The sequence below is a fragment of the Hydrogenophaga sp. GW101-3F08 genome (assembly GCF_059424585.1).
Map to the genome: position 1 here is coordinate 1,064,305 of NZ_JBWKZP010000001.1, position 57,005 is coordinate 1,121,309.

Consider the following 57,005-nt stretch of genomic DNA (forward strand, 5'->3'; position numbering starts at 1 on the left):
CCAAGGAGCGGCTGGCGCTGCGCGCGCACGGCGTGCTGATCGGCGACCGCGAAACCATCGGCCTGATGGAAGTCTGCGACCACCTGTACTGGGTGCGTGAATGGCGCCGCTACGGCAGCGGCGCCGCCGCGGTGGGCGAGAACTTCTCGCCGGTGCACAGCCGCAGCCTGACCGCCCTGTATTTCCCGAACGCAATCAGGAGGTAAGCCCCCCTGGAAGGCCAACCGATAAACACCGGGATCAGTCGCCCTGGAAGCCGCCCGCGCGGTAGGTCAGCACCAGGGTGTCGCGCCAGCCAAAGCCATCGGCCTGCAATGGCTGGATCGGGGTGCTTTCGTGGATGACGCGCTGGTCGTCGAGCAGCAGCAGCGACCAGGGTTCGAGCAGCGTGAAGCGCTGGCCGGCCGGCCCGTTGGCCTCGAACACGCGGCTCTCGCCGCCCTTGATGAGGTGGCGCTCCAGCATGAACACCGCCACCAGGTCCACACCGTCGCGGTGCGCGCCTTCCGGCGTGGGCCGGCCGATGCCGTCGGTGGTGTCGATGCGAAAAGTGTGCGCCTCCACGAACCAGGGCTGCTCGCCGCGCAGGGCCGAGACCACCGCCCCCACCCGCCCCAGCAAGCGTGGCCACACCGGGCGCGCCACCAGCGCCGGGTCCATGGGCTCGAACAGGCGCTGCATGCCGCCGTGCAGGGCGTTGTATTCCAGCGGCTGCCAGTGGGCGCGGTGCGGCACCTGCTGCACCTGTTCCCCCCGCACCTCGAAACAGCTGTGGCGCCGCCGGCGGTAGTGCCCGCCGTCCTTCAGGTAGCCATCGGCCGGCAGATCGTTCCAGCCACTGTGCAGCGCCTGCAGTTCGTCCGGCGTGGCGGACAGCCACTGCCGCACATCGGCGGCACTGATCAGGGCAAACCCTTGGGTCTTCAGGCTCTGGTCGAGCCCGGCCAGGGGCACATAAGGTGGCTGGAATTGGCTGGTCATGGGCAGGCAGTGTAGCGGGCAGCCCGCCAGCGGCCCCGCTCCGTGGGGCAGGCGTAACAGGCGGTTAATGCCTGTTCACCACCGTGTGCAATTCCTGCGCTGGATCAAATCCACACCCTGCGGGTGCTGTCAAGCTTTCGACCACAGATTGGATTTGGAGGCTGTCATGAACACTGTTGAATGGTCCGATGCGCTGCTGCTGGATTACGAGCCCATGGACACCGTGCACCGGGAGTTCGTGGACCTTCTGGCGGCGGCGCAGAACGCGTCCGACACGGCACTGCCGCAAACCTGGGCCGCGGTCGTCGCCCACACGGTGCGCCACTTTGGCCGCGAGGACGAATGGATGCAACGCACCGGCTTCGCCTCGGCCGACAACCACATCCTGCAGCACCGGGTGGTGCTCAACCTGCTGCGCGAAGGCCTGGCGATGGCCCAGGCCGGCCAGATGGATCCGGTGCGCGAGATGGCCGGCGAGTTGGCGGTCTGGTTCGCCAAGCACACCCAGACGCTGGACGCGGCGCTGGCGCTGCACATGCGCCGCGAGCCCCCGCCGGTGAGCACGGCGCACCGCCCGCGCGGCGGGCGCGGCGCCCACGCGTCCCCCGGATAGACCGCGCCCGCCGGCCCGGGCGGGCAGGTCCGCGGCCCGATCCCCACAACCCTCACGGGTATCGGGTAAACCATGTGCGTGCCACATGCGGTGGTGGCTATATTGCTCCGACAGAAGGAGACCGCCATGGCCGAAGCCATCCACGCTGACGCGTCGCACGACGACCCGTCCGAGCCCGGCACGCCCGAGGCCGCACCACCAGCGCAGCCTGCCAACGCCGAACAACGCGGCCCCTCGGTTTTCGCCCTGACGCTGGCCGACCTGAGCCCGTCCGACCCGGTGCGCTGGCTTCGCCTGGGCTGGGCCGACTTCCAGCGCTGCCCGCGCATCGGTCTGTTCTACGGCCTGTGCTTCTTCGCCATGGGCCACGCCTTGCTGGCGGTGTTCCAGAACGCCCCTGCCTATGTGCTGGCGCTGAGCGCCGGCTTCCTGCTGATGGGGCCGTTCCTGTGCCTGGGCCTGTACGACGCGAGCAAGGCCATGCAGACTTACGACCACCGGCCTTCGCTGCGCGCGTCCCTGCTGGCGTGGCGGCCGACCAAGGGCACCATGGGCATCTTCGCCGGCGTGTTGCTGATCCTCGAACTGCTCTGGGGACGGGCCTCGCTGGTGGTGTTTGCCGTCACCTTCAACACCATGCCTTCGACCGAGAAGCTGCTGCCGCAACTCATCAACCCGGAGAACCTCGGCTTCCTGATCACCTACACCATCGTGGGCGGCATCTTCGCCGGCCTGATCTTCGTCACCAGCGTGATCTCGATCCCGATGATCATGGACCGCGAGACCGACGCGATCTCGGCCGGCCTCACCAGCATCCGCGCCTGCCTGCAGAACCCGGGCGTCATGCTGATCTGGGGCGCGCTGATCACGGTGCTGATCGGTCTGGCCATGCTGCCGGTGTTCCTCGGCCTGCTGATCGTGGGCCCGGTGATCGGCCACGCCACCTGGCACGCCTACCGCCACATCGTGCCAGCCCCCTGATCGATGGCCTGAACGTTCCGTTGTTGTGGGGAGCCGACGATCGGCCCGGCGCGCCGGTGCCGGTTCGACGCCCTGAGTTGCCCGCTGTACCGGGGGCAAGTTGCTAGCAGGTGGCCACGGGCCCGCCAGATGTCGCCTGGAGCGCGGCTGAAATGCGCCGAAACGGGGCCAAAACCGGGCCCGGCTCACCACCCTGGGGCGCCCGTTTTCCGCAGTGCACCATAAGGGTTTTTGTGTACAGGAGTCGGTCGCTGTACAGTGGGCCGGCGCCACAGCACATCTGTATATGTTGACATCGTGTCACGGGCATTACAGTCGCGCCATCGTCACCTGCGAAAGCGTTTGTCTGCATGGAATCCGCACAAGCCCTCGTCACCTTCACCGGTGTCCAAAAAACCTACGATGGCGACACCCTCGTGGTTCGCGACCTGAATCTGGAGATCCAGAAGGGGGAGTTCCTCTCGCTGCTCGGCCCCTCGGGCTCGGGCAAGACCACCACGCTGATGATGCTGGCCGGCTTCGAGTCGCCCACCTCGGGCGAGATCAGCCTGAACGGCGTACCGATCACCCGCACCCCGCCGCACAAGCGCAACTTCGGCATGGTGTTCCAGAACTACGCACTGTTCCCGCACATGACGGTGGCCGACAACATCGCCTACCCGCTGACCGTGCGCAAGCTGGGCAAGGACGAGCGTGAGGCCAAAGTCAAGCGCGCGCTGGACATGGTGCAGATGGGCCACATGGGCAGCCGCTACCCCGGCCAGCTCTCGGGTGGCCAGCAGCAGCGCGTGGCGCTGGCCCGCGCCCTGGTGTTCGACCCGCAGCTGGTGCTGATGGACGAGCCACTGGGCGCACTGGACAAGCAGCTGCGCGAGCACATGCAGCTGGAGTTGAAGGCGCTGCACCGCCGCCTGGGCGTGACCTTCGTCTACGTCACGCACGACCAGTCGGAAGCGCTCACCATGTCCGACCGCGTGGCGGTGTTCAGCGAAGGCGTGATCCAGCAGATCGACCAGGTGGACCGGCTCTACGAAACCCCGTCCAACCGATTCGTGGCCAGCTTCGTGGGCGACAACTCGGTGCTCGACGCCAAGGTGCTGCAGACCTCGGGCGCGCAGTGCGACGTGCAGCTGGGCGACGGCACCGTGCTCACCGGCATCAACGTCAACCAGGCCCAGGTCGGCGAGACGGTGCAATGCAGCGTGCGCCCCGAGCGCATCGCGGTGCTCAACGGGGCCGGCGGCCCCAGCGGCAACCGGCTCGACGCGGCCCTGGGCGACGTGATCTATTTCGGCGACCACCTGCGCCTGCGCTGCCTGGTCACCCAGCAGCCCGAGATCAGCGTCAAAGTGCCGCTGCAGCACGTCGGCCACATGGATCCGGGCCAATCGATTGGCCTGCACATCCCACCCGAGCACCTGCGGATATACCGATGACCCCCCTGCGCCGCTTCGCGTCTTCCCCCCTGGGGGACGCAGCCTGTGGCCCGGCGAAGCCGGTTCCACGGCTGCCCCAGTGAAGACACGCTCCGGTGCACCCCTGCTTTTCCTTCACCCGTTCCTCAACCCAGGAGATCCTCCCCATGAAACTCAAACCCGTCCTGTTGGCCGTGGCCGTGATGGCCAGCCTGCCCGCTTTCGCCCAAAGCCAGCTCACCGTAGTGAACTTCGGCGGCGCCAACGGTGCCGCCCAGAAGAAGGCCTATTTCGAGCCCTTCGAAAAAACCGGTGCCAAGGTGGTGCCGGTGGAATACAACGGCGAACAAGCCAAGATCAAGGCCATGGTCGAGGCCAAGAAGGTCACCTGGGACGTGGTCGAAGTCGAGAGCCCGGACCTGAGCCGCGGCTGTGACGAAGGCCTGTTCGAGAAGATGGACTGGGCCAAGGTCGGCAACAAGGCCGACTTCCAGAAGGCCGCCGTGCACGAGTGCGGCGTGGGCACCTTCGTGTGGTCCACCGTGATGGCCTACGACGGCGACAAGCTCAAGACCGCGCCCACCACCTGGGCCGATTTCTGGGACGTGAAGAAATTCCCGGGCAAGCGCGGCATGCGCAAAGGCGCGCGCTACAACCTCGAATTCGCCCTGATGGCCGACGGCGTCAAGACCGCCGACGTCTACAAGGTGCTGGCCACCAAGGAAGGCGCCGAGCGCGCGTTCAAGAAGCTGACCGAGCTCAAGCCCAACATCCAGTGGTGGGAAGCCGGCGCGCAGCCGCCGCAGTTCCTGGTCGCGGGCGACGTGGCCATGACCACCGCCTACAACGGCCGCATCGACGCCGCCCAGCGCGAAGGCAAGAACCTCAAGATCACCTGGACCGGCGGCATCTACGACCTGGACTACTGGGTCATGCCCAAGGGCACGCCCAACAAGGACGCCGCCCTGAAGTTCATCGCCATGGCCAGCTCGCCCGACGCGCAGGCCGAATACGCCAAGAACATCAGCTACGGCCCGACCAACAACAAGGCCCTGACCAAGCTCGACGCCAAGGTGCTGGGCATGCTGCCCACCTCGCCGGCCAACAGCAAGGACGCGCTGCAGTTCGGCATCGGCTTCTGGGCCGACCAGGGTGAAGCCCTGGAGAAACGCTTCTCCGCCTGGGCCGCGCAGTGATGGCGAACAGCGGAACCACCCAGCCATTGGCCGGCACGCTCCCGTCCGGGCCGGCGTCCCTCGGGGCACCCGGCAGCGCCGGGGCCGGCGGCACCGGCAGCCTGGCCCGGCAGTTGCGCCGTGCCGATCGGCGCAAGAAGCTGCGCGCACTGGCGCTCACGCTGCCGTTGCTGGCGTTTTTGCTGGTGTTCTTTCTGGTTCCGCTGGCGTCACTGCTCGTGCGGGCGGTTGAAAACCCGGAAGTGGCCGACGCCCTGCCCCGCACGGGGCAGGCGCTGGCCGACTGGGACCGCAACAGCCCGCCCCCCGCCGCTGCCTTCGCAGCGGTGCTGGCCGACCTCTCGGCCATTGAAGAGACCGCGCAGGCCGGCGTGCTGGCCCGCCGCCTCAACAGCGAAGTGGCCGGCGCGCGCTCGCTGGTCATGGGCACCTACCGCGCCCTGCCCCTGGGCGACAACCTGGGCCCCGACGAAGCCCGCGCCAAACTGATCGAACACGACGCGCGCTGGGAAGAGTTGCCCTACTGGCAGACCATCGCCAAGAACAGCTCGCGCTGGACACCCGACTACCTGCTGACCGCGATCGACTTCAAGCGCAACGCGCAAGGCGACATCGAACGCGTGGGCGCCGGCGAAGCCGCCTTCAGCGACATCCTGGGCCGCACCTTCCAGATCAGCGCCATTGTCACGGTGATCGCCCTGTTGATGGCCTACCCGCTCGCCTACTGGCTCTCCACGCTCTCCGAGCGCAAAGCCAACGTGCTGCTGATCCTGGTGCTGCTGCCGTTCTGGACCTCGGTGCTGGTGCGCATCGCGGCCTGGATCGTGCTGCTGCAGAACAACGGCCTGGTCAACCGGTTCCTGATCTGGCTGGGCGCCACCGATGCGCCCATTCCCCTGCTGTTCAATCGCCTGGGTGTGATCGTCGCCATGGTGCACATCCTGCTGCCCTTTGCCATCCTGCCGCTGTACAGCGTCATGAAATCGGTGCCCTCCAACTACCTGCGGGCCGCCGTGTCGCTGGGCAGCCCGCCGCTGGCGGCGTTCTTCCGCGTCTACCTGCCGCAGACCTACCCCGGCGTGGCCGCCGGTGGTCTGCTGGTCTTCATCACCAGCATCGGCTACTACGTCACCCCCGCCCTGCTCGGTGGCCCGGGCGACCAGATGCTGAGCTACTACGTGGCGCAGTACACCAACGTCGAAGTCAACTGGGGCATGGCCTGCGCGCTCGGTGGCGTGCTGCTGACGGCCACCATGGTGCTGTACGTGCTCTACCGCAAGGTCTCAAAGGCCGAACTGAGCCTGGGTTGAAAGCCATCCGCCATGAAACTCCTGCCCGTCTTCCCCGCCTACTACAAGCTGCTCGACAAGCTCGGCTGGTTTGCCCTGCGCGGCACCGGCATCGCCGTGCTGGCCTACCTGCTGTTGCCGGTGGTGGTGATCATTCCGCTGTCGTTCAGCGACTCGTCCTTTCTGGCCTACCCCATCGAAGGCTGGTCGCTGCAGTGGTACCGCGAGATGTGGAATTCGTCCGACTGGGCGCGTGCCACCCGCAACAGCTTCATCGTGGCCCCGCTGGCCACCCTGCTCGCCACGGTACTGGGCACGCTCGCCGCCGTGGGGCTGTCGCAAAGCCGGTTCTTCGGCAAGGGCTTCATCACCGGCCTGCTGATCGCGCCCATGGTGGTGCCGATCGTGGTGGTCGGCGTGAGCAGCTACCTGTACTTCGCCAGATGGGGCCTGAACGACACCTATCTGGGCCTGGTGATCGTGCACGCAGCGCTGGGTGCGCCCTTCGTGGTCACCACCGTGCTGGCCACGTTGCAGAGCTTCAACCACAACCTGGTCAAGGCCAGCCTGAGCCTGGGCGCGAGCCCGCTGGAAACCTTCTTCCGCGTCACGCTGCCGGTCATCGCGCCCGGGGTGATCTCGGGCGCGTTGTTCGCGTTCGCCACCTCGTTCGACGAGGTCGTGGTCACGCTGTTCCTCGCCGGCCCCGAGCAGGTCACGCTGCCGCGCCAGATGTTCACCGGCATCCGCGAAAACATCTCGCCCACCATCGCCGCCGTTGCCACGCTGCTGATCCTGTTCACCACCGCGCTCATGCTCACGCTGGAGTGGCTGCGCGGGCGCCGCAAGTGAAAGGCCCCCTGGGGCTCGATCCATGAACACCGCAGAAAAGGCCACCGCTTTCAGGAATCTGCATGGGAACAGCGGCTGCTTCCTGATGCCCAATGCCTGGGACGCGGGCAGCGCCCGCATCCTGTCGGCCCAGGGGTTCTCGGCACTGGGCACCACCAGCGCCGGCATCGCGTTTTCACGCGGGCTTCCGGACGGCGCGGAGGCCCTCGGTCGCGCCGAGATGATGGACGCCGTGCACCGCATCGCCTCATCGGTCTCGGTGCCCGTCAGCGCCGACCTGGAGGCGGGCTTCGGTACCGGCCCGGACGAGGTGGCGCAAACCGTTGCCATGGCCATCCAGGCCGGCGCCGTTGGCGGCAACATCGAGGATGCCAGCCCCGACAGCCCAACCGGTCTGTACGACCTGGCACTCGCCGTTGACCGCATTCGCGCGGCACGCGCCGCAAGCCCCTGGTTCACGCTCACCGCGAGGACAGACACCTGCCTGACCGGTGGTGCACAGGCCCTGCCGCAGGCCATCGAACGGTGCCAGGCCTTCGTGGAGGCGGGCGCGGATTGCGTCTTTGTTCCAGGCCTGACGACCGCCGCTGACATCGAACGGCTGGTCCACGAAGTGCCCGCGCCGGTCAATGTCGTGATGGGACTGGCTTCGTCTTCGTTGACGGTGGCGGACCTGCGCGGCCTGGGCGTGCGGCGCATCAGCGTCGGGGGCAGCCTCGCGCGCGCCAGCCTCGGACTGGTCCGCCGAGCCGCACGGACCATGCTGGAACACGGGCGGTTCGACCACGCTGAACAGCAGATTCCAGACGCCGAGCTCTGTGGCTTCTTTGCCCTGGATGACGCCACCGCCAGGCGCCAGGGCCCCTACTGAGCAACCGGCCAGCACCCCTCAAAATCCTCCCCCATGACCTTCACCGCCGACACCACCCTGACCGGCCAGCACGCCAAGCTGGTGCCCTTGCGCCCTGCCCACCACGACGACCTGATCGAGGCCGTTCGCGACGGCGAACTCTGGAAGCTCTGGTACACCAGCGTCCCCACACCCGAGGGCATGGCCGCCGAAATCGAACGCCGCCTGGGCCTGCAGAAAACCGGCAGCATGCTGCCGTTCGCGGTGCTGGACGCCAGCGGCAAGGCGGTCGGCATGACCACCTTCATGAACATCGACGCCGCCAACCGCCGGGTCGAGATCGGCTCCACCTGGTACCGCACCGCCGTGCAGCGCGGCCCGCTCAACACCGAGTGCAAGCGCCTGCTGTTGACCCACGCGTTCGAGACGCTGGACTGCATCGCGGTGGAGTTCCGCACCCACTTCTTCAACCACCAGAGCCGGCGCGGCATCGAGCGCCTGGGCGCCAAGCTCGACGGCGTACTGCGTTCGCACCAGATCAACCGCCACCCTGACGCGCAGGGCGCGCTGCGCGACACCTGCGTTTACAGCATCCTGGCCGGTGAATGGCCGACCGTGAAGGCCCATCTGGATTACCAGCTGACACGCCCCCGAACATGAAACACCCCCTGCGCCGCTTCGCGTCTTCCCCCTTCAGGGGGACCGCACCAGTGGCCCGGCAAAGCCGGTTCCACGGCGCGTGCTGGTGAAGACACCGCATATGCCCCATCCCACCCATTTCAACCAGCCGCTGGGCGGCAACGTCATGCCGCGTTTCGGTGGCCTGGCCAGCATGATGCGGCTACCGGTCGCGACCAGTGCCCACGGCCTGAACGCCGGCTTCGTCGGCGTGCCCCTGGACACCGGCACCAGCCACCGCCCGGGCGCGCGCTTCGGTCCGCGCCAGATCCGCGCCGAGTCGTGCCTGATCCGCCCCTACAACATGGCGACCGGCGCCGCGCCCTTCGACGCGCTGCAGGTGGCCGACCTCGGCGACGTGGCCATCAACACCTACAACCTGCTGAAGTCGGTGGACCTCATCGAGCAGCACTACCGCCCCATCATTGAGGCCGGCTGCATCCCGCTCACGCTGGGCGGCGACCACACCATCGCCCTGCCCATCCTGCGCGCCATGAAGGCGACACACGGCCCGGTGGCGATGATCCACGTGGACGCGCACGCCGACGTGAACCCCGACATGTTCGGCGAGGCCATTGCCCACGGCACCCCCTTCCGCCGTGCGGTGGAAGAAGGCCTGCTGATCGACGACAAGGTCTGGCAGATCGGCTTGCGCGGCAGCGGTTATTCGGCCGACGATTTCGACTGGCCGCGCCAGCAGGGCTTCACCATCGTGCCCGCGCACGAGGTCTGGTGGACCAGCCTGGCGCCGCTGATGGCGCAGATCCGCGACAAGATCGGCCCCGACACGCCCACCTACCTGAGCTTCGACATCGACGGCATCGACCCGGCCTACGCCGGTGGCACCGGCACGCCCGAGATCGGTGGCCTGACCGTGCCGCAGGCGCTGGAGATCGTGCGCGGCAGCCGAGGCCTGAATCTGGTGGGCTGCGATCTGGTCGAGGTCTCGCCCGCCTACGACACCAGCGGCAACACCGCCCTGCTGGGCGCCAACCTGCTGTTTGAGATGCTCTGCGTGTTGCCCGGCGTGGCCTACCGCTGAAGCCCCTTTGCCACAAGGAAGACCCCATGAGCCGCCCCCAAGCCGTTCCCACCGTGCAGATCTCCAATGAACGCGTCATCGTCACCGAGTGGCGTTTCGCACCCGGCGCGGAAACCGGCTGGCACCGCCACGCGCACGACTATGTGGTCGTCCCCATGACCGGTGGCGAACTGCTGCTGGAAACCCCAGAAGGCCACCGCACGTCGCCATTGACGCCGGGACAGTCCTACACGCGCAACGTCGGCGTGGAACACAACGTCATCAACCCCACGCAACACGAAGTCGTGTTCGTGGAAATCGAAATGCGCTGAACGCCTGCCGTCGCCCCACCACCCGACCAGATTCATCCGGCGGGCCTGAAGCCCCATGGCGGACCCCGCCGAAGCCCCATCACCATGCCATCCCCACGCCTTTTTCTGCTGGCCCTCGCACTCCCCGTGATGGCATCGGCCCAGACGGCACCCTTGGTGGTCGCCAATTTCGGCGGCGCCAACGGCAAGGCCCAGGAAGTCGCGTTCCTCAAACCCTTTGCCCGTGAATCGAACTCGGCCGCCCAGGGCGTGGAGTACGACGGCGACCTCGGCGCGGTGCGCAAGATGGTGCAGGCCAGGAACCCCACCTGGGACGTGGTCGAGGTGGAGTCGTCGGAACTGACCGTGGGCTGCAAGGAAGGTCTGTTCGAGCCCTTCGACAAGGCCCAGGTCAAGAACGCGTCGATGCTCATGCCCGGCAGCGTGCAGGCCTGCGGTGTCGGCGCTTTCGTCTGGTCGACCGTGCTGGCCTACAACAGCGCGACGCTGAAGACCGCACCGACCGGCTGGGTCGATTTCTGGGACGTCAAGAGATTTCCGGGCAAGCGCGGCATGCGCAAGGGCGCCCGCTACAACCTCGAATTCGCGTTGATGGCCGACGGTGTGCACCGCCGCGACGTCTACGCCACGCTGGGCACCGAGGCCGGCCTGCAGCGTGCGCTCAACAAGTTGCAGCAGCTCAAGCCCCACATCGTCTGGTGGGAATCGGGCTCACAACCGCCCAAGGCGCTGGCCAGCGGCGAATGGGTCATGAGCACGGCCTACAACGGGCGCATCTCGGCCGCCGTGGCCGACGGTGCTGATGGCCTGACCATCGCCTGGAACGACGCGATCTACGACCTCGACTACTGGGCCATCGTCAAGGGCTCGCCCCGTGCCGACCGGGCGCGCGCCTTCGTGAACTTCGCGACGTCGGACCCGGCGCAACTGGCCTTCTCGCGCGAGATCACCTACGGCCCGACCAACTACAACGCGATCCTCGCTTACGACACCGGCCGCAAGCGAGTGCTCGACGACAAGCACCTGATCGACCTGTCGATGGCGCCCAGCGACCTGCCCTCGGCCCCCGGCAACCTGCGTCGCTCGCTGGCTTTCAGCCCGTCATACTGGGTGAGCAACGGTGCGCAGATCGAAAAGAAGCTGGCCGAGCTGCTGAAGTGAATCCCGATCCAGACCCCGCGAAGCCGGAGGCGCCGCATCACCCTCCGGCTGCAATTGTTTAATAAGTTAAATAAAATTCCTCCCAACCCATCCAAGGAGACCCTATGGACATGAAGACTTCCCCCCTGGCCCTGCTCAAGGACCCGACCCTGCTGAAAACCGACGCGCTGATCAACGGCGAGTGGGTCAAGGGCAGCAGCCGCTTTGACGTGCTCGACCCGGCCACCGGCCAGAAGCTGGCCGACGTGGCCAACCTCGGCCCGGCCGATGCCGAAAAGGCCATTGCCGCCGCCAACGCAGCGTGGGCCGGCTGGAAAACCAAGACCGCCAAGGAGCGCAGCATCATCCTGCGCAAGTGGTACGACCTGCTGATGGCCAACCAGGACGACCTGGGCCGCATCATGACCGCCGAACAGGGCAAGCCGCTGGCCGAAGCCAAGGGTGAAGTGGCCTACGGCGCGAGCTTTGTCGAGTGGTTCGCCGAAGAGGCCAAGCGCGTGAACGGCGAGACCCTGCCGCAGTTCGACAACAACCGACGCCTGATGGTGCTCAAGCAGCCGATCGGCGTCTGCGCCGCCATCACGCCCTGGAACTTCCCGCTCGCCATGATCACGCGCAAGGTGGCGCCCGCGCTGGCCGCCGGCTGCCCGGTGATCATCAAGCCCGCCGAACTCACGCCGCTGACCGCGCTGGCCGCGGCCGAGCTGGCCATTCGCGCCGGCATCCCGGCCGGCGTGCTCAACATGATCACCGCCGATGCGTCCAACTCCATCGCCGTGGGCAAGGTCATCTGCGCCTCCGACGTGGTGCGCCACATCAGCTTCACCGGCTCCACCGAAGTCGGCCGCATCCTGATGGCGCAGAGCGCGCCCACGGTGAAAAAGATGTCGCTCGAACTCGGCGGCAACGCGCCCTTCATCGTGTTCAACGACGCCGACATCGACTCCGCCGTGGAAGGCGCTTTCGCCAGCAAGTACCGCAACGCCGGCCAGACCTGCGTCTGCTCCAACCGCCTCTATGTGCAAGAAGGCGTGTACGACGAGTTCGTCGCCAAGTTCGCCGCCAAGGTCAAGACCGCCAAGGTCGGCAACGGTTTTGAAGACGGCGTGAACCAGGGTCCGCTGATCGAGGAAGCTGCGCTGGAGAAGGTGCAGCGCCACGTGGACGACGCCCGCGCCAAGGGTGGCCGGGTTCTGGTCGGCGGCAACCGCCTGAGCGGCCAGTTCTTCGAACCCACCGTGGTGGCCGACGCCACCTCAGACATGCTCTGCGCCCGCGAGGAAACCTTCGGCCCCTTCGCGCCGGTGTTCAAGTTCAAGACCGAGCAGGAAGCGATTGACGCCGCGAACAACACCGAGTTCGGCCTCGCCAGCTATTTCTACAGCCGCGACATCGGCCGCATCTACCGCGTGGCCGAAGCGCTGGAATACGGCATGGTCGGCATCAACGTCGGCATCCTGGCCACCGAACACGTGCCGTTCGGCGGCGTGAAGCAGTCGGGTCTGGGCCGCGAGGGCTCGCACCACGGCATGGACGACTACGTCGAGATCAAGTACCTCTGCCTGGGCGACATCCAGAAATAGAACGCTCCCCCTGCGCCGCTGACGCGGCTTCCCCCTCTCTTGCGCCTTCGGCTTGGAGGGGGACAGCGCCTCGGGCCGGCGGAGCCGGACCCTTGTCGCTTCTGGACGGGTGCGCTTCCGTTCGCGGCGGTGCGCGCTCCGGAGTCGATCGGTCACAGAGGGGAGATCGGTATCTCCGGCGCCGTTCAGTTCACCACCTGCCAGCTGCCATCGGGTTGCCGGCAGGCCCGGCCATACACGTCGTCGGGACGACCGCCCACCACCGCCCGCATCGTGTATTCGCGGCAGGGTGCGCCCGCCGACTCATAGGTGCGTGTGGGCGTCACGGTGTACTGGTTGCGGGTATCGGGGTTGACCCACTGGGTCGGCTGGCCCGTGCTGGAGGTTTCCAGGGCATAGGCCGTGCGCCGCCGGTCGTTGTCGTCCATGGAACGCCCGACGTTGGCGCCGATGTTGGCGCCGATCAGGGCGCCCACAATCGTGGCCGCCGTGCGCCCCCGCCCACCACCCACCTGCGACCCCAGGGCGCCGCCGAGCACGCCGCCAATGACCGTGCCACCGGTCTCTTTCGGACCACCCGTTGCGCCGCATCCGACGAGCGCCGCTGTGAGCGCGCCAACGAGAACCATTTGTGCAGGGAAACGCATATGCAACTCCTTGAAAGATCTGTGAGATAGACGCCTGATCGGTCATCGAGGCGGTCTGCGCGGGTGTTCCCGGGAACACAAACAGCCGCTCAAACCGGCACCACGCCCGTGCGTGATTGTTCGAACCGATATCGCGGGCGTAGTTCAACCCCCGGCGGATCAGCCGAGGCGCGCCGTGTTCATGTCCTGGGCCGGGGCCCTGTTCCTGAATGAGCGAAAATCCGGGTTGTCACAAAACTTTCACATCACTGTAAAGAGGCTGCCATCCATGGCAGCCTCTTTGCGCATTCGCCCCCCTATTCATGATCTCCATGCTCGGAAGCCTCGAACCCTGGCTCCTCATCAGCCTGCTGGTGGCCCTGCTGTTCGTTCTCGCCTTTGAATTCATCAACGGATTCCACGACACCGCCAACGCGGTGGCGACCGTGATCTACACCCGGGCCATGCCACCCTCGGTGGCGGTCTTTTCTTCCGGCGTGTTCAACTTCCTCGGCGTGCTGCTGGGTGGCGTGGGCGTGGCTTACGCCATCGTGCACCTCCTGCCGGTCGAGTTGCTGATCGACGTGGACTCCGGCCGGGGTCTGGCCATGGTGTTCTCGCTGCTGACCGCGGCCATCGCCTGGAACCTGGGGACTTGGTTCCTCGGCATTCCCGCGTCCAGTTCACACACCCTCATCGGCTCCATCCTGGGCGTGGGCATGGCCAATGCCCTGATCACAGACATCGAGCTATCACAAGGCGTGAACTGGCAGAAGGCGATCGACATCGCGATTTCGCTGGTCCTGTCGCCCCTGGCGGGTTTCCTGGTGGCGGGCCTGATCCTGGTGGTACTGAAATGGTGGAAACCGCGATCGACCATGCACAAGACGCCCGAAAAGCGGATGGAAGACGTGGGCAAGAAACACCCCCCGTTCTGGAGCCGCATGGTGCTGGTGCTCTCGGCGCTGGGCGTGAGCTTTGTGCACGGCTCCAACGACGGACAGAAGGGCATCGGCCTGATCATGCTGGTGCTGATCGGCATCGTGCCTTCCTATTTCGTGCTCGACCTGAGCAGCAGCAAATACGAGATCGACCGCACGCGGGACGCCGCCGTGTACCTCAGCGATTTTTACCAGCGCAACAACGCCACGCTGTCCACGTACCTTGCGCTGGGCAAGGCGAACGGCAGCGAACTGCCCGCGAAATTCCGCTGCGACCCGCACCAGACCGAAATCACCATCGCCGCACTGCAGCGCGGTCTGGTTGGCGTGACCAGTTACACCACCCTTGCCCCCCGTACCCGCGTGGACATCCGCCGCTACATCCTGTGCCTGGACGACACGGCTCGCAAGGTGTCCCGCCTGGCCTACCTGCCCGCGGAAGAAAAGCGCGATCTCGCGCGCCTGCGCAAGGACCTCACCGCGTCCACCGAATACGCCCCTTTCTGGGTAGTGATTGCGGTGGCCCTTGCGCTGGGCATCGGCACCATGATCGGCTGGAAACGTGTGGTCAAGACCGTGGGTGAAAAGATCGGCAAGCAGGGCATGACCTACTCCCAGGGCATGAGCGCGCAGGTGACCGCCGCCATGGCCATCGGCATGGCCAACGTGTTCTCGCTACCGGTATCGACCACCCACGTGCTCTCGTCCGGCGTGGCCGGCACCATGGTGGCCAACCGCAGTGGCCTGCAAAGCAAGACCATCAGCAGCATCCTGATTGCGTGGGTCCTGACACTGCCGGTGTCCATGGCGCTGGCCGCCGGCCTGTACTGGATGGCCCATCGCGTCTTCATCGCCTGAGCCACCCGCCATCGCTTACACTCCTAGGCCTCGCGGGTGTAGTTCAATGGCAGAACGGCAGCTTCCCAAGCTTCATACGAGGGTTCGATTCCCTTCACCCGCTCCAGAACAATGAAACGAGGCCCCCAGCGGGCCTCGTTTCACGTCTGCGCAGGACTGCGCTGGGCGGAAAAGAGGAAGGTACCGACCCCTCATCCGCCAACGAACGACGACCCCACCCCGAGCAACGCGAGCACCCCCAGCACCGCGAAGATCAGCGCCGCCAAGACGTGCACCGCCTTGATGGGCACGCGCCGCGTGAGGGCGTCCCCGAAGAACACCACCGGCGCGTTGGCCAGCATCATCCCCAGGGTGGTGCCAGCGACCACGGCCACCAGCGGCGCGTACTGGGCGCCCAGGGCCACGGTGGCGATCTGGGTCTTGTCGCCCATCTCGGCCAGGAAGAACGTCCAGGTGGTGGTGGCGAACACGCCGAACCGCCGCTGGGGCACGGCGTCGTCATCGTCGAGCTTGTCGGGGATCAGCATCCAGCCGGCCATGGCGATGAAGGACAGACCGAGCACCCAGCGCATCACGTTCGGACCCACCGTGGCCATGACCCAGGCGCCCGCCGCGCCGGCCAGGGCGTGGTTGAGCAGCGTGGCCGCAAGGATGCCCCAGAGGATGGGCCAGGGGCGTCTGAAACGCGCGGCCAGCACCAGCGACAGCAGCTGGGTCTTGTCGCCCATTTCGGCCAGGGCGACGATTCCGGTGGAAAGGAGGAAGGCGTCCAAAACAATGCTCCAGGGGCCGGAAAACCAAAAGACCGCACAGCTGCCCCGGCCCTACCGGAGGTTGTGCGGTCAAAGGTCTTGCCAGGCTTGAAGCTGTCGGCGCCATGGCCATGGGGGCCAAGTGTGTTGACGCGGACCTCTGCGTGGTGCAGAGCGGCTACTCCCCAATGACGGGTGAGGCGCGAGTATAGACGACGGGTGGCTGGCGACCGGACGCCGGACGGCGCGCGGCCACCGCCGTGTCAGATCAAGGGGACGCCGGTCTTGGACTGCAGGAACTCGCGGCTCACGTCCGGCGCCAGTTCCACCACCTTCAGACCTTCGGGCGTCACGTCCATCACGGCTAGGTCGGTGATGATGCGGTTGACCACGCCCTTGCCCGTCAGCGGCAGGGTGCACTGGGGCAGGATCTTCAGGTCTTCACTGCCGTCTTTCTTCTTGGCCACGTGTTCCATCAGCACGATCACGCGCTTGACGCCGGCCACCAGGTCCATGGCGCCGCCCATGCCCTTGACCATCTTGCCGGGGATCATCCAGTTGGCCAGGTCGCCCTTGTCCGTCACCTGCATGGCGCCGAGGATGGACAGGTTGATCTTGCCGCCGCGGATCATGGCGAACGACTGGTCACTGCCGAAAATGGCCGACCCTTTCATCGTGGTCACGGTCTGTTTGCCGGCGTTGATCAGGTCCGGGTCCACCTCGTCCTCGTACGGAAACGGGCCGATGCCCAGCATGCCGTTCTCGCTCTGCAGCCACACCTCCACGTGGTCGGGCACGTGGTTGGCCACCAGCGTCGGGATGCCGATGCCGAGGTTCACGTAAAAGCCGTCCTGCAGCTCCTGCGCCGCACGCGCGGCCATCTGGTCTTGGGTCCAAGGCATTTCAAATCTCCTTTAGTCGGTTGGGGACAGAGCTGGCCGCTTCGCGTCTGCGGTCTGTCCCACAAGGTATTACTTCCTATCGCGGGTGGTGCGCTTCTCGATGCGCTTTTCCGGGTTGGCGTTGAGCACGATGCGGTGCACGTAGATGCCGGGCAGGTGCACGTCGTCGGGGGCGATCTCGCCGGTGGCCACGATGCGCTCCACCTCCACGATGCAGATCTTGCCGGCGGTGGCGGCCGCGGGGTTGAAATTGCGCGCCGTCATGTTGAAGCGCAAGTTGCCGGACATGTCGGCCACATCGGCTTTCACCAGCGACACCTCGGGCAGCAGCGAGCGCTCCATCACGTAGGTCTCGCCGTCGAACTCGCGCAGCTCCTTGCCCTCGGCGACCAGCGTACCCACGCCGGTCTTGGTGAAGAAGGCGGGAATGCCGGCGCCACCGGCGCGCAGCTTCTCGGCCAGCGTGCCCTGCGGCGTGAATTCGAGTTCGAGCTCACCGGCCAGGTACTGGCGCTCGAACTCCTTGTTTTCGCCCACATAGGACGAGATCATTTTCTTGATCTGTCGCGTCTCCAGCAGTTTGCCCAGGCCGAAGCCATCCACGCCGGCGTTGTTGGAAATGGCGGTCAGGTTTTTCACGCCGGAATCGCGCAGCGCGTCGATCAGCGCCTCGGGGATGCCGCACAAGCCAAAACCGCCCACGGCGATGAGCTGGCCGTCGGCCACCACGCCCTTGAGGGCTTCGGCTGCGCTCGGGTAAATCTTGTTCACGTCGGTTGCTCCAGTGGTTGAACAGGGGTGACTGCAACGATACTACGTAACAACATACGTAGTTTGACCTAATGACTAACCCGAACACCGACCTCTCCGGCATCGACTACCGCCTCGCCTTCGATCTGGCGCCGCTCGGGCTGGTGCTCTCGCGTCAGCGCACGATTGTGGACTGCAACCAGGCCCTGTGCGAAATGTTTGGCGCCACCCGCGAGCAGCTCATCGGACAGAGTTTCCAGGTGCTCTACCCCAGTGCCGACGAGTACGAGCGCACCGGCGCACGCATCGCACCGATCCTCGGGCGCAGCGGCAGCTACGCCGACGACCGCATCATGAAACGCGTGGACGGCCGCCTCAAGGGCGAAACCTTCTGGTGCCACGTCACCGGCCGGGCCCTGCGCCGCGAAGCGCCGCACGAGGCCGGCATCTGGAGCTTTGAGGACCTGAGCTCACGCCGCGCGGTCAAGGCCGAACTGACCGGCCGCGAACGCGAGGTGGCCGCCTTTCTGATGGACGGACTGACCAGCAAGGAGATCGGCAAGGTGCTGGGCATCAGCCACCGCACGGTCGAGATCTACCGCGCGCGGCTGATGCGCAAATACCAGGCACACAGCACACCGGATCTGGTGCACCGCTTGCTGGCGGGCTGAGTCACCGATGGCTATTTCTTCTGGGGGGCCTTCCCCGGCTTGGGCTCGGCGGTCGGCTTGGCCACGACAGGCACCATCGGCGCAACGGGGGCATTGAGCGTCTGCAGCCGGGCAATGGCATCACCGACCGACATCGAGTCCGTGTTCCAGAACTCGCTCACGGCCGCACGCATGGCCTTTTGCTGTGCCGTCGACAGCGCCATGCCGTGTGCCACCGAAGGCACCAAGGTGCCCGCCTTGGCCGTTGCCGCGAAGTCAACATTGGAGCGCTTCGCACATTCGTCAAACTTGTCCATGTTCAGGTTCAGATGCACCGGGATAGAGCCTTTGCGCAGGTTGAACCGCTCCTGGAAGTCTTTGCCCATCAGCAAATAGGCCAGATAGCCCTGGGCCTTTTGAGCCTCCCAGCTCTTGAGCTGGAACATGGCAAAGGAATCGACGTTGAAGGTGTAGGCATTGGCCGTGCCGGGCGCGGGCGTGCAGGTGAAGTCTTTGCCCGGCTGCTGTTTAGCGGCCAGGAACTCGCCCTTGGCCCAGTCTCCCATGAACTGGAATCCGGCCTTGCCTTTGATCACCATGTCGGTCGCGACGTTCCAGTCGCGACCGGGTGCCTTGTCATCGACATAGGTCTTGAGGCGGCGAAAGGTTTCCAGGGTCTTTTTCATCGCGTCGCTGGCGATGGCGGTCTTGTCCAGTTTGAGCAGCGCCTTGTCGTAGAACTCAGGCCCACCAACACCCAGCGCCACGGTCTCGAACACCGTGAAGTCCTGCCAGTCCTGTCCGCCATGGGCCAAGGGAACAAGACCCGCACCACGGATCTTGTCGGCGGCGGCAAAAAAATCGTCCCAAGTCCGGGGCATGGCCGTGACCCCGGCCTTTTTCAGCACCGCCGAGTTGGCCCACAGCCAGTTGACACGGTGCACATTGACCGGCACCGCCACATAGTGGCCCTTGTGCTTCATCTGGTCGGCCACCACCTTGGGCAGAACGTCATCCCATTTGTCAAACAGCGCCATGGAATCCAGACTGGTCAGCGCGTTCAGCTCGGCCCATTCCTGAATCGCAGGCCCCTTGATCAGGGCGGCGGCCGGTGCCCGGCCTTCGAGCACGCGCTGCTTCAGGGTCTCCATGGCGTTTTCACCAGCGCCGCCCACCACGGAAAAGTCTTTCCAGGAATGGCCCCGTGCGGTCATCATGGCCTTGAGTTCCTGCACCGACTGGGCCTCGCCGCCCGAGGTCCAGTAGTGCAGAACCTCGACCTCTCCGGCTTGAATACAGGTGCTGCCCAGCAGGGTCATCCCAGCAGCAACCAGGCCGCGCAATTGATTTTTATGAAGCATGGGGGAATGGAAACATTGTGGAAACCATGCATAGTATCCATGTCCATGCAAGGGTTTCTACCAAGAAACCCAGCCAAATGGCAAAACCCGCAGGCTTCAATGCATACGATTGCATCGGTTTTTGCACCACCAGCCAGACCGCAGCCGCCTGGCCCGCCTTGCGCGGACATGGCAAGGCGGCGCCGGCAACCACCCGACGGCTCACTGCGGCTGGAAGCCGCTGTCCTTGATGATCTTGGCCCACACCTTCGCGTAGCTGCGCTCGCGTGCGGCGAGTTGTTCGGAGCTCATGTAGCCCACGGTCAGGCCCATGGCGGTGAGCCGGTCTTTCACTTCGGGCACGGCAATCGCCTTCTGGATCGCGGCGCCCAGCTTGTCCAGCGTCGCCTTGGGGGTGCCCGCGGGCGCGAACACGCCGTAGTACGGCACCTCTTCAAAGCCCGTCAGCCCGAGTTCGGCAAAGGTCGGTACCTCGGGCATGGCGGCCTGGCGCTGCGTGCCCATGACGGCCACCACGCGCAGCTTGCCGGCCCTGTGGTTCTCGATGAAGTCGGGGATGGAGGCCACACCGGCGGGAATCTGGTTGCCCAGCATGTCGCCCATCATGGGCGCGCTGCCCCGGTACGGCGCGGCCACGAGGTCCAGCTGGTTCTTCTTCGCGATCTCCTGCACCAGAAACTGCGGCACCGAACCGGGCGCGGGAATGCCCACCGTGCCCTTGCCGCCGCCCTGCTGGCGCACCCAGTCGGCATAGCCTTTGAGCGAGGTGGCGGGTGTGCCGGCCGACAGGGCGATGGCGTTCACGAAGGTGGCGAAACCGGCCACCGGCACGAAGTCTTTCGCCGAGTCGTAGCCCGGGTTCTTCGTCACCATGGGCAGGATGGTGATGCTGTGGTCGTGGCTGAGGAACAGGGTGTGGCCATCGGGCGCCGCGGCCTTGAGCGCCTGCGCGGCGAGCTGGCCGCCCGCACCGGGCTTGTTGTCCACCACCACCGGTGCGCCCAGGTCGGCCTGCAGGCGCTCGGCCAGGATGCGGGCGATCGCGTCGGTGCCGCCACCGGCTGGAAAGCCGACCATGATCCGGGTGGATTGCGTCTGGGCCGCGGCCAGACCCACCCCCAGGGTGGCGCCGATGGCGAGCGCGCAACGCAGGGTACGGGCGATGAAATGCCGGCGAAAGCTGTGCATGAAAACTCCTGACAAAGGTTGTGGAAGAAACGGGATCGGTTCAGGGCGCAGGCGCATCGACCACCTCGGCCGCGCTGCGAAACGCGTCGACCGCGGTGGGCACGCCGCAATACACCGCGGCGTGCAGCAACACCTCCTGGATTTCCTGCACGGTCGCGCCGTTGTTGAGCGCGCCGCACACATGGCCCTTGAGTTCGTGCTGCTTGCCCAGCGCCGTCAGCATGGCCACGGTGATGAGGCTGCGCGTCTTGCGGTCCAGCCCCTCGCGCTGCCAGACGTCGCCCCAGGCGGCGCGCGAGATGTGGTCCTGCATGGGCTGGGTGAACGGGGTGGCGCCGGCCAGCGCGCGGTCCACGAACGCATCGCCCATGACCTCGCGGCGGGTGGCCAGGCCACGGTGGTATTGCTCGTCCTGCATGGGGTGCTCCAGGGTTGGGTGGATGACGGGTGCCAAGGATAAACTTCCTGGCAAACACCGACCTGACCCGGAGACAACCCATGAGCAGCACCCCGCCACGTTATCCCCTGCCCGACCTCAGCACCCTGCCCGAGGACCTCAAGGCCAAGGTGCTGGAGGTGCAGGAAAAGGCCGGCTTCGTGCCCAACGTGTTTCTCGCCCTGGCCCGGCGCCCGGCCGAATGGCGCGCCTTCTTCGCCTACCACGACGCGCTCATGGCGCCCGAAACCGTGGGCCGCGAGAGTGGTCTCACCAAGGGCGACCGCGAGATGATCGTCACCACCACCAGCGCGGCCAACCACTGCCTGTACTGCGTGGTGGCGCACGGCGCGATCCTGCGCATCTACGAGAAAAAGCCGCTGGTAGCCGACCAGGTGGCGGTGAACCACCGCAAGGCCGACATCACGCCGCGCCAGCGCGCCATGCTCGACTTCGCGATGAAGGTCTGCCTGGCCTCGCATGAGATCGAGGACGCCGACTTCGAGGCCCTGCACGCCCACGGCTTCAGCGACGAAGACGCCTGGGACATCGCCGCCATCACCGCCTTCTTCGGCCTGTCCAACCGCATGGCCAGCTTCAGCGGCATGGTGCCCAATCCCGAGTTCTACCTGATGGGGCGGGTGCCGAAGGGGAAATGACCCCTCGTCAGCCGCTCAGACCAGATGGGCCCGCATGTGCTCGGGCATGGGGGCCGATTTCTGCTGCGGGAAGTTGACCCACACGGTGGTGGCGCCACCGGCGGCGTACACCGTCTCGGGGTCGTCGGCACGGCTGAGCGTGCACCAGCTCTCGAAACTGCTGCGCCCCGCGTCGCTCACGTACAGGGTCGCGATCACCTCGCCTGGGAATTCGAGCTGTTTGTAGAAGTTGCAGAAGGCGTTGACGATCACCGGGCCCTCGCCTTTCGGGTCGGGCTCGCAACCGATGGAGCGCATCCATTCGATGCGCACGATCTCCAGGTAGCGGAAATAGACCGTGTTGTTCACATGCCCCATGGCGTCCATGTCGCCCCAGCGGATCGGCAGGGTCATGCTGAACACACGTTTCTTCTGTGCGGGGAGTTCGAGTCTCATGTGGGGTACAGCAGTTATCGGTGGGCGTTGATCGAAGCCAGGATGCCCAGCAGGAACAGAACACAGGCTGCCCATTGAAGGGGGGCGGGCCAGTGCCCGCTCCAGACGAAGGTGTACAGCAGGCCGAACACGGTTTCGCTCACGATGAGCTGGCCGGCCAGGCTCGGGCTCAGGCGCCGGCTGGCCATGTTCCACAACACGGCGGCGACCCAGGCCGAGCCGATGCCGGTGACCGCGCACACGGCCACGAAACGCCAGAACCCCGGCTGGGCCGTCATGCTGGCCCAGCCCGATCCCCACAAGGCCCACAGCCCCAATGCGCCCACGCCCGCGGCCACGCCCAGCCAGTTGGCCCAGTCGGTTGAATTCACTTCCGGGTGGCGGCGCAACCAGGCCGCGTTGAGCAGGCCAAAGGCGGTCCAGCTCGCCATGGCGGCAACGGCGTACAGAATCCCGCGCCACAGGTGCGCGCCGCCGGCGTCCACGGCGGTGTCGCCCGTGGCCCGCATCATGAGCAGCATGCCCAGCCCGGTCAGCAGCAGCCCGGGCACCAATGCGCTCCAGCGCAGAGCGTGCGGCTTGCCCAGCACCATGACCCACAGCGGGATCGTGCCGATGATGAGCACCGGCAAGGCCGCGCCCGCATCGGCGATGGCCAGCACGAGCAGCAGGTAATAACCGGTGTAGCCCAGCACGCTCAGGCCCAGTGCCGCCCCGGCCTGCCGCAGCGTGGGCACGCGCGGCACCGGCCCGCCCGCGGCGCGGTGCACATGCCCCATCGCCAGCAACAGCGCGGAGAACAGGCCGCAGGCCACGAAGCGGCCCACGGTGAAGTCCACCGAACTGAAGCCCTCGACCATCAGCGGAGCAATGAAGGTCATGCCCCAGAAAGCGCCCGCGCCCAGCCCCGCGAGAATGCCCGTCACCATGCCGGGCGGCCAGACCGAGGGCTGCACCGCGTCAACCGACGTCAAGCCTCAGACCCCAAAGCCGTCGTCCGCCGCGATCACCGCGCCGTTGATGAAATGGCTCTCGTTGGCGCACAGCATCATCAGCACCGCATCCAGATCGGCGGGCTGGCCCACGCGTTTGCGCGGCAGCATGTTGATGAGCTTCTGGCCCTGCTCGGTCTGCCAGTGGTGGTGGTTGATCTCGGTGTCGATGTAACCCGGGCAGATCGCGTTCACGTTGATGCCGAAACGCCCCCACTCCATGGCCATCGCCTTGGTCATGTGCACCACGGAGGCCTTGCTCATGCAGTACACGCCGATCTGCGGCAGCACCTTGAGCCCAGCCATCGACGCGATGTTGACAATGCGCCCGCCCACATAGGTACCGGGTGCCGCGCCGTTGGCGCGCGCCAGCATGCGCTTGCCCACTTCCTGCGCCACGAAGAAGGCGCCCTTGGTGTTGGTGTCGAAAACGAAGTCGTAGTCTTCCTCGCTCACGTCCTGCAGACGCTGCGTGGTGCTCACGCCCGAGTTGTTGATCAGGATGTCGATGGCGCCGACTTCGGTTTCCGCGTGCGCGATCGCCGCCTTGATGGACGCGATGTCGGTCACGTCCAGCGCCACCACATGGGCATCGCCGCCCTCGGCCTCGATGTGCGCACGCAGCGCCATGAGGCGGTCGGTGCGGCGGCCGGCCAGCACCACGGCCGCGCCCGCGTGGGCCAGCGTCTTGGCGAACTGCTCGCCCAGTCCACCCGACGCGCCGGTGATGAGGGCCACTCGGCCCGACAAATCGATCTGGTAGGTCACGGGATAATCTCCGGGCTGGTGCAAATTAGCACGATCGTTCGATTTTCTGGCGCTGCAGCATAGAATGCTGTCCGCCCGATGACATGCACGCACGCACCGCGTGGGTGAAGATCACCAGAACCATTATCCGCGAGACCCCCCATGACCTCTGAAGAAATCCTTGCCCAGTTTGGCCCGCGCGAAGCCATGGAATACGACGTGGTGATCGTCGGCGGCGGCCCGGCCGGCCTGGCCACCGCCATCCGCCTGAAGCAACTGGCCGCCGAAAAGGGCAGCGAGTGCAATGTCTGCGTGCTGGAGAAGGGCTCCGAGCCCGGTGCCCACATCCTCTCGGGCGCGGTCATGGACCCCAAGGCCATCACCGAACTGTTTCCGAACTGGAAGGAACTCGGCGCCCCGCTGAACCAGCCCGTGACCGGTGACGACCTGCTGGTGCTCAGTGAAACCGGTGCCACCCGCACGCCCGACTGGCTGATGCCGCGCAACTTCGACAACCACGGCTGCTACGTGATCAGCCTGGGCGCGGTCACCAAGTGGCTCGGTGAGCAGGCCGAGGCCTTGGGCGTGGAAATCTTCCCCGGCTTCGCCGCGGCCGAAGTGCTCTACAACGACGACGGTTCCGTCAAGGGCGTGGCCACCGGCAACCTCGGCGTGGGCAAGGACGGCGAACCCATGGACAGCTTCCAGATCGGCATGGAGCTGCACGCCAAGTACACCGTATTCGCCGAAGGCGCCCGCGGCCACCTGGGCAAGCAGCTGATCGCCAAATACAAACTCGACGAAGGCAAGGACGCGCAGACCTTCGCCATCGGCATCAAGGAACTCTGGGAAGTGCCGGCCGACAAGGCCAAGCCCGGTCTGGTGGTGCACACCGCCGGATGGCCGCTGGCCGACGACACCTTTGGCGGCGGCTTCCTGTACCACCTTGAAGGCAACAAGGTCACGCTCGGTTATGTGATCGGACTGGACTATCAGAACCCCTGGATGAGCCCGTTCGAGGAGATGCAGCGCTGGAAGACCCACCCGGCCATCAAGGCCCACATCGAAGGCGGCAAGCGCCTGGGCTACGGCGCCCGCGCGCTGAACAACGGCACGCCCCAGGCCCTGCCCAAGACGGTGTTTCCGGGCGGCGCCCTGGTGGGTTGCGACGCCGGTTTCCTGAACGCCGCGCGCATCAAGGGCAGCCACGCGGCCATCAAGAGCGGCATGTTGTGTGCCGAGGCCGCGTTCGAAGCCGTGGCCGCCGGCCGCAGCAGCGACGAACTCACGGCCTTTCCCGAAGGCTTCCAGAAGAGCTGGCTGTTTGAGGAACTGTGGACCTACCGCAACTTCAAGAACTGGTTCAAGAAGAGCCCGCTGGTGGGCAAGCTCATGACCGGCATCGAACACTGGTTCCTGCCCAAGGTGGGCGTGAGCGTGCCGCCCTGGACGCTGCACAACACCACCCCGGACCACACCAAGCTGCGCCCGGCCGCCGAGATGCCGCAGATCAGCTACCCCAAGCCCGACGGCGTGATCACCTTCGACCGGCTCTCCAGCGTGTTCGTCTCCAACACCAACCACGAAGAGCAGCAGCCTGCGCACCTGACGCTGAAAGACGCCTCGGTGCCGGTGGCGATCAACCTGGCCAAGTACGCCGGCCCCGAGAGCCGCTACTGCCCGGCCGGCGTGTACGAGTTCGTGAACAAGGACGGCGCCGACCAACTGGTGATCAACGCGCAGAACTGCGTGCACTGCAAGACCTGCGACATCAAAGACCCGACGCAGAACATCGTCTGGGTCACGCCCGAAGGCGGCGGCGGGCCGAACTACGCGGGCATGTGAGCCCGCGCACAATCCGCTCTCTTCAGGGCCACCAGCCGGTGGCCTTTTTCTTTTCCGCTGCGGTGCGAACGGGGTTGTACGAAAAGTTACGTGGGCGATATAGTCCGACCACGTTCCGGATGGACTCTGCATGAACTCCGCCACCCTGTACCGCCACCGCTGGTTGATGATCCGCCTGCCGGTGGCCCTGGTGGCGGCAGCCTTGGCCGGGCTGGCCTGGATCTGGCTGTACCCCATGCCCGAGACCCGGCTCACCATCAGCAGCGGCCAGCCCGACGGGGCCTACCGGCTCTTCGCCGATCGTTATGCCCAGGCCTTTGCCCGCCACGGCATCGCGCTGACCATCGAAACCTCGGACGGCTCGCAACAGAATCTGGAACGTCTGCGTCACAGCCCCGCGCAGGCGGATCTGGCCTTCGTGCAAGGGGGGTTCGGCTGGTCGTCCCAGCCCGGGCAGCCTGAGCGCTTGGGTGGGGTGCAGACCCTGGCCAGTGTGGATATCGAGGGTCTGTGGCTGTTCAGCCGGGACCCGGCGCTCACTTCGCTGGAGGGGCTGGCGGGCCTGCAGGTGGCGGCCGGGCCGCAGGGCAGCGGGCATCGTGTGCTGTTTCAACGCCTGCTCTCGCAACAACGCATCGGCCTGGACGAAGTTCGCTGGTCCGCTCTGAGCGGCGCGGCCGCGCGCGATGCCCTGGTCCGCCACGAGGTGGACGCGGTGTTCATGGTCGCATCGTCCCAGGCGCCCGGGGTGCTGGCCCTGCTGACCACGCCCGGCGTCCACCTGGCCATGCTGCAGCGCACTGCGGCGCTCTCCGAGCGCAACGGCTTTCTCGAAACCCGCCTGCTGCCCCAGGACGGGCTGGGGCGGAACCTGCCCGCGGCCGACACCCCCCTGCTGACCACCCCCACGCACCTGCTGGCCCGGGAAGACCTGAACCCCGCCCTCAAGCGCATGGCGACCGCCGTGGCCATGGAGGTGCATGGGCAGGCCGGCCCGTTTCACCGGGCGGGCGACTTCCCCAACCTGCGGCGCAGCGACTTTCCCGCCGCGGCCCAGGCCCGGCAGGTGCTCGGCGGCGGCCTGAACCGGCTCGAACGCCTGCTGCCCTTCTGGTGGGCCCAGGTGGTGCAGCGGCTGTTGGTGATCTGCGTCCCGCTGCTGCTGGTGGCCGGCCTGCTGTTCCTGTTCATTCCAGCCTTGCTGCGCGTGCGGCTGGAGAGCCGGATGACGCGCTGGTACGGTGAACTGCGCTTCATCGAGCACGACCTGGCCCACCACAACGTCGACATCGGCGGAATCGAACTCAGCCGCATCAACGCCCGCCTCAAAAAGATGGAGGCGGCCATCGCCGCCATGCCATTGCCCAAGGAGCTGGCCCAGCGCTGGCACACCCTGCTCCAGCATGTGGACTTCGTCCGCAGGCGCATGCGGAGTTACCGGGGCCGATGAGACTGCCCCTGCTCTACCGCCGACGCTGGTGGCTGCTGTACCTGCCGATCACGGCAGGGAGCGTGCTGCTGATGGTGCTGGCCACCTTGTTTGTCAGGCCCCTGCCGCCCCAGCGCGTGGTGATCGGCACCGGGCCGGCCCAGAGCAGCTACCTGCGCGTGGCGCGCCTGTACGCCGAGCGGCTGGAGCGCATGGGGATCGCCGTCGACATCGTGGCCCACCCCCGCCCCCAGGACCCGCTGCAGCGCATGGCCGAAGGCGACACAGTGATCGACGTCACGTTTGCCCAGGGCTTGTACGCGCCCACGGCGCCCCAGGTGATGGCGCTGTCGGTGATCGGGCACGAGATCGTCTGGGTGGTCGCGCGCGAGGGCATCGACCGGCTCGATCAGCTCAGGGGCCAACGCATTGCCGCATCGGTCCCCGGTGCCTCCAACCGCATGGCCGCCGAGCTGCTGCTGGCCCACGCGCGGATCGCCCCGGGCGAAGTTAGCTTCGTGCCCGCCGTCGGCGAAGACGCGGTGGCGGCCCTGGCCGAGGGCCGGGTGGACGCCGTGGTCCATGTGGCCTCTGGCGACTCGCACACCGCGGCCACGCTGGCCCGGCTGGACAAGGTCCACCTGCTGCCCGTCGAACGGGCCGGCGCTCTGGCCACCCGGGTGCCCACGCTGCGGGCGGTGGTCATGCCCCAGGGGTCCATCGAGCTGCGCAGCAACCTGCCCGCGGCGGACCTGCCGACCATGGTGACGCTGACGCACCTGCTGGTGCGCCCCGACCTGCACCCGGCCCTGCAACGCGCCCTGCTCAACGTGGCCGGCGAACTGCACGCCATGGCCGGTTTCCTGGAAGGACAGGGCCAGTACCCCAGCACCATTGGCAGCGATTTCCCGGTTTCCCCCGTGGCCCTGCGCAGCCGGTACGGCAAACAACCCTGGCTGGAGACGCTGCTGCCCTACCGCACCGCCCAGTGGGCCGAGCTGTTCCTGTTCGTCTATGTCCCGCTGGGCTTGTTGACCATGGTGCTGCTGCTGCGCGCGCCCCGCTACATCGAATGGCGCGTGGACGCGGCGTTGCAGTACTTCTACGGCCAGCTCAAGTTTCTGGAAGAAGACCTGTCGCAGGCCCCACCGACCGACCCCGTGGCCCACCGCGAAGTGCTCACCCGCCTGGACGCACTGGACAAACAGGTGGCCCAGATCGATCTGCCCGACCGCTACGCAGACCGCTGGTACACCCTGCGCGAACACCTGGGCGCGGCGCGTGAGCGGCTGCAGAGCCTGCGCCAGGACGGTGGACAATCCCTCCCCTCGGAGGCCACCGCCCCATGACCCACGCCACGCCATGCCCACCACCCGCCTCGACCCCGCCCTGATCCACCAGCTCGACGCGCTCGCCAGCGGTCCGCGCCGCCTGCTGGGCATCGTGGGGCCCCCCGGCTCGGGCAAATCCACCCTGGCCACGCTGCTGGCCGATCACCTGGGCGACCGGGCCCAGGCCGTTCCCATGGACGGCTACCACCTGGCACAGGTGGAACTGGAGCGCCTGGGCCGCGCCCAGCGCAAGGGCGCGCCCGACACCTTTGACGCCGCCGGTTACGCCGCCCTGCTGCGGCGCCTGCGCGACCAGGCGCCGCACGACGTGGTCTACGCGCCCGACTTCCGGCGCGAGATCGAAGAACCCGTGGCCGGCGCCCTGCCGGTGTTCGCCCGCACGCCGCTGATCATCACCGAGGGCAACTACCTGCTGCTGGACGACGACCCGGCCTGGCTGCCGGTGGCCGACCTGCTCGACGAAGTCTGGTACCTGCACGTGGACGCCGCCCTGCGGCTGGAGCGCCTGAGACGCCGGCACGAGCAGTTCGGCCGAACCCGGGAACAGGCGCTGGACTGGATCGAGAGCACCGACGAGCCCAACGCCCGCCGGATCGAGGCCTGCCGCAGCCGGGCGCAGCGACAGGTGGTCTGGAACCCGGTTTCGGGCTGTTACGAATTCAGCCCAATCTGAGGCCCGTACAGGGGATTGCGGCAACCAGCGTTGCACCAGAGCAACTGGCGCCGCACAAACTCCCCACAAAGAGGGAGAACGCTTCCCAAAGGCACGTGGTACCGCTCGGTCCGGTCTTTTGGTGACATTGGTCACACTAAAATCACAATCGCAAGACTTTGTCAACGCACGTCGTGAAGACCGACGGCAGCACAAGGCACCAGGCGTCCTGTCACACGCCCCACAAACCCCGCCCGCTGTATGCCCGCAGACCGAATCGCCTCTTTCCGAACCCTGTCACTGGGCGGTTCGGTCGTCCGCACGTTGCTGGTGCTTCTGCTGGGTCTGGCGACCTACATCGCCCTGGCCCATCTTCACCAGAGCCTGGACGTCGACTTCGAGATGCGGGTCGATCACAGCGGCCCGGTCGAGATCTACTACGACGTGCCCGGCAGCCACTTCGACCCCCGCTTGCGCGAAACCCGCAGAGCCGCCCAGGACAGCTGGCAACGCTATTCGATTGCCATCCGCGGCTACCGGGCGATCCAGGAAGTTCGCATCGACCCCTTGACCCAGCCGGGCCGGTTCGAGATCAGTGAGGTCAGGCTGTCGAGCCGCTGGGCCGAACGGCGGCTTCAGGGTGAGGCGCTGCGGGCAGCGCTTCACCCCAACGCGGAAGTGAAGGCACTGGACACCACGCCGCAGGCCATCACCTTCCAGAGCACCGGCGCCGATCCCTTCCTCAGCGTCAAGATCCCCAAAGCCTTCTTCCAGCCGGATCTTGGCGTCGTGATCCCCCGTGGGCTGCTGTGGGGCCTGAAGATCGCGGCGGTCTGGCTGCTGCTGGAGGTGCTGGTCAGCTATCTGGCCCGCCGCCAGCCGGCCCTCTATGCCCGGGTCCGACGCTCCTTCGTTCACGGCTGGGCCCTGCCCCTGCTGCTTTGTGCCGGCCTGACCTACCACAGCGAACGCAACATCACCGACAGCCCCGTGCTCGGCGACGGCATCCAGAACCTGCTGATCGCCACCAATCTGTACAAACACGGCGTGTTCTCGCACGAAGGGGGTGCCAACCCCCAACCCACCAACTTCCGCGAACCCCTGCCGCCCATGGTGGCCTACGCCTACCTGGCGCTGTTCGCGCCCAACCACAGCGAGCACCTGGGGTTCGGCCATTTCCGGGCCGGTGAGCTGACCCGCTTCGTGAAGATGAGCAACCTGATCTGGGTGTTCACCGGGCTGCTCGGGGTGTGGCTGCTCACGCGCCGGCTCACGCACAGCATCGCCGCCACCCTGGCGGCCACCTTGTTGACCTATGTGTTCTTCTTCAACGCCCGCGAGTACATCGACACCTTCTACACCGAGCTGACCACGGCCACGGCGATCGTCTGGGGTTCGTACCTGCTGTACCGCGGCGTGAAAGACCAGAAGACCGGCCACTTCCTGGCCGGTGGCGCCGCCATGGGGCTGCTTGCGCTCACCAAGGCCTCGTCGCTCTACATCAACCTGGTCGCCTTGCTGTTGCTGGTGGCCGTCATGCTGTTTGCGCGCCAGCGCATGCAGGTCTCGGTGGGCCGGATCGCCACCTGGGGGCTGGCCATGGGCCTGGGGCTGGCGGTGGTCGTGGCGCCCTGGATGGTCCGCAACCACCTGCAGTTCGACAGCATGCGCATCTCGGACCGCGGGGGGCTCATCCTGCACGGCCGGGCCACGCTCAACAACATGACCAACGACGAAGTCATTGGCCTGATCTACGAGAAGAGCCCCACCATCTACCGCAAACTCGTTGACGGCACGCGGTTCGGCCCGACGGACCGCGACGAGTTCGAGCGTGGCGGGCGCTGGCAACGGCTCAACCGGGGACTGTCCAGCTTCTGGAAATCGGACATCGAGGCCATTCGCGCGGGCCGTCCGGACCTCGCCGTGAGCTTCCACGCCGAAGCCGGCGCGAGGTACACCATCCTGCTCAACCAGCTCAGGGTACAGGGCAACCATTACCCAGAAGAGGTGGTCGACGGCCAACGCCGCGATGAAGCGATCCGCATGCTCAAGGAGCGTCCGGTGCGCCACCTGTTCATGACCCTGCCCTTTTTCTGGCACGGTTTCTGGGGCCTGAAAAAGGTCGAGATTCCGCTCGTGAGCCTGGCGACGCAGGACACCATCGTGGAGGTGCTGAACCTGCTGGCCGGTCTGGCGCTGTTGACGGCGTTCTTCGTGGGAATGCTGCGGCGGCGGCCCGACCTGCTGGCCCTGACCGTGCTGCCGTTCGGCCTGATGTCCTTTTATGCCTTTGTGTCCCACAACATCCCGCGCTACATGTCGCCGGCCCACCCCATCATGCTGATCCTGCTGGTGGCGGTGGTGGCGGCGCTCCTGAACGCGCAGCTTTCGCGCCGCCCCAGCCCCGTGGTGGCCGCGGCCTGAGGTAAACTCCGCCGGTCAGGAGAGCGTGCCCGCACAGGGCGCCGCCGAAGGCGCAGGAGACCGGGCCGCATATCGCGGGAAGGTCCTGAACGCTCAGGCAAAAGGACTGGCAACCACCGCTTTCACGGGCGGTGTCCCCCACTGGAGAGAGGCCGCCCCCCGAGGCGGTCCACCGAAGGAGCAAGTGCGGCATCGTCCGCGCGAATCTCTCAGGTAAAGCGGACAGAGGGGCAGCGCACGGATGCACCGTGTTGACCCTCTGCCCAGAGGCCTGCCCCCAATGAACGCCCGAGCGTTCCGGAAAGCCCGCCGTGTCCCACAGCTCCGCCAGTACCGACCTGCTCCAGACCCCGCTGCACGCCCTGCACCTTGAACTCGGTGCCCGCATGGTGCCCTTTGCCGGCTACAGCATGCCGGTGCAGTACCCCGCCGGCCTGATGGCCGAACACCACCACACCCGCGCCGCTGCCGGCCTGTTCGACGTCTCGCACATGGGCCAGCTCACGCTCTCCGGCCCCGACGCCGCCGCCGCGTTCGAGTCGCTCATGCCGGTGGACGTGATCGACCTGCCCGTGGGCAAGCAGCGCTACGGCCTGCTGCTGACCGACGAAGGCGGCATCATCGACGACCTGATGTTCGTCAACCGGGGCTCGGACATCTTCGTGATCGTCAACGGCGCCTGCAAGCACGGCGACCTGGCCCACATCGCCCTGCGCATCGGCCAACGCTGCACCGTCACCCCACAATTCGACCGCGCCCTGCTCGCCCTGCAGGGCCCGCAGGCCGTGACCGCGCTGCAGCGCCTGCTGCCCGGCGTGGAGCAACTGGTGTTCATGACCGGCGCCGCCTTCACCTGGAACGGCGCCGACCTGTTCGTCACCCGCAGCGGCTACACCGGCGAAGACGGTTGCGAAATCTCCTTGCCCGCGGCCAGCGCCGAAGCCTTTGCCCGGGCCCTGCTGGCCCAGCCCGAAGTCAAACCCATCGGCCTGGGCGCGCGCAATTCGCTGCGCCTCGAAGCCGGCCTGTGCCTCTATGGCAACGACATCGACACCACGACCACGCCGGTCGAGGCGGCGCTGAACTGGGCGATGCAGAAGGTGCGCCGTACCGGGGGTGCCCGCGCTGGCGGGTTCCCGGGCGCTGACCGCGTGCTCGGCCAGCTCGACGGCACGGTCGCCCTGACGCGCAAGCGCGTGGGCCTGGTCGCGCTGGAGCGCGTGCCCGTGCGCGAGCACGTGGAACTGCAGAGCCCGGCCGGCGTGAAGATCGGCGAAGTCACCAGCGGCCTGCTCGGCCCGACGGCCGACAAGCCCGTGGCCATCGGCTACGTCGCACCCGAATTCGCCGCCGTCGGCACCCGTGTGAACGCGCTCGTGCGCGGCAAGGCCGTGCCGATGGAGGTCGCGCCCATGCCCTTCGTTCCCAATAGATACTTCCGCGGCTGAGCCGCCCCATTTCAACTTTCTTCACCGGAGCCCACCATGACCACCAAATACACCGAAGACCACGAATGGATCAGCGTTGACGGCGACGTCGCCACCGTCGGCATCACCCACCACGCGCAGGACGCGCTGGGCGACGTGGTGTTCGTGGACCTGCCCGAAGTGGGCAAGACCCTGGCCCAGAAGGACGTGGCCGGCGTGGTCGAGTCCGTCAAGGCCGCAGCCGATGTGTACATGCCCGTGAGCGGCGTCATCACCGAAGTGAACGAGGCCCTGCGCGCCGACCCGGCCCTGGCCAACAGCGACCCGCTGGGCGCCGGCTGGTTCTTCAAGGTCAAGCTGTCGGACGCGTCGCAGCTTGACGCCCTGCTCGACGAAACCGCTTACGCCGCTTTCGCCGCTTGAGCTTGACCCACCCCTGCCGCGCTGCGCGCGTCCCCCTCAAGGGGGCGGCGCTGGCGGCCCGGCGAAGCCGGTTCCGCGGCGCCCTTGAATCGGGGCACTTCGCTCGCGGCGGGTTTTATTCGCTTGTTTGAATTTTTGACTTTCCTATTCCCCCACAAGGTCGTCCCATGCTGATGCCGTCCGTCAAACCCCTGGATGAACTCGAAAACCCGAGCGAGTTCATCGCCCGCCACATCGGCATCAGCGAAGCCGACGAAACGCTGATGCTGTCCGTCATCGGCGAGGCCTCGCGCCGCGCCCTGATCGACGGCATCGTGCCGCGCAGCATCGCGCGCAGCACGGGCATGGACCTGCCGCCCGCCGTGACCGAAGCCGCTGCGCTGGCCGAGCTCAAGGCCATTGCGGCCAAGAACCAGGTGTTCAAGAGCTTCATCGGCCAGGGCTATTACGGCACGCACACGCCGGGCGTGATCCTGCGCAACGTGCTGGAAAACCCCGCCTGGTACACCGCCTACACGCCCTACCAGGCCGAGATTTCACAGGGCCGCATGGAAGCGCTGGTGAATTTCCAGACCATGGTGACCGACCTGACCGGCATGGCGATCGCCAACGCGTCCATGCTCGACGAAGCCACCGCCGCCGCCGAAGCCATGACGCTGGCCAAGCGCTCGGTCAAGGCCAAGGGCAACGTGATCGTGGTGGCCGGTGACGCGCACCCGCAGACCATCGAGGTCATCCAGACCCGCGCGAAGCCGCTGGGCCTGGTGGTGAAGCTGGCCAACTCGGCCACCGAGTGGGCCGAGGCACTGAAGGGCGACGACTACTTCGCCGTGCTCGCGCAGTACCCGTCCACCAGCGGCCGCATCGACGACCTGCGCGCCGAGGTGCAGACCGTGCACAGCAAGCAGGCCGCCTTCATCGTGGCGGCCGATCTGCTGGCGCTCACGCTGCTGGTGCCCCCCGGCGAGTTCAACGCCGACATCGCGATCGGCACCACCCAACGTTTCGGCATGCCCATGGGCGCCGGCGGCCCGCACGCCGCCTACATGGCCTGCCGCGACGAGTTCAAGCGCTCGCTGCCCGGCCGCCTGGTGGGCGTGAGCGTGGACACCCACGGCAACCCGGCTTACCGCCTCGCGCTGCAGACGCGCGAGCAGCACATCCGCCGCGAGAAGGCCACCTCCAACATCTGCACGGCGCAGGTGCTGCCGGCCGTGGTGGCCAGCATGTACGCCGTGTACCACGGCCCGCAGGGTCTGAAGCGCATCGCGCAGCGCGTGGCCGCGTACACCGCGGTGCTGGCGCAAGGGCTGGCGCAACTGGGCCACACGCTGACGAGCACATCGGCCTTCGACACGCTGACCGTGAAGGCCGCCGACGCGGCCCAAGCGAAGGCCATCGTGGCCAAGGCCGTGACCAAGGGCGCCAACCTGAAGCTGTCGTGGGGCCAGTACGTGAGCATGTCGCTGGACGAAACCACCACGCGCGAGGACATCGCCCTGCTGTGGTCGGTATTCGCGAAAGACGGCCAGACCCTACCCAGCTTCGCCGCCTTCGAAAAAGGCATCGAGCCCCTGATCCCCGCCGAGCTGCGCCGCACCAGCGCCTACCTCTCGCACCCGGTGTTCAACAGCCACCACTCTGAGACCGGCATGCTGCGTTACCTGCGCGCGCTGTCCGACAAGGACCTCGCGCTGGACCGCAGCATGATCCCGCTGGGCTCTTGCACCATGAAGCTCAACGCGACCAGCGAGATGATCCCCATCACCTGGCCCGAATTCGCCAATGTGCACCCCTTCGCGCCGGCCGACCAGCTGCAGGGCTACCAAGAGCTGGACGAACAGCTGCGCGCCTGGCTGTGCCAGGCCACGGGCTACGCCGGCATCAGCCTGCAGCCCAACGCCGGCTCGCAGGGCGAATACGCCGGCCTGCTGGCCATCAAGGCCTTCCACGCCTCGCGGGGTGAAGCGCACCGCAACATCTGCCTGATTCCTTCGTCGGCCCACGGCACCAACCCCGCCAGCGCCCAGATGGCGGGCCTGCAGGTGGTGGTGACCAAGTGCGACGAGAGCGGCAACGTGGACATGGCCGACCTGCAGGCCCAGTGCGAAAAACACAGCGCCAACCTGGCCTGCGTGATGATCACCTACCCCAGCACCCACGGCGTGTTCGAGACCACGGTCAAGGAGCTCTGCGCCCTGGTGCACAGCCACGGCGGCCGGGTCTACGTAGACGGCGCCAACATGAACGCGCTGGTGGGCGTGGCAGCGCCGGGCGAGTTCGGCGGCGACGTGAGCCACCTGAACCTGCACAAGACCTTCTGCATTCCCCACGGCGGTGGCGGCCCCGGCGTCGGCCCGGTCTGCGTGGTGGCCGACCTCGTGCCCTTCCTGCCGGGTCACCGCGCTGGCGCCGAGCCGGCCGGTGTGTGCGGCACGCCCGAGACGGAAGACAAGTTCCGCGTCGGCGCCGTGAGTGCGGCCCCCCTCGGCAACGCCGCCGTGCTGCCCATCAGTTGGATGTACATCCGCATGATGGGCGCCGACGGCCTGAAGCACGCCACCGAAGCCGCGATCCTGGCCGCGAACTACATCAGCAAACGCCTGGCGCCGCACTACCCCACGCTCTACGCCTCGGCCAACGGCCACGTGGCACACGAGTGCATCCTGGACCTGCGTGGGCTGAAGGAAACCAGCGGCGTGATGGCCGAGGACGTGGCCAAGCGCCTGATGGACTACGGCTTCCACGCGCCCACGTTGAGCTTCCCGGTGGCCAACACCCTGATGGTCGAACCGACCGAAAGCGAGACGTTGGAAGAGCTGGACCGTTTCATCGACGCCATGATCGCGATCCGCGAGGAAGTCCGCCGCGTGGAAAAGGGCGAGTGGCCGCAAGACGACAACCCGCTGAAGAACGCGCCGCACACGGCCGACAGCCTCATGAAGGCCGACTGGCCGCACCCCTACGCGCGCGACGTGGGCGCCGCCAGTGCATCGACCCGCGCACACGCCAAGTACTGGCCGCCCGTGGGCCGCATCGACAACGTCTACGGCGACCGCAACCTGTTCTGCAGCTGCGTGCCGGTGGGGGACTGACCCCCGCGTCGCCTTCGGTGCCACCCCTCTGATGTAGCAACGGACAAAACCATCGCTTGAACAAACCGCCACAGCGGGAGAGACCAGGGCCCGCGAGCCCTGGCGCCGAAGGAGCAACCACCCCGGAAACTCTCAGGCAGCCCAGACCGCTGAGGCGCATTCGGTGCGTATCGCCGCACCACACACTCTGAAGAGCGGCCGGGATTCGTCGTCCCGGCCCACCGCAGGAGCAAGCCCGCCACACCGGTGGGTGAATCTCTCAGGTCACAAACAGAGGGGGTCATGGCCCGCACACGGTGTGCGGTTCGTGCCCCTTTGTTTGACGGCTTTGAAAGAGATTCCCATGGCACAGCCACACCTCATCGTCATCGGCGGCGGCATCACCGGCGTCACCAGCGCCTACGCCCTGGCCCGTCAGGGTCACCAGGTCACCCTGATCGAAAAACACCGCTACGCGGGCATGGAAACCAGCCACGCCAACGGCGGTCAGCTCTCGGCCTCCAACGCCGAGGTCTGGACCCACCCCTCCACGCTCATCAAGGGCCTGAAGTGGATGCTCAAGGCCGACGCGCCCTTGCTCGTCAACCCCAAGCCCAGCTGGCACAAGCTCAGCTGGTTCGCGGAGTTCGTGGCGTCCATCCCGAAATACCGCGACAACACCATCGTCACCGCCCGCCTGGCGATCGCCGCGCGCGAGCACCTGTTTGGCTGGGCGCAGGCCGAGGGCATCGATTTCGACCTGAAGCAGCAGGGCATCCTGCACATCTACCGCGACAAGGCCGGCTTCGAGCACGCGGGCGAAGTCTCGAAGCTGCTGGCCGAAGGCGGTTTGCCGCGCCGCGCCGTCACCCCCGACGAGATGCGCGCCATCGAGCCCACACTGGCCGGCGAGTACTTCGGCGGCTACTACACCGAGAGCGACAGCACCGGTGACATCCACAAGTACACCCACGGCCTGTCCCTGGCCTGCGAGCGCCTGGGCGTGAAGCTGCTGACCGGCCAGACCGTGGCGCGTGTGCAGAGCAACGGCACAGCGGCACAGGTCACGCTCGCCAGCGGCGAGGTGCTGAGTGCCGACGCCGTGGTGGTCTGCGCCGGCGTGCACAGCCGCGCCCTGGGCGCGCAGCTCGGCGACCGGCTCAACGTCTACCCGGTCAAGGGCTATTCCATCACCGTGATGCTGAACGACGAGCACAGCCAGGCCGCTGCGCCCACGGTGAGTCTGCTGGACGATGAAACCAAGCTGGTCACCAGCCGACTCGGGTTGGACCGCTTCCGCGTGGCCGGCACGGCCGAGTTCAACGGCATGAACCTGGACATTCGCGCCGACCGCATCCGCCCGCTGGTGGACTGGGTGAACCGGTGTTTCCCCGGCGTGAGCACGCGCCGCGTGGAGCCCTGGGCCGGCCTGCGGCCCATGATGCCCAACATGCTGCCGCGCGTGGGCGCGGGCCGGTTGGCCAACGTGTTCTACAACACCGGCCATGGCCATCTGGGCTGGACGCTCTCTGCCATCACCGCGCACCAGCTCACCGGGCACGTGGCACAGTGGCAAGAGCGGTTGTCGCCCCACGCCACACTGCGATCCGCCACGGCCTGAAACCGCCCCATACAAGACCACACAACAACCAGGAGACACCATGGCCATTTCGGCTTTTGATCTGTTCAAGATCGGCATCGGTCCCAGCAGCTCGCACACCGTGGGGCCCATGCGGGCCGCGCGGCTATTCGTCGCCGGGCTGCAGGCCCACGGCCTGCTCGCGCAGGTGGCGCGCGTGCATTGCGGGCTGTACGGTTCGCTGGGCGCCACCGGCAAGGGCCACGGCAGCGACAAGGCCGTGCTGCTCGGCCTGTGCGGGCATGAGCCCGAGTCGGTGCCGATCGAGTCGGTGGAACCGACCATCGACGGCATCCGCTCCAGCGGAAGCATCCAGCTGCTGGAGCAGCACACCGTGGCCTGGAACGACCGCGAAGACCTCTCCTTCTTCCGCAACCAGACCCTGCCCTTCCACGCCAACGGCATGCGCCTGAGCGCCTGGGACGCCGCCGGCACGCTGCTCGCCGAGCGCACCTACTACTCGGTGGGCGGCGGCTTCGTGGTCAGTGATGAGGTGGCCGCCGACGGCAGCAAACAGAAAGTGATCGCACCCGACGCGACCCAGCTGCCCGTGCCGTTCCGCTCGGGCGACGAATTGCTGCAACGCTGCCGCGAGCAAGGGCTGTCCATCGCCGGCGTGATGCGCGCCAACGAGCGCCACTGGCGCAGCGACGTCGAGGTGCGCGAAGGGCTGCTGCGCATCTGGGTGGCGATGCAGGCCTGCGTGGAGCGCGGCTGCCGCACCGACGGTGTGCTGCCCGGCGGCTTCAAGGTCCGGCGGCGCGCGCCGCAGCTCTACCGCGACCTCACACAACACCCCGAAAAAGCCCTGACCGACCCGCTGGCCGTGCTCGACTGGGTCAACCTCTACGCGCTGGCGGTGAACGAAGAAAACGCCGCCGGCGGCCGCGTGGTCACCGCGCCCACCAACGGCGCGGCCGGCATTGTGCCCGCCGTGCTGCACTACTACCGGCGCTTCGTGCCCAGTTCCACCGACGAGGGCGTGGTCGACTTCCTGCTCACCGCCGCGGCCATCGGCATCCTCTACAAGGAAAACGCCAGCATCAGCGGTGCCGAGGTCGGCTGCCAGGGCGAGGTGGGCGTGGCCTGCTCCATGGCGGCCGGCGCCCTGTGCGCCGTGCTGGGCGGCACGCCCGAACAGGTGGAGAACGCGGCCGAGATCGGCATGGAGCACCACCTGGGCCTGACCTGCGACCCGGTGGGCGGCCTGGTGCAGATCCCCTGCATCGAACGCAACGCCATTGCCTCGGTCAAGGCCATCAACGCCGCGCGCATGGCCATGCGCGGCGACGGCGTGCACCACGTCAGCCTGGACAAGGTCATCAAGACCATGCGCGAGACCGGCGCCGACATGAAGACCAAATACAAGGAGACTTCGCGCGGCGGGCTGGCGGTGAATATCGTGGAGTGCTGATCCCCCCGCGCCGCCTGCGGCGCCACCGCTTGTTGCTTTCCATCGCACCCGTCGGTACAAACCCTCTCCCCGAGCGAACGGTCGTTCTATTACAAAGTGATGGCCGATTGGTACCAATCGGTACCAATCCACCTACAACGAGGAGACGGACCACATGAGAAAGCTTTTGCCCATCGCCGTGCTGGCAGTGGCGGCGTGCGTTGCCATGCCCGCCAGCGCCCAAAGCGGCTACACCCAGACCCGGCATCCCATCGTGCTGGTGCACGGCCTGTTCGGGTTCGACGCCATCGGCCCGGTCGACTACTGGTGGGGCGTTCCGGCGGCGTTGCGCAGCAGTGGGGCCAAGGTGTACGTCACCCAGCAATCGGCGGCCAATGCCAGCGAGGTGCGTGGTGAGCAGTTACTGGCCGAGTTGCGCCGGCTGCAAGCCGCCTACGGGCACCAGAAATTCAACCTGATTGGACACAGCCACGGCGGTCACACCATCCGCTATGTGGCGGCCGTGGCACCCGAGCTGGTGGCCTCGGCCACCAGTGTGGGCTCGCCCCACGCCGGCAGCCCCGTGGCCGACAACATTGCGGCTGCGGTGGACGGCACTGGCAGCACGGCCGTGGCCGCGAAGCTGATGGATGCCTTCGCCGGCCTCGTGAGTGCCCTGTCGGGTGAGGCAAAACCCCAGAACTCCGAAGCGGCCATGCGCTCGCTCACCACCCAGGGCAGCGCGGCGTTCACCCAGCGTTTCCCCGCTGGCAAGCCGAGCGAGCCCTGCGGAGAAGGATTGGCCGTGGTCAACAACGTGCGCTATTACTCCGTCGGCGGCACGGGCGTGGTCACCAACCTGCTCGACCCCACCGACGGCCTGTTGGCCGTGGGTTCGCTGAGCTTCAAGGGTGGCGCCAACGACGGGCTCGTGGGTCGCTGCGCCTCACACTGGGGCGTGGTGCTGCGCGACAACTACCCGTGGAACCACCTCGACGAGGTCAATCAGGCCTTCGGCCTGCGCGGGCTGTTCACCCCCGACCCGGTGGCCTTCTACCGCACCCACGCCAACCGCCTCAAGCAAGCCGGGCTCTGACGATGGGGGGCAAACAGCGGCTCCGGGCCGTGGGAGCCGTGGTGGGGGTCGCCGGTGTGGCGGGGCTGTTGTTCCTGCTGGCCCCGTCACCGGCGGTCCCGCCTTCGGCTGCACACCGCAGCGCCGATCCAGGCTGGAGCCTGCTGGCGTTGGGCGGCGCAGAGAACCCACAGGCCAACGCCGCCCAGCAGGCGCCCCGCCCGTCCGTGGCGCCTGAAGACCTGTGGCACACCCTGTTGACCGAGGGGTCCCTGCGCGGCGCCGAACTCGATGGCGCCTGGGGCGCCTGGGACGGACAGCGACTGATGCCCCATGCCGACTTGCGCCGCCGCTTCGACCAGTTGCTCACCACCCTTGGCGAAACACGACCCGACGAACTGCGCCAGCTGGTGGCGTGGCTGGCCGAACGCGACCTGGGCGCCCCGGGCGCACAGGCGGTGCTGGAGGTGTGGGACCGCTACCTGAAACTGCAGCAACACGCCTTCCGCGAGACCATGGACCTGAATCGGCCCGAGCGCTGGGCGTCCGTGCTGCAGGAGCGCCAACTGGTCAGGCGAGACGTGCTGGGCATGGCCTGGGCCGATGCGTTCTACCGGGAAGAAGAAGCGGCCTTGCGCCAGCGCCTGGACCGGACCCCGGAAAACCAGGGCGCGGCCGAACCGGCGTGGACCGCCGCTGCGCCCGCGGGCCTGGAGCCGCAGGCATGGCACCGCGAGCGGGTGGCGGCGCTGGGCCAGGAGGCGGCGGATCGGCTGCAGGCCGAGGAACGTGCCCAGGCCGATTGGGAACAGCGACTGACCACCGCCCGCTCCATCATCGAGCGCCTGTCCCGCGCGCCCGAGCTCTCGCCGGGTCAGCGGCAGGAAGCGGTACAGAACTGGTTGAACCAGCATTTCCAGGGTTCTGAACGGCTGCGTGCAAGCGCGCTGCTGGGCCTTTAAACTGCCGGCTGGCGCTGCACCGGCAGCGCCCCGACCGCCTCGCCCAGCGGCCCACCACCGCCGCCCGCCCCATGACCACCGATTTCCGCGTCTTGAGCCTCATCCCCCCGATGACGCAGCTCAACACGCCCTACCCCTCCACCGCCTACCTCACCGGCTTCCTGCGCTCGCGCGGCATCAACGCGGTGCAGGAAGACCTGGCGCTGGCGCTGGTCTTGAAGCTGTTCACGCCCGCCGGGCTGGAGGCCGTGCGTGGCCGCGCGCTGGCCTTGCCCGAGGCGCAGCGCTCAGGCAGCGTGCACGCTTTCCTGGACCAGTTCGACGCCTACCGCAGCACCATCGGCCCGGCCATCGCCTACCTGCAAGGGCGTGACTCCACGCTGGCACACCGCATCGCCGCGCGCGGCCTGCTGCCCGAGGGCCCGCGCTTTGCCGCGCTCGACGCGTATGTGGACGACGGCAGCGGCGACCCGCTGGCCTGGGCCTTCGGCGCGCTGGGCGTGCAAGACAAGGCGCGCCACCTTTGCACGCTCTACCTGAACGACCTGGCCGACGTGCTGCGCGACGCGGTCGATGAGCGCTTCGAGTTCGTGCGCTACGCCGAGTCGCTGGCCAGCAGCCAGCCCACCTTCGACCCGCTGGCCGCCGCGCTCGCCGCGCCGCCCACGCTGGTGGACGAACTGCTGAGCGACCTGACGCTGGCCGCCATCCACCGCCACCAGCCCACGCTGGTGCTGCTCTCGGTGCCGTTTCCCGGCTCGGTCTACGCGGCCTTGCGCATCGCGCAGACCATCAAGTCACACAACCCGCACATCCGCATCGCCCTGGGCGGTGGCTTTGTGAACACCGAGCTGCGCGAGCTGTCGGACCCACGCGTGTTCGACTTCGTGGATTTCGTGACGCTGGATGCGGGCGAGCGACCGGTGTTGTCGCTGATTGAACACCTCCATGGGCAACGTGGGCGGCAGCGCTTGCAGCGCACCTTTGTGCTCGAAGGCAGCCCTCACCCCAACCCTCTCCCAGGGGGAGAGGGGGAAAAAGCCACCGTGCGCTACATCCACCTCGCCGAACCCGACATCCCGTTCGAAGACGTGGGCACGCCCACCTGGGACGGCCTGCCGCTGGACCGCTACCTGAGCCTGCTCGACATGCTCAACCCCATGCACCGGCTGTGGAGCGACGGTCGCTGGAACAAGCTCACCGTGGCGCACGGCTGCTACTGGAAGAAATGCAGCTTCTGCGACGTGAGCCTGGACTACATCGGCCGCTACGAAACGGCGACCGCCAGCAAACTGGCCGACCGCATCCAGGCCATCGTGGAAGAAACCGGCCAGACCGGCTTCCATTTCGTGGACGAAGCCGCTCCGCCCAAGGCCCTGAAGGCGCTGGCCGAAGAGCTGATCCGGCGCGAGCTCAACATCTCGTGGTGGGGCAACATCCGGTTTGAAAAGACCTTCACGCCCGAGCTCGCCGAGCTGCTGGCGCAAAGCGGCTGCATCGCCATGAGCGGTGGCCTCGAAGTGGCGAGCGACCGCCTGCTCACACTGATGAAAAAAGGCGTGTCGGTCGAGCAGGTGGCGCGCGTCACCAAGGGCTTTTCCGACGCCGGAATCCTGGTGCACGCCTACCTGATGTACGGCTTCCCGACCCAGACGCTGCAGGACACGGTGGACGCGCTCGAATACGTGCGCCAGCTGTTCGAGGCCGGCTGCATCCAGAGCGGTTTCTTCCACCGCTTCAGCTGCACCGTGCACTCCCCCGTGGGCCTGGACCCGGCGGCCTACGGCATCGAGCTGATCCCGCTGCCGCCCGTGAGCTTCGCCAAGAACGACATCGGCTTCATCGACCCCAGCGGCACCGACCACGACGCGCTCGGCATCGGCCTGCGCAAGGCGATCTACAACTACATGCACGGCCTGTGCGTGGAAGACGACGTGCGCCGCTGGTTCGAACACCTGCCGCACAAAGTACCCAAGCCCACGGTGAGCCGGCACCGCATCGCCAAGGCGCTGGCCGCCGCGACCCACTGAAGCTGGATATGGCTGGAGTCGCCCATGCCTACCAGTACCTGGCGCGATCCGAACTGCGCCAGGGAAACACATCGGGTCTGCATCTTGCGACATCGAACCCTGGAAGCGACGCCAGTTCGCACCCGCATCTCTACGAAGGGCGCTTCACTGCTCCGCGCCAGGCCGCCGCCCTGCTCAGCGCGGTGCACCTCCTGGTGGGTTCGCGCTTCTTCACCCCGGCCAACAGCGTGGCCAAGGCGATCGCGCTGGCCGACCCCGTGATCACCGTCGATGGAGAGCGGCTTCGGTTTGAAGGCTTTTCTTCCTGCTGCAGCGCCTACATCCGCGCCGACTTTCTCCCCGAAAGCCATGAGGGTGAGGTATTGGGAAAAGGCACCACCAACGTCGACTTCAACCTGCCCACGCGCTCTGCGCTGGCGCGTGTTCGCGATGAAGACGGACTGGCCTTGTCGGTCGGGCATGACGCGGTACATCTCACGAGTGGGCGCGACCAGATCATCGAGCGCAAGGTGGATCTGCCTTTGCGCTGGCTTCGTGGCATGGTGGAGGTGCAGTCTTATCTGGCCAACATGCGCGCGACGCTGCGCTTCAGCGGAATCGAAACCATCCAGTGGTTTCGCCACCTGCCCAAAGGCAATACCCACCACACCCCTTTGTGGCTGATACAGGTTGCTGGGCGACTGGTCAGCTCCACACTCGACAACCCGAACGGCGTGCGTCTGAGCGATACCCGCCGCCTGCGCGTGCTCGAACCCTTGTTGCCATTCACGCAGCGGGTCACCGTCTATGCGGACGCCCACCAGCAGGCCAGCGCCTGGGTACTCGACCTCCCGGGCGCACGCCTCACACTGGCCTTGAGTGCCGAACCCTGGCGCGCCTTCAGCGGTGAAGGCCAGGCCCTGCAAGCCCTCATGCACATGCAGAACCACGCCAAGCTGCCCGAGCTGCGCGCTCAGCTGCATTGGCAAGCCCGGCTGATCGCGTCCGACCTGGGCGAGCGCCTGGACATGCCACTGCAACAAATCCAGCAAGGCCTTCACGTGCTGGGCGCCAGTGGGCTCTTGGGATTCGATCTCACCGATGGTTGCTACTTTCATCGTGTGCTGCCCTTTGATCTGACCGCCCTGCACGACATGCACCCCCGCCTCGCCGGTGCGAGTGAGCTGCTGGACAGCGGGTGTGTGACCCTGCACAGCCTCTCACCGGTGACGGCCAGCGTGGGTAAGGGCGACTCGGTTCACGCCGTGCGAGAGCACGACGGGCAATGGCGCTGCACCTGCCCCTGGTACGGCAAGCACCAGGACGAACGCGGACCTTGCAAACATGTGCTCGCTGTAGAAGCAGCCGCGGCAAAAGCGATACCTCATTGAAAACACCGCCGATCGATTGACAAGGCCTTTGCCCTTTAAATTTTTCTCCAGCACTTCCAACATGAATGCTCGACCAACCGATGTCGGCCCCTTCAACGATTCACTTGTTGAAGCCATTGAGAAAGGCGATGCCGAGGCGGTAAAAACACTGTGTCTGGCCATGACACCCCAGCAGCGTCGGGCTTGTGCGGCGGGCTTGGTGGAGCTGGGACAGGACATCAAGCACAGCCTGTGGCCTGCAGCCCATGGGAAGGGCCACTGGAAGCGCCCGGCAAACGCTGCGCACCACCGTGCCCACGACCTGGCCACTCTGGCCTGCGGCGATCCTGAGGACCTGCTCAACCTGGTCGAATACGTGGGCATGCGGTGGGAGGAAGCATCGGCCTTTCTGACCGCACTGGGGAAAGACCCCATGGTCTGGCGACAGGCCTTGCAACGGGTCATCGGAAACCAGTTGGCCAAGCACGTATGGGGGATCGAAGCCATACAGCGCCTGATCGCTAGCGGATGCGCAGATCGCCCAACAGGACACGACTACACCACCGCATTGATCGGATGGCCGCGCTTGATGCATTGGCAGAGCCCGGGCGGCTGGGCGGCACGGCTAGAGGCAGATCCCGGACTGCATGAGGCGTTCCTGGCATTTTTTGAAGAACAAGGCAGCGCGGAAAACAACCTTGCATCCATGGAAAAGTATGCAAAAACAGGTCAAATTCTCTGGTCTCGCGTTTTTCTCGACGGTATTGAACAAGGGCACTACACACGCGCCCAACTGCTGGAAAAAACGCTGGGCACCCTGGAAAGCGACTGGATACAGATGCGCGCTGGATGGTTTTCAAGGTTTCATCAGTTGCTCGCACCCAGCGCCGACGAGATGGCTCCTTTTTGCGAGCGCTATCTGGGCCTGACACACAGCCGCATCCCTCCCACGGTTGCTCTGGCACTCGATGCGTTGCGAACGTTGTTCTCGGCTGGTGTGATCCAGGGGGCCGACCTGCTCCCATCGCTTGCGCCCGTGTTCTACGCTGCGGCAAAAGCCCATGTTTTGGGCGCATTGAAGCTGGCCCAAGCCGCGAGTCTGAAAGACCCATCGCTCAAGCCACTGGCCAGCCGTGTTGCGATGCCGGGCCTGCTACACCCCGCAAGCGATGTGCAAGCGGCCATATTGGCAGCCTTGCACACATGGGGGCTGGACGAGCAGCAACGCGAAGAACTGCGAACCTATGCCACGGGAATCGCCCAGGTGCATCGCGGTGCACTGAGCAAGTTACTTGGAGCCGCAACTTCGGAGCCGGCCGTCGATACCGTGCCCACCCAAGCGGTAGAGCTACTCGAACCTTGGAACCCCTTGAGCGAAGCACGGCGACTGAGGCCCTGGGTCCTCGATGCTGAAGGCATTGAGCGCATTGCGTTTGCTCTCGAGAATCCGGGCGCCATTGATGAAGTGGAATGCGCGCTGGCAACCCTGGTGCAAGCCGCTCCGCTCCCGGCCGAGCAGCAACAGCAATGTGCGCCCTTGCTCAAGCGGGCCAGGAAGATGAAGGCCCGGTCGATGCCCGCCGAACTTTCACGGTTGCTGATTTTTGTATTGGCCGGCCAACGGCAACCCAACGCCAATCAGCAGCACCGCTCCATCTACAGTGGGCCACAGACGCCCACACCACTGGAACGCTTCGCTTTCCGCATTGACGATCTGATCGATCAGGCAGCACAAGGCTGGGGACTCATTCCCATTTCAACGCCCAGCCACCAAGGCGGCTTTCTGGATGCTGCCGAACTGCAAAGCCGTCTGAAAATCTACCAGGATCGCGGTTTGACTGTTTCGGCCACTGAACTTGATTTGGCACGGCAGCGTGCCCTGCCACGCCCCACCAAGCAGCCCCAATTTGTCTGGACAGGTGGAACCCGAACGCGCGAATACGACGGGCATGTCACCCACTCCCCGCACTTCGACATTCGAACCCAGCAGGGTGTTGCGCCCGAGCATTTCTACCTGGAGCACTTGGCGTTGGCCGATTTGCGCTATCTCGCCAGCACCATGCCGGGACAACTGGAACCCTTTTTTGCCGAAGGATCGCAGGCCTTGGCAAGCAACCTGGATTGGTGGGAGGCCCGCTGGGTCAACCAGGCCTATATCGAGCGGCTGCTGGAGCCCAGCACTGTGATCGACGCGGACCATCCGATGGCGGTGCTGACACTTGCCTTGGCGCTGGGTGGCAAACAGCCGGGGCAGACCGCGATGGCGGTCGATGCCTTGGCACAGGCCCATGCACAGCGGCGAATTGATCCAATCGCCCTGGGCCAGGTGTTGCAAGCTTTGTTCAAAACGCCATTGGTGAAAGCCAAACGCTACGCCGCCAGCCTGGGCAGCGCGCAACGCAACAACCCCGAAGCCGGTCCGCTGGTGTTTGCCTGTGTCTGTGACATCGTGCGTGCCCACCAGACCCATCCGATCAAAGACCTGGGAGCGTTGCTGGATCTGATGCTGGAGGTAGGGCTCGCCCAGGAGCTGCGATTGCCGCCCGATTGCGCCACCATGCTGCAGCAGGTCGATGCGACCGGTAAGCTGAAAAAGCAAATGCAGGCGGTGCTTACTCACCTGTGCTGATCCAGCGCAGCTCCACAAAGGTCCGAGTTCAACGGTTCCCAGCGTGGCGACCTACAACCGCATGCACGGGCCTGTGCATGGAAGACGGTGGAGACGCGCCCTCAGCGCATCATCTGCAGGTAAGCCGTGGTCACGGCCACCTGGGATTCGTCCAGCGAGGTGGCCACGGTGGTGCCGAAGGCCATGCGGTCGTCGATGGGCCAGATCTGCCCGTCGGTGGTTGCAATGTCGTTGGCGAACGACACATCGCGGAAGCGACCGAACCGGGCGTCGTTGCGGCCGTCGATCTGCTGGTCGAGCATGGACGCCAGCGAGGGGGTGACGCTGCTGAGCACCATCACGTTGCGCGGGCGGGTGGCGTAGGTGTTGACCGTGGCGCCGGGTTCGGCCCAGTCCACGCTCTGGAAACAGACCCGCACTTCCTGCGGGTTGCCGTTGCTGTCCAGGTAGACGTAGCGGTCCGCGCTGCCGGCCGTGCGCCCTTCCGGCAGGCGCACGCCAGCGGCCAGAAAGGCGTTGAGCATGTCGTTGCCGCAGAGCTGGGTGCCCGCCGGGGCGGTGCCGCCGTTGATCTGCCCGGTCGGGTTGGTGGCGCTGTCGCCGGGCGGGCGCCCCACGCCGTTCACATAGGCCTCGTAGGCCAGTTGCCAGCCCTGCACGAAGTCGGTGGACAAGCGCTGGTTGGCCGCGCTGCGCTGCAGGTCGCGGCCCACGGCCACGGCGCCCAGCAGCAGGCCGATCACCAGCAGGGTGATGCTCAGCTCCACCAGGGTGAAGCCGCGCTGGCGATGGCCTGGCGCGGCGGACTTGGCGTTGGTCGGTCGATTCATGGTGCGTACCCCGAAAACACAGTAGGGCTCAGAAGCCGATCGCATCCGCGAGCAGCGCGTTGCGGTTGATGGAGATGGACAGGTCGGTGATGGCGGTGGTGCGGGCCGCGAATGCGTTGTGCGTGTCCTGCGCGTCCACCAGCGAGTCCACGGACAGCCCCATGGCGACGCCCGCGGCAATGCCGCCCGCCACGGCGGCGGCGATCCCGACCGCGGCCAGGCCGATCTGGAACGAACGCGCGCCCGCGCTCATGGTGGTGTCGGCGGTGGCCGAGAGCATCGCCTGGGCGGCGTCGGCCCCGCCGGCGATGGCGCTGGTCACGCCCGCCGTGGCGGCCGCGACGTCCGCCTCCGCCAGCTTGACCATCACGTACAGCTGGTCCCGGTAGTCGTACAGGGCGCGCTCCAGCACGAAGGCCCCGGTGGCGGCGTTGAAATGGGCGTGCTCGGCCACCGACAGGCCGGTCTCGCAGCCCAGCGTGGCAAACAGCTCGGCGTGGCTGGCGGCGAGCACGGTGTCGTCGTAGGCGTGGGTCGAGCGCGTGTTGGACGACTCGAAGGTGGGCGAGGCATCGCTGGCCGTGGCGTTGGCGCCGTCAAAGGCCTGACCGTTGCCGTCGGCGTCGAGCAGGCCCGGCGCGGCGATCACGAACGCGGCCGGGCGGCGCACGCCGGCGGACATCACACCAAGCGACCCGGCGGGCACGGTGGCGGCGTCCGAGGCGGTGTTCAGCGCAAGGCACACGTCCACCTGGTTGACCGAGGCCGCCCCGCCCGATGGGCAGGGTGGCGCGTTGGCCGCGTTGCACGCGCTGTTGAGCGGGGCCGCCACGTCACCCGACTGGGTGGCGCCCAGCAGCCCCGCCGTGGCCACGGGCAGGGGTGGCGCGTTGCCGTTGGGCGCATTGCCGTTCTGCGGGCGCGGGTTGGGCGTGCGCACGCGCAAGGGGTTCATGCGGTCCTGCGCCACCGCGAGGTCGCGGTCCAGGTGGGCCGTGGCCGAGGCCTCACGGAACACGCCGTAGCGCAGCCGGCCGGCCTCGGGGCGCGGCAAGGCCAGCGTCTGCCAGGGCACGTAGCCGACCTGGCGCAGACCGCCACCCGCGAGCGAGCAGGACTCCACGCCGTTGGCGTCGGCCGCCGGGCAAGGCAGGCGGTGGCGGGCGTACAGAAAACCCAGCACCGACTGGCGGGCCTGCTGCTGCGCGTCCAGCTGCACGGCCGACACCCGCTGGCCCGCGGACTGCTGCCAGAACGCCACCGCCCCCCACACGATCAGGCCCAGCGCCAGCAGGGCCACCGAGATTTCCACCAGCGTGAACCCCCTCATCCGCTGTCTCATGGGTTCAGTCCTTTCGTGTCGAGTGCAATGGATTGGCTCAGCGCATCGGCCAACGCTGTGTAGACCCCGGCCGCGTAGGTGCTGGTGGCCACGAGCTTGGCCCGGGAGTCCACCAGGGCCTGCTGGGCGTCCACCAGGTCCTGCGCGGCCAGCACGGTTTCGGTGACGGCCACGGCCATGTTGACGGCCGCGATGGCCACGGCATAGACGGTCAGGCCCTCGGTGTTGGCGGCCGAGGCCAGCCCCACCAGGGTGCTGGTGGTCGAAATGGCCAGGCCCATGGCGGCCATGGCCACGCCGGTCTCGGCGCCGCTCACGCCGTCTTCGGCCGTGGTCACGTCGAACTCGCGCAGCGACCAGTACTCCTGCATCACGCGGGCGGTGTCGTACTGGGCGAAGGCCGCCTGGGCCGACCCCTGGGCAGCACTCAGCCGCGCCACGCAGCCCATGCGGGCGGACAGGTCCGCCGGCCCCACGGCCAGGCCGATGTCGTCGAAGCCCTCGTCCTGCGCCCGGCCCGGCAGATCGAACCGCCACGAGCCGCCCGCGCCGACCCGGTTGTTGCCGTCGAACTGACCGTTCAGCCCCGGGTGCACCAGCGTGAACGCCACCGGCAGGCTGGCCGTGATGTTGCCGGCGCTCAACACGCCGGCCGCCGTGGGGTTGGCCGCGAAACCGCGCAGCACGCGGCACCAGTCCAGCCCGTTGACCGCCGTGCGCCGGGCCGCGGCCGTGGTGATCAGGCTGGTCACCTGCGTGGCCGCGGCGGCGGCGGCCGGAGCATCGGCCGTGGCCACCGGCAGCACCGGCACGCCGGTGAAGTCGATGTTCAGATCGGGCGCGACCCAGGCCGCGCCGGTGGCGGCCAGGTCGGCCCCGCCGCCGCGGTTGACGCCGTAGTGCAGCACGCTCAGGTCGCTGCTCAGGCCCAGCGTTTTCCAGGGCAGGAACACGGCGTCGGCCGTGCCGCAGGCTTCCACCCCGGCGGTGTTGGCCGCGGCGCACGGCAGCCGGTGGCGCGTGAGCACGAAGCCCTCGACCGCCGATTGCGCCTCGCCCAGATGGCGCCGCATGTCCTGCGCCGAGACGGGCTGTTGCGTCGCGGCGATCCAGCGCCAGAGCATCAGCCCGATCACACCGGCGATCACCAGCGACACGCCCAGCTCGATCAGCGAGAACCCGCGCTGCCGACGGCGGATGACAAAGCGGTTCATCGCGTGCCCCCCTTCACGTCGACGTTGATGAGCAGATCGGCGGCTGTCGTGGGCGACCAGGGCGTGACACCGGTGCCAGTGAGGTTGCAGGCCGGCGGGTTGTCGGCCTGGGCTTTCAGGTCGTCGTAGCGCTTCTTGGTATCGACTTCCATCTCCCGCGCGGCGGTGAGCTGCGCGTTCAAGCCGTCGAGCTGGCGCTGTATCGTCAAAGGCCTCATGTATTTGCTGTCTGCGTGGGGTTGTGTCGATCCGGTGTCGCCGCCCGAGCCGTACAGGTCCCGCATCGCCGCCAGAACAAACGGCCTGGTCTGTATCGATGCCCCGGGACAGGTCGACGGGAATGTCTGTGGTGTACAGGCAGTAAGGGAACCCAGCGGCGGCGTCCTCTGTATCAGGTAAGGACCCCAGCTGCCATTGGCGAGGTTGGCGTAGGCCGTCTGGTAGCTGCCGCGCGCGCCGTTGAGCACCGCCAGCGCGTTGGCTTCGGCCGCGATGGCAGCTTGCAGGTTCACGTAGGCCTGGTCCCGCTTGACGATGGCGTTGTCGCGCTCCGAGGTGAGCGTGGTCACGTCGTTGAGCAACGCCAGCTCACCCTGCTTGTTGCTGCGCTGGAGCTGCAGGGCTTCCTTGGCGGTCTGGTCCGTCTCGGCGGCGATCAGGATGTCCAGCGCGGCAATCTCCGCCTCCACCTGGGGGATCAGCGTGGTGCGGTTGGTCAGCATGTCGTTGTAGCGCACGACGATGTCGCTCCAGCTGTCGTATTCGGTCTGGTTGAGGGTCCGGGTGGCCTGGGCAGCGGCGTAGTCCAGCGCCTCCTGGTTCCAGGTGTTCGACCCGGCGATCAGTTGGTCCACGGTGCCGTCCAATGTGGAACTGATACCACCGATGAAGCCATCGGTTAGGACCGAGGATTCCAGCGCAGTGATCGCGGCGGTCTTCGCGATGTTCGCATTGGCCAGCTCAATTTGCTTGGCCGCCACCTCGCCCTCCAGGCGGGTCACCTCGGCCTTGGCCTTGTTCCATTCGTCCAGCGACGCGGCCAGCGCCGCGCTGACGTCGGGCACGGGGCAGGACACCGATGCCGGCGGCCGGCTGTTGTCGGCCAGCACCAGGGCGTTACCCGCCATGATCGCGGCCGTGACGTTCAGGGCGATGGTGGCGATGTTGGCCGCGGTGGACACCCCGGCGAGCACGGCCGAGGCGATGTGCTGCGGGAAGGCCGCGCAGGCGTTCACCGCCAGGCCCAGCGTGGCGCCGCACAGTGTGGCCTCGGCCACCGCGTTGCCCGTGTCCGAGGCGGCCTCCACCACCGAAGCGGTCAGCTCCACCGCCGTGATCGCCGCACCCAGAGCCGCGAAGATCACCGCCCGCTCGGCGGCGTCGATGTTGTCCTCGCGCATCTCGTCGACCTGGTCCACCACGTCCAAGCCGAGCGCCACGGTGTCGATCGACTGCGCCAGCGGCTGGCAGTGGAAGGCCGACTGCAGGCTGGCCAACGAACGTTCGCGCACCACGTCGTCGTAGCTGCTGAGCAGCGGTGAACGGTCCGGGTCTTCCACCGTGTTGCCCGCGGCGCCGTTGACGCCGTCAAACAGCGAGCCGTCGCCGTCGGTGTCTTCCAGCCCCGGGTGCACCAGCGCATAGGCCACCGGGCGCAAAGGGGACGAGGTCACGTGGGCCATGCCCGCGCCGAAGGTGGCGGCCACACCCTGCCCCACCCGCTGGCACAGGTCGGGCAGGGTGAGGATGTTGGCCTGGTAGCTGCCGCCGTTGCCAACGGTGTCGCGCATGGCCGCGAAGGTGGTCGCGCCGTCGTCGTATTCCAGCGGGCGCCAGTCGTCGCCCAGCACCGCGAGGTCGTAGGCGGTGGCGCCGCGCTGCACCAGGTAGCGCAGCTGGGCCACGCCCACGCCCGCATCGGCCCCCGCCAGCTTGAGCGACACCGACGGCAGCCAGCCTTTCTGGGCCCCGCCGCCGCAGTCTTCCAGCCCGTCGCGGTCGGTGTCGGGGCATGGCAGGCGGCGCATCACCGTGGCGAAGGTGATCACGGCCGTGTCCGCCTGGGACAGTGACGCGCGTCCCTGGCGCGAGCTCTGCAGCGCGGAGCGTTCGCGCCATTCGAGGTAGCCGACCGTGGCCAGTCCGCCCACGATCGCGATGAACAGCAGCACTTCGAGCAGGCCCAGGCCGCGCTGGCGGCGCCGGGTGGTCGGGGCGGGCACGCCGGCCCGGGGCGTCAACCGCATCAGCCCCCTCCCAGCGAGTGGTTGACCGACTGGCGCACCAGGTCGTAGATCGGCAGCAGCAGCGCGACGATGAGGAAGATGAACAGCGCGCCGGCCAGCAGGATGAGCGCGGGCTTGATGATCTCGCCCAGCGACTTGACCACCACGTCCAGCCGCTTGCGGTATTCGGTGGCCAGGCGGTCGAGCTGCTTGTCCAGCGAGCCCGACTCCTCGCCCACGGAAATCATGCGCACCGCCATGGCCGGGAAACCGCCCACGCGGCGCATGGACGCGCCGATGCCTTCGCCGCGCGCCACGCCGTCGCGCACCCGCAGCAGGCGCTCGCGGTAGTACTGGTCGGTGGTGGCGCGGGACAACACGTCCAGGCTGAGCATGAAGTCCAGGCCGGCGCGCACCAGCAGGGCCAGGTGTTCGCTGATGAAGGCCATGCCCGAGGAGGTGGACAGGGTGCGTGCGATCGGCAGGCGGTGCAGCAGCTCGTGACAGGCGAGCCTGAAACCGGGGATCGAGCGGTACAGCCACATCAGCGCCATGATCAGCAGCACCACGCCGACCGCGAACAGCACCAGGTAATGGACCAACGCGTCCGACACCGCGATCAGCCATTGCGTGAGTGGCGGCAGCTTGGCCTGGAGCTGCTTGAACAGCTGGGCCATGTTGGGCACCACGTAATAGAGCCAGAAGAAGCCCACGCCCAGGATGGTGGTGAACACCAGCACCGGGTAGATCAGCGCGGTGCGGATGTCGCGGCGGATGTCGATCAGCCGCTCGATGTGCGAGGCCGACTCCAGCAGCATGCGGGGCAGCTCGCCCGACTGGTCGCCGATCTCCGCCAGGTTGCGCACGGTCTCCGGGAACACGTCGGGGTGGCGGGCGAACGACTGCGGCATGCGCATGCCCGAGCCCAGGTCGGTGTGCACGCGCTGCGCGACCTCGGCCACGCCGTCGTCGCCGGACTCGTCTTCCACCAGCGTCTTGAGCGCCTCCATCATCGGCACGCCCGCGTCCAGCATGATGCCCATGTCGCGCAGGAAACCGGCCAGATCCTGCTGGCGCACGTGGCGGCGAAACAGCCGCATGCGCAGGTCGTTCAGGGCCGTGATCCAGGCCGGCAGGCGCACCAGGCTGAGCACGGCGCCCTCGGTGGTCTGTTCCAGGCGCAGGCGCACCGAGTGGTCGCGCTCGACCAGCAGGCGCAGAAAGCCGCTGCGGACCTTGCCGTGGGGCAGCAGCACGCGGTAGTAGTAGGTACGCAGAGCGGCGGCGGTGCTCATGGCTTACTCCAGTCCGATGGCGCGGCGCACCTCGTCCACCGTGGTCTCGCCCTGCAGGACCCGGTAGCGCGCCAGGCGCACCATGGGCTTGAGACCGCTGGCCTCGGCCAGCTCGCGGATGCGTGCCCGCGGTGCCTCGCCCACGATGGCGTCGGCCAGCTCGCGTTTGACGGTCAGGATTTCATAGACCGGCAACCGGCCGCGGTAGCCAGTGCCACGGCAGTGGGTGCAGCCGGCGCCGTGGTGCACCATGGACACCTCCGGCCCGAGCCAGGCTTTTTCGTCGTCGGTCGCGGCGCGCTGGGTCTTGCAGTGGGGGCAGATGCAGCGCACCAGGCGCTGGTTGATGACCGCCACCAGGTTCTCGGCCACGGTCTCGGCGTCCACGCCGAGCAGCCGCAGGCGGGGCACCACACCGAAGATGCCGCCCACGTGCAGGGTGGAGAGCACCAGGTGGCCGGTGGACGAGGCGTCGAGCGCGGCCCGCGCCGTTTCGGCGTCGCGCACCTCGCCGACCAGGATGATGTCCGGGTCGTGGCGCAGGAAGTGCCGCATGGCGCTGGCGAAGTCGTAGCCCGCGCGCCGGTTCACCTCGGTCTGGCAGGCCACCGGCACCCGGTACTCCACCGGGTCCTCCACCGTCAACACGTTGCGCTCCACCAGCGGTTGCACCCGCAGCGCGGCGTGCAGGGTGGTGCTCTTGCCCGAGCCGGTGGGGCCGGTGATCAGGATCAGGCCGTGCGGGCGCGCGAAGGCCTTTTCCATCTCGGCCACGTCTTCTTCCAGAAAGCCCAGGTCCTGCAGGCGGTCGAGGTCGCTGCGCTCGGCCAGCAGGCGCATGGCCACGCGCTCGCCGAACTCCGAGATCATGGTCGAGACCCGGATCGTGTAGGTGGCGTCCATCAGGTTGATGGTGAAACTGCCGTCCTGCGGCAGGCGCTGCTCGCTGGCATCCATGTCGGCCTTGAGCTTGATGAAAGACACCAGGCGGTCCAGCGAGGGCGGCATCGCGAACATCGGGCGCAACACGCCGTCGATGCGCATCAGCACCCCGCGGCTGCGGGCGGTGGGGGCAAGGTGCACGTCCGTGGCGCGCTCGCGCACGGCGGTGTGCAGGATCAGCTCCATCAGCCGGTCGGGGCTGTAGGCGTGGTCGCGGTCGTCGCCGAGCTTGCGGATCTCGGCTTCGATCAGCCGCTCGACCGGGTTTTCCTGGAAGTAGTAGTGCTGGTGGATGGCGTCGACGACGGCGAAGAACTCGCCCTGCCAGAACACCACCTCCTGCCCGACGCGGCGCTGGATCAGCGTGGCCACGGCCTCGGGCTCCGCGTCGCCCAGCAGCACCCGCAGCTTGTCGCCCTCGCGGCCCACCGGCAGGAAGTTGTGCGTCAGGCACAGGCTGCGGTTGAAGGCCGCGGCCACTTCCGGGTCGACCGCGGGCACCTCCTTGAACGCGATGCCGCGCTGGATCGCCAACTGGCGCGCCAGGTCCTTGGCGCTGATGAAGCCCAGCTCCACCAACATGCGCCCGAGCTTCTGCCCTTCGACCGCCTGCTTTTGGCGCACGTAGTCGATCACGATCTGGCTGACCAGCCCGTTGGCCACCAGCATCTGGCTGAAGCTCTGGCGGATTTCGATCATGGGTTCCATCCCGGTCTCACTGTTCTTGTACATAGAACTTCTCCAATAGCAGGCCACTCAGGGGGTCCACCTCGCCCGAGGGACTCAGGCCCAGTTCGTTCTGGAATTGCCGCAGGGCGCCGCGGCTGCGCTCGCCCCAGATGCCGTCCACTTCCCGGGGCAGCAGGCTGCCGTATTCGGTCAGCGCGATCTGGAAACGGGCCGCGGTCAGCCGCTGGTTCACGGCGTGGCCGGCCTGGGGCGTGCTCCAGGTCAGCCACACCTGGCCCTGGCGGTTGTCCAGGCAGACGTCGGCCAGGCGGGCCAGGCGCGCGCCCAGCAGCTGGTGGGTCAGTTCCGCCAGGGGCTGGCTCACCACCATGCGCCCGGCGGGCTGCTCGGTGGCGGGCTCACAGCCAGCGCCGAAGAGGCCGCCGGGTGCCACGGCCGGCACGCCCTGGGCGGCGGAGGCATCGGGCGCAACGGACAGCGCCGCCACGGCCGGTGCCGCAGGCGTTGCGGCCTGC

Annotated in this window: 49 protein-coding genes, 1 tRNA gene and 5 riboswitches (2 of these 55 only partly in view); of the genes, 32 read left to right on the forward strand and 18 right to left on the reverse strand. The window is 67.1% G+C overall.

Annotated features, from left to right (window positions below; translation table 11 throughout):
• Nucleotides 1–206 carry the final stretch of a VWA domain-containing protein gene (locus AC07YZ_RS05265; RefSeq protein ID WP_494793978.1) on the forward strand. 1,333 nt of this gene lie to the left of the window's left edge, so 206 of the gene's 1,539 nt are visible here — the last part of the coding sequence; its start codon lies beyond the left edge, outside the window; its stop codon occupies nt 204–206.
• 34 nt (nt 207–240) lie between these two features.
• Here the strand turns inward: AC07YZ_RS05265 and AC07YZ_RS05270 are convergent, their stop codons facing one another.
• Nucleotides 241–981 carry a 2OG-Fe dioxygenase family protein gene (locus tag AC07YZ_RS05270; protein ID WP_494793979.1) on the reverse strand — a complete coding sequence of 247 codons (741 nt, stop codon included), beginning with the start codon at nt 979–981 and terminating at the stop codon, nt 241–243.
• A 166-nt stretch (nt 982–1,147) separates the two neighbouring features.
• Between AC07YZ_RS05270 and AC07YZ_RS05275 the strand changes: the two genes are divergently transcribed.
• The 12 genes from AC07YZ_RS05275 to AC07YZ_RS05330 all read left to right on the forward strand — a co-directional run bounded on the left by AC07YZ_RS05275 (nt 1,148) and on the right by AC07YZ_RS05330 (nt 12,952).
• Entirely contained in the window at nt 1,148–1,594 is a 447-nt protein-coding gene (locus AC07YZ_RS05275) for a bacteriohemerythrin (protein ID WP_494793980.1), read from the forward strand.
• A gap of 126 nt (nt 1,595–1,720) precedes the next feature.
• Nucleotides 1,721–2,575: a DUF2189 domain-containing protein gene (locus AC07YZ_RS05280; protein ID WP_226492456.1), complete on the forward strand. Its 855-nt coding sequence runs from the start codon at nt 1,721–1,723 to the stop codon at nt 2,573–2,575.
• 350 nt (nt 2,576–2,925) lie between these two features.
• The gene (locus AC07YZ_RS05285; protein WP_494793981.1) at nt 2,926–4,011 is read left to right on the forward strand and encodes an ABC transporter ATP-binding protein; all 1,086 of its coding nucleotides are present in this window, start codon (nt 2,926–2,928) and stop codon (nt 4,009–4,011) included.
• A 146-nt stretch (nt 4,012–4,157) separates the two neighbouring features.
• Entirely contained in the window at nt 4,158–5,186 is a 1,029-nt protein-coding gene (locus tag AC07YZ_RS05290) for an ABC transporter substrate-binding protein (protein WP_494793982.1), read from the forward strand.
• A complete protein-coding gene (locus AC07YZ_RS05295; RefSeq protein WP_494793983.1) occupies nt 5,186–6,496 on the forward strand; it encodes an ABC transporter permease in 1,311 nt (436 codons plus the stop codon). Before AC07YZ_RS05290 ends, AC07YZ_RS05295 begins: the two co-directional genes overlap by 1 nt.
• A gap of 12 nt (nt 6,497–6,508) precedes the next feature.
• A complete protein-coding gene (locus AC07YZ_RS05300) occupies nt 6,509–7,327 on the forward strand; it encodes an ABC transporter permease (protein ID WP_226492452.1) in 819 nt (272 codons plus the stop codon).
• 22 nt (nt 7,328–7,349) lie between these two features.
• Nucleotides 7,350–8,198: an isocitrate lyase/PEP mutase family protein gene (locus AC07YZ_RS05305; protein ID WP_494793984.1), complete on the forward strand. Its 849-nt coding sequence runs from the start codon at nt 7,350–7,352 to the stop codon at nt 8,196–8,198.
• A 33-nt stretch (nt 8,199–8,231) separates the two neighbouring features.
• Nucleotides 8,232–8,837 carry a GNAT family N-acetyltransferase gene (locus AC07YZ_RS05310; protein ID WP_494793985.1) on the forward strand — a complete coding sequence of 202 codons (606 nt, stop codon included), beginning with the start codon at nt 8,232–8,234 and terminating at the stop codon, nt 8,835–8,837.
• A 100-nt stretch (nt 8,838–8,937) separates the two neighbouring features.
• Nucleotides 8,938–9,897, forward strand: a complete 960-nt coding sequence (speB, locus tag AC07YZ_RS05315; RefSeq protein WP_494793986.1) for an agmatinase — start codon at nt 8,938–8,940, stop codon at nt 9,895–9,897.
• A 26-nt stretch (nt 9,898–9,923) separates the two neighbouring features.
• Entirely contained in the window at nt 9,924–10,208 is a 285-nt protein-coding gene (locus AC07YZ_RS05320; RefSeq protein ID WP_226492448.1) for a cupin domain-containing protein, read from the forward strand.
• Between the two features lie 84 nt (nt 10,209–10,292).
• Nucleotides 10,293–11,369: an ABC transporter substrate-binding protein gene (locus tag AC07YZ_RS05325; protein ID WP_494793987.1), complete on the forward strand. Its 1,077-nt coding sequence runs from the start codon at nt 10,293–10,295 to the stop codon at nt 11,367–11,369.
• Nucleotides 11,370–11,473: 104 nt separating this feature from the next.
• A complete protein-coding gene (locus AC07YZ_RS05330; RefSeq protein ID WP_494793988.1) occupies nt 11,474–12,952 on the forward strand; it encodes an NAD-dependent succinate-semialdehyde dehydrogenase in 1,479 nt (492 codons plus the stop codon).
• A gap of 185 nt (nt 12,953–13,137) precedes the next feature.
• Here the strand turns inward: AC07YZ_RS05330 and AC07YZ_RS05335 are convergent, their stop codons facing one another.
• Nucleotides 13,138–13,599 carry an RT0821/Lpp0805 family surface protein gene (locus tag AC07YZ_RS05335; protein ID WP_226492445.1) on the reverse strand — a complete coding sequence of 154 codons (462 nt, stop codon included), beginning with the start codon at nt 13,597–13,599 and terminating at the stop codon, nt 13,138–13,140.
• 302 nt (nt 13,600–13,901) lie between these two features.
• Between AC07YZ_RS05335 and AC07YZ_RS05340 the strand changes: the two genes are divergently transcribed.
• Complete coding sequence (locus tag AC07YZ_RS05340; RefSeq protein ID WP_226492444.1) at nt 13,902–15,377, forward strand: inorganic phosphate transporter; 1,476 nt, start codon at nt 13,902–13,904, stop codon at nt 15,375–15,377.
• 32 nt (nt 15,378–15,409) lie between these two features.
• A tRNA-Gly gene (locus AC07YZ_RS05345) sits at nt 15,410–15,483 on the forward strand.
• An 85-nt stretch (nt 15,484–15,568) separates the two neighbouring features.
• On the opposite strand, the gene AC07YZ_RS05350 is transcribed toward AC07YZ_RS05345, so the two are convergent.
• The 3 genes from AC07YZ_RS05350 to AC07YZ_RS05360 all read right to left on the reverse strand — a co-directional run bounded on the left by AC07YZ_RS05350 (nt 15,569) and on the right by AC07YZ_RS05360 (nt 17,802).
• Nucleotides 15,569–16,150: a TMEM165/GDT1 family protein gene (locus AC07YZ_RS05350; protein ID WP_494793989.1), complete on the reverse strand. Its 582-nt coding sequence runs from the start codon at nt 16,148–16,150 to the stop codon at nt 15,569–15,571.
• A gap of 6 nt (nt 16,151–16,156) precedes the next feature.
• A riboswitch (yybP-ykoY riboswitch) is annotated at nt 16,157–16,328 on the reverse strand.
• 64 nt (nt 16,329–16,392) lie between these two features.
• Nucleotides 16,393–17,031, reverse strand: a complete 639-nt coding sequence (locus AC07YZ_RS05355) for a CoA transferase subunit B (RefSeq protein ID WP_226492442.1) — start codon at nt 17,029–17,031, stop codon at nt 16,393–16,395.
• Between the two features lie 69 nt (nt 17,032–17,100).
• Entirely contained in the window at nt 17,101–17,802 is a 702-nt protein-coding gene (locus AC07YZ_RS05360; protein ID WP_226492441.1) for a CoA transferase subunit A, read from the reverse strand.
• Between the two features lie 71 nt (nt 17,803–17,873).
• Here AC07YZ_RS05360 and AC07YZ_RS05365 point away from each other — a divergent pair, with 71 nt between their 5' ends.
• Nucleotides 17,874–18,452: a LuxR C-terminal-related transcriptional regulator gene (locus AC07YZ_RS05365; protein ID WP_226492440.1), complete on the forward strand. Its 579-nt coding sequence runs from the start codon at nt 17,874–17,876 to the stop codon at nt 18,450–18,452.
• Between the two features lie 11 nt (nt 18,453–18,463).
• Here the strand turns inward: AC07YZ_RS05365 and AC07YZ_RS05370 are convergent, their stop codons facing one another.
• The 3 genes from AC07YZ_RS05370 to pcaC form a co-directional block, all read right to left on the reverse strand.
• Nucleotides 18,464–19,792, reverse strand: coding sequence for an ABC transporter substrate-binding protein (locus AC07YZ_RS05370; protein ID WP_494793990.1), 1,329 nt, complete (start codon nt 19,790–19,792; stop codon nt 18,464–18,466).
• Nucleotides 19,793–19,993: 201 nt separating this feature from the next.
• Complete coding sequence (locus AC07YZ_RS05375) at nt 19,994–20,980, reverse strand: Bug family tripartite tricarboxylate transporter substrate binding protein (protein WP_494793991.1); 987 nt, start codon at nt 20,978–20,980, stop codon at nt 19,994–19,996.
• Nucleotides 20,981–21,020: 40 nt separating this feature from the next.
• Nucleotides 21,021–21,398 (reverse strand): 4-carboxymuconolactone decarboxylase, encoded by a 378-nt coding sequence (gene pcaC / locus AC07YZ_RS05380; protein WP_494794040.1) that lies wholly within the window; start codon nt 21,396–21,398, stop codon nt 21,021–21,023.
• Between the two features lie 80 nt (nt 21,399–21,478).
• Between pcaC and AC07YZ_RS05385 the strand changes: the two genes are divergently transcribed.
• Nucleotides 21,479–22,075 (forward strand): peroxidase-related enzyme, encoded by a 597-nt coding sequence (locus tag AC07YZ_RS05385; protein WP_494793992.1) that lies wholly within the window; start codon nt 21,479–21,481, stop codon nt 22,073–22,075.
• A 15-nt stretch (nt 22,076–22,090) separates the two neighbouring features.
• Here the strand turns inward: AC07YZ_RS05385 and AC07YZ_RS05390 are convergent, their stop codons facing one another.
• From AC07YZ_RS05390 to AC07YZ_RS05400, 3 genes are read right to left on the reverse strand one after another with little or no spacing between them, the layout of a single operon-like run.
• Nucleotides 22,091–22,510 carry an acyl-CoA thioesterase gene (locus tag AC07YZ_RS05390; protein WP_494793993.1) on the reverse strand — a complete coding sequence of 140 codons (420 nt, stop codon included), beginning with the start codon at nt 22,508–22,510 and terminating at the stop codon, nt 22,091–22,093.
• Nucleotides 22,511–22,524: 14 nt separating this feature from the next.
• A complete protein-coding gene (locus tag AC07YZ_RS05395) occupies nt 22,525–23,484 on the reverse strand; it encodes a DMT family transporter (RefSeq protein WP_494793994.1) in 960 nt (319 codons plus the stop codon).
• Between the two features lie 3 nt (nt 23,485–23,487).
• Complete coding sequence (locus tag AC07YZ_RS05400; protein ID WP_494793995.1) at nt 23,488–24,270, reverse strand: SDR family oxidoreductase; 783 nt, start codon at nt 24,268–24,270, stop codon at nt 23,488–23,490.
• 141 nt (nt 24,271–24,411) lie between these two features.
• Here AC07YZ_RS05400 and AC07YZ_RS05405 point away from each other — a divergent pair, with 141 nt between their 5' ends.
• The 15 genes from AC07YZ_RS05405 (at nt 24,412) to AC07YZ_RS05475 (ending at nt 47,952) form a co-directional block, all read left to right on the forward strand.
• A complete protein-coding gene (locus AC07YZ_RS05405) occupies nt 24,412–26,094 on the forward strand; it encodes an electron transfer flavoprotein-ubiquinone oxidoreductase (RefSeq protein ID WP_494793996.1) in 1,683 nt (560 codons plus the stop codon).
• Between the two features lie 130 nt (nt 26,095–26,224).
• Nucleotides 26,225–27,544: a TAXI family TRAP transporter solute-binding subunit gene (locus AC07YZ_RS05410; RefSeq protein ID WP_494793997.1), complete on the forward strand. Its 1,320-nt coding sequence runs from the start codon at nt 26,225–26,227 to the stop codon at nt 27,542–27,544.
• Entirely contained in the window at nt 27,541–28,872 is a 1,332-nt protein-coding gene (locus AC07YZ_RS05415) for an ABC transporter substrate-binding protein (protein WP_494793998.1), read from the forward strand. Before AC07YZ_RS05410 ends, AC07YZ_RS05415 begins: the two co-directional genes overlap by 4 nt.
• A gap of 13 nt (nt 28,873–28,885) precedes the next feature.
• Nucleotides 28,886–29,548 carry a nucleoside/nucleotide kinase family protein gene (locus AC07YZ_RS05420; protein WP_494793999.1) on the forward strand — a complete coding sequence of 221 codons (663 nt, stop codon included), beginning with the start codon at nt 28,886–28,888 and terminating at the stop codon, nt 29,546–29,548.
• A gap of 240 nt (nt 29,549–29,788) precedes the next feature.
• Entirely contained in the window at nt 29,789–31,951 is a 2,163-nt protein-coding gene (locus tag AC07YZ_RS05425; protein ID WP_494794000.1) for a glycosyltransferase family 39 protein, read from the forward strand.
• 6 nt (nt 31,952–31,957) lie between these two features.
• Nucleotides 31,958–32,070: riboswitch (glycine riboswitch) on the forward strand.
• A gap of 12 nt (nt 32,071–32,082) precedes the next feature.
• A riboswitch (glycine riboswitch) is annotated at nt 32,083–32,187 on the forward strand.
• Between the two features lie 75 nt (nt 32,188–32,262).
• Nucleotides 32,263–33,399: a glycine cleavage system aminomethyltransferase GcvT gene (gene gcvT, locus AC07YZ_RS05430; protein ID WP_494794001.1), complete on the forward strand. Its 1,137-nt coding sequence runs from the start codon at nt 32,263–32,265 to the stop codon at nt 33,397–33,399.
• Nucleotides 33,400–33,435: 36 nt separating this feature from the next.
• A complete protein-coding gene (gene gcvH / locus AC07YZ_RS05435) occupies nt 33,436–33,801 on the forward strand; it encodes a glycine cleavage system protein GcvH (protein WP_494794002.1) in 366 nt (121 codons plus the stop codon).
• A gap of 167 nt (nt 33,802–33,968) precedes the next feature.
• Nucleotides 33,969–36,896 carry an aminomethyl-transferring glycine dehydrogenase gene (gene gcvP / locus AC07YZ_RS05440; protein WP_494794003.1) on the forward strand — a complete coding sequence of 976 codons (2,928 nt, stop codon included), beginning with the start codon at nt 33,969–33,971 and terminating at the stop codon, nt 36,894–36,896.
• A 64-nt stretch (nt 36,897–36,960) separates the two neighbouring features.
• Nucleotides 36,961–37,055, forward strand: a riboswitch (glycine riboswitch).
• Between the two features lie 18 nt (nt 37,056–37,073).
• Nucleotides 37,074–37,180, forward strand: a riboswitch (glycine riboswitch).
• Nucleotides 37,181–37,239: 59 nt separating this feature from the next.
• Complete coding sequence (locus AC07YZ_RS05445; protein WP_494794004.1) at nt 37,240–38,496, forward strand: D-amino acid dehydrogenase; 1,257 nt, start codon at nt 37,240–37,242, stop codon at nt 38,494–38,496.
• A 40-nt stretch (nt 38,497–38,536) separates the two neighbouring features.
• Nucleotides 38,537–39,928 carry an L-serine ammonia-lyase gene (locus tag AC07YZ_RS05450; protein WP_494794005.1) on the forward strand — a complete coding sequence of 464 codons (1,392 nt, stop codon included), beginning with the start codon at nt 38,537–38,539 and terminating at the stop codon, nt 39,926–39,928.
• Nucleotides 39,929–40,082: 154 nt separating this feature from the next.
• Nucleotides 40,083–41,003, forward strand: a complete 921-nt coding sequence (locus tag AC07YZ_RS05455) for an esterase/lipase family protein (protein ID WP_226492425.1) — start codon at nt 40,083–40,085, stop codon at nt 41,001–41,003.
• A 41-nt stretch (nt 41,004–41,044) separates the two neighbouring features.
• Complete coding sequence (locus AC07YZ_RS05460; RefSeq protein ID WP_494794006.1) at nt 41,045–41,944, forward strand: lipase secretion chaperone; 900 nt, start codon at nt 41,045–41,047, stop codon at nt 41,942–41,944.
• Nucleotides 41,945–42,015: 71 nt separating this feature from the next.
• Nucleotides 42,016–43,974: a B12-binding domain-containing radical SAM protein gene (locus AC07YZ_RS05465; RefSeq protein ID WP_494794007.1), complete on the forward strand. Its 1,959-nt coding sequence runs from the start codon at nt 42,016–42,018 to the stop codon at nt 43,972–43,974.
• Nucleotides 43,975–43,982: 8 nt separating this feature from the next.
• Complete coding sequence (locus AC07YZ_RS05470; RefSeq protein ID WP_494794008.1) at nt 43,983–45,344, forward strand: SWIM zinc finger family protein; 1,362 nt, start codon at nt 43,983–43,985, stop codon at nt 45,342–45,344.
• 61 nt (nt 45,345–45,405) lie between these two features.
• On the forward strand, nt 45,406–47,952 hold the full coding sequence (locus tag AC07YZ_RS05475) for a DUF6493 family protein (protein WP_494794009.1): 2,547 nt from the start codon (nt 45,406–45,408) through the stop codon (nt 47,950–47,952).
• 101 nt (nt 47,953–48,053) lie between these two features.
• Here the strand turns inward: AC07YZ_RS05475 and AC07YZ_RS05480 are convergent, their stop codons facing one another.
• The 7 genes in view from AC07YZ_RS05480 to AC07YZ_RS05510 are tightly spaced (at most 28 nt apart) and all read right to left on the reverse strand, a layout consistent with a single transcriptional unit that may run on beyond the window.
• Entirely contained in the window at nt 48,054–48,782 is a 729-nt protein-coding gene (locus tag AC07YZ_RS05480) for a type II secretion system protein (RefSeq protein WP_494794010.1), read from the reverse strand.
• Nucleotides 48,783–48,810: 28 nt separating this feature from the next.
• Entirely contained in the window at nt 48,811–50,124 is a 1,314-nt protein-coding gene (locus AC07YZ_RS05485) for a type II secretion system protein (protein WP_494794011.1), read from the reverse strand.
• Nucleotides 50,121–51,338, reverse strand: coding sequence for a type II secretion system protein (locus AC07YZ_RS05490; RefSeq protein WP_494794012.1), 1,218 nt, complete (start codon nt 51,336–51,338; stop codon nt 50,121–50,123). The genes AC07YZ_RS05485 and AC07YZ_RS05490 overlap by 4 nt, the downstream gene beginning before the upstream one ends.
• Nucleotides 51,335–53,584 (reverse strand): type II secretion system protein, encoded by a 2,250-nt coding sequence (locus AC07YZ_RS05495; protein WP_494794013.1) that lies wholly within the window; start codon nt 53,582–53,584, stop codon nt 51,335–51,337. The genes AC07YZ_RS05490 and AC07YZ_RS05495 overlap by 4 nt, the downstream gene beginning before the upstream one ends.
• Nucleotides 53,584–54,858 (reverse strand): type II secretion system F family protein, encoded by a 1,275-nt coding sequence (locus AC07YZ_RS05500; protein WP_494794014.1) that lies wholly within the window; start codon nt 54,856–54,858, stop codon nt 53,584–53,586. Before AC07YZ_RS05500 ends, AC07YZ_RS05495 begins: the two co-directional genes overlap by 1 nt.
• Before the next feature lie 3 nt (nt 54,859–54,861).
• Entirely contained in the window at nt 54,862–56,532 is a 1,671-nt protein-coding gene (locus AC07YZ_RS05505; RefSeq protein ID WP_226492415.1) for a GspE/PulE family protein, read from the reverse strand.
• On the reverse strand, nt 56,516–57,005 hold the end of the coding sequence (locus AC07YZ_RS05510) for an AAA family ATPase (protein ID WP_494794015.1). It continues 1,049 nt past the right edge of the window; only the last 490 of its 1,539 coding nucleotides appear in the window; its start codon lies off the right edge, out of view — the gene reads right to left on this strand; its stop codon occupies nt 56,516–56,518. The genes AC07YZ_RS05505 and AC07YZ_RS05510 overlap by 17 nt, the downstream gene beginning before the upstream one ends.

Excerpts from the sequence above, each read along its gene's own strand:
- AC07YZ_RS05270 (WP_494793979.1), bottom strand. The coding sequence starts at position 981 with ATGACCAGCCAATTCCAGCCACCTTATGTGCCCCTGGCCGGGCTCGAC.
- AC07YZ_RS05275 (WP_494793980.1), top strand. The coding sequence starts at position 1,148 with ATGAACACTGTTGAATGGTCCGATGCGCTGCTGCTGGATTACGAGCCC.
- AC07YZ_RS05280 (WP_226492456.1), top strand. The coding sequence starts at position 1,721 with ATGGCCGAAGCCATCCACGCTGACGCGTCGCACGACGACCCGTCCGAG.
- AC07YZ_RS05285 (WP_494793981.1), top strand. The coding sequence starts at position 2,926 with ATGGAATCCGCACAAGCCCTCGTCACCTTCACCGGTGTCCAAAAAACC.
- AC07YZ_RS05290 (WP_494793982.1), top strand. The coding sequence starts at position 4,158 with ATGAAACTCAAACCCGTCCTGTTGGCCGTGGCCGTGATGGCCAGCCTG.
- AC07YZ_RS05295 (WP_494793983.1), top strand. The coding sequence starts at position 5,186 with ATGGCGAACAGCGGAACCACCCAGCCATTGGCCGGCACGCTCCCGTCC.
- AC07YZ_RS05300 (WP_226492452.1), top strand. The coding sequence starts at position 6,509 with ATGAAACTCCTGCCCGTCTTCCCCGCCTACTACAAGCTGCTCGACAAG.
- AC07YZ_RS05305 (WP_494793984.1), top strand. The coding sequence starts at position 7,350 with ATGAACACCGCAGAAAAGGCCACCGCTTTCAGGAATCTGCATGGGAAC.
- AC07YZ_RS05310 (WP_494793985.1), top strand. The coding sequence starts at position 8,232 with ATGACCTTCACCGCCGACACCACCCTGACCGGCCAGCACGCCAAGCTG.
- speB (WP_494793986.1), top strand. The coding sequence starts at position 8,938 with ATGCCCCATCCCACCCATTTCAACCAGCCGCTGGGCGGCAACGTCATG.
- AC07YZ_RS05320 (WP_226492448.1), top strand. The coding sequence starts at position 9,924 with ATGAGCCGCCCCCAAGCCGTTCCCACCGTGCAGATCTCCAATGAACGC.
- AC07YZ_RS05325 (WP_494793987.1), top strand. The coding sequence starts at position 10,293 with ATGCCATCCCCACGCCTTTTTCTGCTGGCCCTCGCACTCCCCGTGATG.
- AC07YZ_RS05330 (WP_494793988.1), top strand. The coding sequence starts at position 11,474 with ATGGACATGAAGACTTCCCCCCTGGCCCTGCTCAAGGACCCGACCCTG.
- AC07YZ_RS05335 (WP_226492445.1), bottom strand. The coding sequence starts at position 13,599 with ATGCGTTTCCCTGCACAAATGGTTCTCGTTGGCGCGCTCACAGCGGCG.
- AC07YZ_RS05340 (WP_226492444.1), top strand. The coding sequence starts at position 13,902 with ATGATCTCCATGCTCGGAAGCCTCGAACCCTGGCTCCTCATCAGCCTG.
- AC07YZ_RS05355 (WP_226492442.1), bottom strand. The coding sequence starts at position 17,031 with ATGCCTTGGACCCAAGACCAGATGGCCGCGCGTGCGGCGCAGGAGCTG.
- AC07YZ_RS05365 (WP_226492440.1), top strand. The coding sequence starts at position 17,874 with ATGACTAACCCGAACACCGACCTCTCCGGCATCGACTACCGCCTCGCC.
- AC07YZ_RS05370 (WP_494793990.1), bottom strand. The coding sequence starts at position 19,792 with ATGCTTCATAAAAATCAATTGCGCGGCCTGGTTGCTGCTGGGATGACC.
- AC07YZ_RS05375 (WP_494793991.1), bottom strand. The coding sequence starts at position 20,980 with ATGCACAGCTTTCGCCGGCATTTCATCGCCCGTACCCTGCGTTGCGCG.
- pcaC (WP_494794040.1), bottom strand. The coding sequence starts at position 21,398 with ATGCAGGACGAGCAATACCACCGTGGCCTGGCCACCCGCCGCGAGGTC.
- AC07YZ_RS05385 (WP_494793992.1), top strand. The coding sequence starts at position 21,479 with ATGAGCAGCACCCCGCCACGTTATCCCCTGCCCGACCTCAGCACCCTG.
- AC07YZ_RS05390 (WP_494793993.1), bottom strand. The coding sequence starts at position 22,510 with ATGAGACTCGAACTCCCCGCACAGAAGAAACGTGTGTTCAGCATGACC.
- AC07YZ_RS05405 (WP_494793996.1), top strand. The coding sequence starts at position 24,412 with ATGACCTCTGAAGAAATCCTTGCCCAGTTTGGCCCGCGCGAAGCCATG.
- AC07YZ_RS05410 (WP_494793997.1), top strand. The coding sequence starts at position 26,225 with ATGAACTCCGCCACCCTGTACCGCCACCGCTGGTTGATGATCCGCCTG.
- AC07YZ_RS05415 (WP_494793998.1), top strand. The coding sequence starts at position 27,541 with ATGAGACTGCCCCTGCTCTACCGCCGACGCTGGTGGCTGCTGTACCTG.
- AC07YZ_RS05420 (WP_494793999.1), top strand. The coding sequence starts at position 28,886 with ATGCCCACCACCCGCCTCGACCCCGCCCTGATCCACCAGCTCGACGCG.
- AC07YZ_RS05425 (WP_494794000.1), top strand. The coding sequence starts at position 29,789 with ATGCCCGCAGACCGAATCGCCTCTTTCCGAACCCTGTCACTGGGCGGT.
- gcvH (WP_494794002.1), top strand. The coding sequence starts at position 33,436 with ATGACCACCAAATACACCGAAGACCACGAATGGATCAGCGTTGACGGC.
- gcvP (WP_494794003.1), top strand. The coding sequence starts at position 33,969 with ATGCTGATGCCGTCCGTCAAACCCCTGGATGAACTCGAAAACCCGAGC.
- AC07YZ_RS05445 (WP_494794004.1), top strand. The coding sequence starts at position 37,240 with ATGGCACAGCCACACCTCATCGTCATCGGCGGCGGCATCACCGGCGTC.
- AC07YZ_RS05450 (WP_494794005.1), top strand. The coding sequence starts at position 38,537 with ATGGCCATTTCGGCTTTTGATCTGTTCAAGATCGGCATCGGTCCCAGC.
- AC07YZ_RS05455 (WP_226492425.1), top strand. The coding sequence starts at position 40,083 with ATGAGAAAGCTTTTGCCCATCGCCGTGCTGGCAGTGGCGGCGTGCGTT.
- AC07YZ_RS05465 (WP_494794007.1), top strand. The coding sequence starts at position 42,016 with ATGACCACCGATTTCCGCGTCTTGAGCCTCATCCCCCCGATGACGCAG.
- AC07YZ_RS05470 (WP_494794008.1), top strand. The coding sequence starts at position 43,983 with ATGGCTGGAGTCGCCCATGCCTACCAGTACCTGGCGCGATCCGAACTG.
- AC07YZ_RS05475 (WP_494794009.1), top strand. The coding sequence starts at position 45,406 with ATGAATGCTCGACCAACCGATGTCGGCCCCTTCAACGATTCACTTGTT.
- AC07YZ_RS05480 (WP_494794010.1), bottom strand. The coding sequence starts at position 48,782 with ATGAATCGACCGACCAACGCCAAGTCCGCCGCGCCAGGCCATCGCCAG.
- AC07YZ_RS05485 (WP_494794011.1), bottom strand. The coding sequence starts at position 50,124 with ATGAGACAGCGGATGAGGGGGTTCACGCTGGTGGAAATCTCGGTGGCC.
- AC07YZ_RS05490 (WP_494794012.1), bottom strand. The coding sequence starts at position 51,338 with ATGAACCGCTTTGTCATCCGCCGTCGGCAGCGCGGGTTCTCGCTGATC.
- AC07YZ_RS05495 (WP_494794013.1), bottom strand. The coding sequence starts at position 53,584 with ATGCGGTTGACGCCCCGGGCCGGCGTGCCCGCCCCGACCACCCGGCGC.
- AC07YZ_RS05500 (WP_494794014.1), bottom strand. The coding sequence starts at position 54,858 with ATGAGCACCGCCGCCGCTCTGCGTACCTACTACTACCGCGTGCTGCTG.
- AC07YZ_RS05505 (WP_226492415.1), bottom strand. The coding sequence starts at position 56,532 with ATGTACAAGAACAGTGAGACCGGGATGGAACCCATGATCGAAATCCGC.